This window comes from Nocardia sp. 2TAF39 (assembly GCF_052114905.1).
Classification (GTDB): Bacteria; Actinomycetota; Actinomycetes; order Mycobacteriales; family Mycobacteriaceae; genus Nocardia.
The window spans coordinates 1-56,287 of record NZ_JBFRFQ010000039.1 but is presented as its reverse complement, the minus strand read 5'-3'; the positions used below and the strand labels follow the sequence as shown (position 1 = coordinate 56,287).

56 protein-coding genes (1 of these 56 cut by a window edge) are annotated in these 56,287 nt (G+C 66.6%); 37 read left to right on the top strand and 19 right to left on the bottom strand.

The features are described 5' to 3' along the window. Positions 1 to 636: the 5' portion of a dienelactone hydrolase family protein gene (locus AB4Z47_RS22465; protein WP_441953283.1), read on the bottom strand. Its footprint begins 138 nt before the window's first position; 636 of the gene's 774 nt are visible here — the first part of the coding sequence; the start codon lies at positions 634 to 636; its stop codon lies beyond the left edge, outside the window. A 198-nt stretch (positions 637 to 834) separates the two neighbouring features. Between AB4Z47_RS22465 and AB4Z47_RS22460 the strand changes: the two genes are divergently transcribed. Continuing rightward, positions 835 to 1,137: a hypothetical protein gene (locus tag AB4Z47_RS22460; RefSeq protein ID WP_441953282.1), complete on the top strand. Its 303-nt coding sequence runs from the start codon at positions 835 to 837 to the stop codon at positions 1,135 to 1,137. A 27-nt stretch (positions 1,138 to 1,164) separates the two neighbouring features. On the opposite strand, the gene AB4Z47_RS22455 is transcribed toward AB4Z47_RS22460, so the two are convergent. Together AB4Z47_RS22455 and AB4Z47_RS22450 are read right to left on the bottom strand one after the other, a co-directional pair. Further along, positions 1,165 to 2,721, bottom strand: a complete 1,557-nt coding sequence (locus AB4Z47_RS22455; protein WP_441953281.1) for an acyl-CoA synthetase — start codon at positions 2,719 to 2,721, stop codon at positions 1,165 to 1,167. A 25-nt stretch (positions 2,722 to 2,746) separates the two neighbouring features. After that, positions 2,747 to 3,781, bottom strand: a complete 1,035-nt coding sequence (locus tag AB4Z47_RS22450) for an LLM class F420-dependent oxidoreductase (protein ID WP_441953280.1) — start codon at positions 3,779 to 3,781, stop codon at positions 2,747 to 2,749. Positions 3,782 to 3,980: 199 nt separating this feature from the next. Between AB4Z47_RS22450 and AB4Z47_RS22445 the strand changes: the two genes are divergently transcribed. From AB4Z47_RS22445 to AB4Z47_RS22425, 5 genes are all read left to right on the top strand, one after another. Next, entirely contained in the window at positions 3,981 to 4,910 is a 930-nt protein-coding gene (locus tag AB4Z47_RS22445; RefSeq protein WP_441953302.1) for a Zn-ribbon domain-containing OB-fold protein, read from the top strand. A gap of 12 nt (positions 4,911 to 4,922) precedes the next feature. After that, positions 4,923 to 5,960 (top strand): thiolase domain-containing protein, encoded by a 1,038-nt coding sequence (locus tag AB4Z47_RS22440; RefSeq protein WP_441953279.1) that lies wholly within the window; start codon positions 4,923 to 4,925, stop codon positions 5,958 to 5,960. Between the two features lie 173 nt (positions 5,961 to 6,133). Then, positions 6,134 to 7,231, top strand: coding sequence for a thiolase domain-containing protein (locus AB4Z47_RS22435; protein WP_441953301.1), 1,098 nt, complete (start codon positions 6,134 to 6,136; stop codon positions 7,229 to 7,231). A gap of 5 nt (positions 7,232 to 7,236) precedes the next feature. Further along, positions 7,237 to 8,121 carry a TIGR03619 family F420-dependent LLM class oxidoreductase gene (locus AB4Z47_RS22430; protein WP_441953300.1) on the top strand — a complete coding sequence of 295 codons (885 nt, stop codon included), beginning with the start codon at positions 7,237 to 7,239 and terminating at the stop codon, positions 8,119 to 8,121. A gap of 40 nt (positions 8,122 to 8,161) precedes the next feature. Beyond that, positions 8,162 to 8,578, top strand: coding sequence for a nuclear transport factor 2 family protein (locus AB4Z47_RS22425; protein ID WP_441953278.1), 417 nt, complete (start codon positions 8,162 to 8,164; stop codon positions 8,576 to 8,578). A gap of 65 nt (positions 8,579 to 8,643) precedes the next feature. On the opposite strand, the gene AB4Z47_RS22420 is transcribed toward AB4Z47_RS22425, so the two are convergent. Continuing rightward, positions 8,644 to 9,945, bottom strand: a complete 1,302-nt coding sequence (locus tag AB4Z47_RS22420) for a cytochrome P450 (protein ID WP_441953277.1) — start codon at positions 9,943 to 9,945, stop codon at positions 8,644 to 8,646. A 102-nt stretch (positions 9,946 to 10,047) separates the two neighbouring features. Between AB4Z47_RS22420 and AB4Z47_RS22415 the strand changes: the two genes are divergently transcribed. Both AB4Z47_RS22415 and AB4Z47_RS22410 read left to right on the top strand, forming a co-directional pair. Beyond that, on the top strand, positions 10,048 to 11,211 hold the full coding sequence (locus tag AB4Z47_RS22415; protein WP_441953276.1) for a steroid 3-ketoacyl-CoA thiolase: 1,164 nt from the start codon (positions 10,048 to 10,050) through the stop codon (positions 11,209 to 11,211). 361 nt (positions 11,212 to 11,572) lie between these two features. Next, positions 11,573 to 11,989, top strand: coding sequence for a helix-turn-helix domain-containing protein (locus tag AB4Z47_RS22410; RefSeq protein WP_011207048.1), 417 nt, complete (start codon positions 11,573 to 11,575; stop codon positions 11,987 to 11,989). 651 nt (positions 11,990 to 12,640) lie between these two features. On the opposite strand, the gene AB4Z47_RS22405 is transcribed toward AB4Z47_RS22410, so the two are convergent. After that, a complete protein-coding gene (locus tag AB4Z47_RS22405; RefSeq protein WP_441953275.1) occupies positions 12,641 to 13,009 on the bottom strand; it encodes a hypothetical protein in 369 nt (122 codons plus the stop codon). A 43-nt stretch (positions 13,010 to 13,052) separates the two neighbouring features. On the opposite strand from AB4Z47_RS22405, the gene AB4Z47_RS22400 reads away from it, so the two are divergent. Beyond that, positions 13,053 to 13,466: a hypothetical protein gene (locus AB4Z47_RS22400; protein WP_441953274.1), complete on the top strand. Its 414-nt coding sequence runs from the start codon at positions 13,053 to 13,055 to the stop codon at positions 13,464 to 13,466. 367 nt (positions 13,467 to 13,833) lie between these two features. Here AB4Z47_RS22400 and AB4Z47_RS22395 read toward each other — a convergent pair whose 3' ends face one another. Both AB4Z47_RS22395 and AB4Z47_RS22390 read right to left on the bottom strand, forming a co-directional pair. Further along, positions 13,834 to 14,745, bottom strand: coding sequence for an SDR family oxidoreductase (locus AB4Z47_RS22395; protein ID WP_441953273.1), 912 nt, complete (start codon positions 14,743 to 14,745; stop codon positions 13,834 to 13,836). Positions 14,746 to 14,852: 107 nt separating this feature from the next. Continuing rightward, a complete protein-coding gene (locus AB4Z47_RS22390) occupies positions 14,853 to 15,644 on the bottom strand; it encodes an SDR family oxidoreductase (protein ID WP_441953272.1) in 792 nt (263 codons plus the stop codon). 65 nt (positions 15,645 to 15,709) lie between these two features. On the opposite strand from AB4Z47_RS22390, the gene AB4Z47_RS22385 reads away from it, so the two are divergent. The 11 genes from AB4Z47_RS22385 to AB4Z47_RS22335 all read left to right on the top strand — a co-directional run bounded on the left by AB4Z47_RS22385 (position 15,710) and on the right by AB4Z47_RS22335 (position 27,219). Next, a complete protein-coding gene (locus AB4Z47_RS22385) occupies positions 15,710 to 16,474 on the top strand; it encodes an enoyl-CoA hydratase family protein (protein ID WP_441953271.1) in 765 nt (254 codons plus the stop codon). A 94-nt stretch (positions 16,475 to 16,568) separates the two neighbouring features. Next, positions 16,569 to 17,450 (top strand): CoA transferase subunit A, encoded by an 882-nt coding sequence (locus AB4Z47_RS22380; RefSeq protein ID WP_441953270.1) that lies wholly within the window; start codon positions 16,569 to 16,571, stop codon positions 17,448 to 17,450. A gap of 117 nt (positions 17,451 to 17,567) precedes the next feature. Further along, complete coding sequence (locus AB4Z47_RS22375; RefSeq protein ID WP_441953269.1) at positions 17,568 to 18,344, top strand: CoA-transferase subunit beta; 777 nt, start codon at positions 17,568 to 17,570, stop codon at positions 18,342 to 18,344. Next, positions 18,341 to 19,426, top strand: coding sequence for an NAD(P)H-dependent flavin oxidoreductase (locus AB4Z47_RS22370; protein ID WP_441953268.1), 1,086 nt, complete (start codon positions 18,341 to 18,343; stop codon positions 19,424 to 19,426). The genes AB4Z47_RS22375 and AB4Z47_RS22370 overlap by 4 nt, the downstream gene beginning before the upstream one ends. Positions 19,427 to 19,688: 262 nt before the next feature. After that, positions 19,689 to 21,050 carry a GNAT family N-acetyltransferase gene (locus AB4Z47_RS22365; RefSeq protein WP_441953267.1) on the top strand — a complete coding sequence of 454 codons (1,362 nt, stop codon included), beginning with the start codon at positions 19,689 to 19,691 and terminating at the stop codon, positions 21,048 to 21,050. Between the two features lie 169 nt (positions 21,051 to 21,219). Beyond that, complete coding sequence (locus tag AB4Z47_RS22360) at positions 21,220 to 22,479, top strand: aspartate aminotransferase family protein (RefSeq protein WP_441953266.1); 1,260 nt, start codon at positions 21,220 to 21,222, stop codon at positions 22,477 to 22,479. Further along, entirely contained in the window at positions 22,466 to 23,926 is a 1,461-nt protein-coding gene (gene iaaH, locus AB4Z47_RS22355; RefSeq protein WP_441953265.1) for an indoleacetamide hydrolase, read from the top strand. Before AB4Z47_RS22360 ends, iaaH begins: the two co-directional genes overlap by 14 nt. Next, positions 23,910 to 25,121 carry a pyridoxal phosphate-dependent aminotransferase gene (locus AB4Z47_RS22350; protein ID WP_441953264.1) on the top strand — a complete coding sequence of 404 codons (1,212 nt, stop codon included), beginning with the start codon at positions 23,910 to 23,912 and terminating at the stop codon, positions 25,119 to 25,121. The genes iaaH and AB4Z47_RS22350 overlap by 17 nt, the downstream gene beginning before the upstream one ends. After that, entirely contained in the window at positions 25,111 to 25,872 is a 762-nt protein-coding gene (locus AB4Z47_RS22345; protein ID WP_441953263.1) for a tryptophan 2,3-dioxygenase family protein, read from the top strand. Before AB4Z47_RS22350 ends, AB4Z47_RS22345 begins: the two co-directional genes overlap by 11 nt. Beyond that, positions 25,865 to 26,890 (top strand): amidohydrolase family protein, encoded by a 1,026-nt coding sequence (locus AB4Z47_RS22340; RefSeq protein ID WP_441953262.1) that lies wholly within the window; start codon positions 25,865 to 25,867, stop codon positions 26,888 to 26,890. Before AB4Z47_RS22345 ends, AB4Z47_RS22340 begins: the two co-directional genes overlap by 8 nt. 173 nt (positions 26,891 to 27,063) lie before the next feature. After that, a complete protein-coding gene (locus AB4Z47_RS22335) occupies positions 27,064 to 27,219 on the top strand; it encodes a hypothetical protein (protein WP_441953261.1) in 156 nt (51 codons plus the stop codon). Positions 27,220 to 27,647: 428 nt separating this feature from the next. Here the strand turns inward: AB4Z47_RS22335 and AB4Z47_RS22330 are convergent, their stop codons facing one another. Next, positions 27,648 to 27,941 carry a hypothetical protein gene (locus AB4Z47_RS22330; protein WP_441953260.1) on the bottom strand — a complete coding sequence of 98 codons (294 nt, stop codon included), beginning with the start codon at positions 27,939 to 27,941 and terminating at the stop codon, positions 27,648 to 27,650. 186 nt (positions 27,942 to 28,127) lie between these two features. On the opposite strand from AB4Z47_RS22330, the gene AB4Z47_RS22325 reads away from it, so the two are divergent. Further along, positions 28,128 to 28,400 (top strand): hypothetical protein, encoded by a 273-nt coding sequence (locus AB4Z47_RS22325; protein WP_441953259.1) that lies wholly within the window; start codon positions 28,128 to 28,130, stop codon positions 28,398 to 28,400. 62 nt (positions 28,401 to 28,462) lie between these two features. On the opposite strand, the gene AB4Z47_RS22320 is transcribed toward AB4Z47_RS22325, so the two are convergent. The 5 genes from AB4Z47_RS22320 to AB4Z47_RS22300 form a co-directional block, all read right to left on the bottom strand. Continuing rightward, on the bottom strand, positions 28,463 to 29,656 hold the full coding sequence (locus AB4Z47_RS22320; RefSeq protein ID WP_441953258.1) for an acetyl-CoA C-acetyltransferase: 1,194 nt from the start codon (positions 29,654 to 29,656) through the stop codon (positions 28,463 to 28,465). Positions 29,657 to 29,666: 10 nt separating this feature from the next. Next, positions 29,667 to 30,284 carry a TetR/AcrR family transcriptional regulator gene (locus AB4Z47_RS22315; protein ID WP_441953257.1) on the bottom strand — a complete coding sequence of 206 codons (618 nt, stop codon included), beginning with the start codon at positions 30,282 to 30,284 and terminating at the stop codon, positions 29,667 to 29,669. Between the two features lie 44 nt (positions 30,285 to 30,328). Next, the gene (locus AB4Z47_RS22310) at positions 30,329 to 31,102 is read right to left on the bottom strand and encodes a hypothetical protein (protein ID WP_441953256.1); all 774 of its coding nucleotides are present in this window, start codon (positions 31,100 to 31,102) and stop codon (positions 30,329 to 30,331) included. Positions 31,103 to 31,166: 64 nt separating this feature from the next. Continuing rightward, positions 31,167 to 31,964, bottom strand: a complete 798-nt coding sequence (locus AB4Z47_RS22305) for an SDR family oxidoreductase (protein ID WP_441953255.1) — start codon at positions 31,962 to 31,964, stop codon at positions 31,167 to 31,169. Further along, positions 31,961 to 33,169 (bottom strand): acyl-CoA dehydrogenase family protein, encoded by a 1,209-nt coding sequence (locus AB4Z47_RS22300; RefSeq protein ID WP_441953299.1) that lies wholly within the window; start codon positions 33,167 to 33,169, stop codon positions 31,961 to 31,963. Before AB4Z47_RS22300 ends, AB4Z47_RS22305 begins: the two co-directional genes overlap by 4 nt. Positions 33,170 to 33,255: 86 nt before the next feature. On the opposite strand from AB4Z47_RS22300, the gene AB4Z47_RS22295 reads away from it, so the two are divergent. From AB4Z47_RS22295 to AB4Z47_RS22260, 8 genes are all read left to right on the top strand, one after another. Next, positions 33,256 to 34,809: a FadD3 family acyl-CoA ligase gene (locus AB4Z47_RS22295; RefSeq protein WP_441953254.1), complete on the top strand. Its 1,554-nt coding sequence runs from the start codon at positions 33,256 to 33,258 to the stop codon at positions 34,807 to 34,809. Next, on the top strand, positions 34,809 to 35,693 hold the full coding sequence (locus tag AB4Z47_RS22290; RefSeq protein WP_441953253.1) for an enoyl-CoA hydratase: 885 nt from the start codon (positions 34,809 to 34,811) through the stop codon (positions 35,691 to 35,693). The genes AB4Z47_RS22295 and AB4Z47_RS22290 overlap by 1 nt, the downstream gene beginning before the upstream one ends. Beyond that, positions 35,693 to 36,835 carry an acyl-CoA dehydrogenase family protein gene (locus AB4Z47_RS22285; protein WP_441953252.1) on the top strand — a complete coding sequence of 381 codons (1,143 nt, stop codon included), beginning with the start codon at positions 35,693 to 35,695 and terminating at the stop codon, positions 36,833 to 36,835. Before AB4Z47_RS22290 ends, AB4Z47_RS22285 begins: the two co-directional genes overlap by 1 nt. A gap of 91 nt (positions 36,836 to 36,926) precedes the next feature. After that, positions 36,927 to 37,958, top strand: coding sequence for an acyl-CoA dehydrogenase family protein (locus AB4Z47_RS22280; protein WP_441953251.1), 1,032 nt, complete (start codon positions 36,927 to 36,929; stop codon positions 37,956 to 37,958). Between the two features lie 147 nt (positions 37,959 to 38,105). Beyond that, a complete protein-coding gene (locus AB4Z47_RS22275; protein ID WP_441953250.1) occupies positions 38,106 to 39,158 on the top strand; it encodes an acyl-CoA dehydrogenase family protein in 1,053 nt (350 codons plus the stop codon). 197 nt (positions 39,159 to 39,355) lie between these two features. Continuing rightward, positions 39,356 to 39,814 (top strand): MarR family winged helix-turn-helix transcriptional regulator, encoded by a 459-nt coding sequence (locus AB4Z47_RS22270; protein ID WP_441953249.1) that lies wholly within the window; start codon positions 39,356 to 39,358, stop codon positions 39,812 to 39,814. Continuing rightward, positions 39,811 to 41,061 (top strand): MFS transporter, encoded by a 1,251-nt coding sequence (locus AB4Z47_RS22265; RefSeq protein ID WP_441953248.1) that lies wholly within the window; start codon positions 39,811 to 39,813, stop codon positions 41,059 to 41,061. Before AB4Z47_RS22270 ends, AB4Z47_RS22265 begins: the two co-directional genes overlap by 4 nt. 91 nt (positions 41,062 to 41,152) lie before the next feature. Then, positions 41,153 to 41,905, top strand: coding sequence for a DUF427 domain-containing protein (locus AB4Z47_RS22260; RefSeq protein WP_441953247.1), 753 nt, complete (start codon positions 41,153 to 41,155; stop codon positions 41,903 to 41,905). A gap of 91 nt (positions 41,906 to 41,996) precedes the next feature. Here the strand turns inward: AB4Z47_RS22260 and AB4Z47_RS22255 are convergent, their stop codons facing one another. Continuing rightward, the gene (locus AB4Z47_RS22255) at positions 41,997 to 42,914 is read right to left on the bottom strand and encodes an AraC family transcriptional regulator (protein ID WP_441953246.1); all 918 of its coding nucleotides are present in this window, start codon (positions 42,912 to 42,914) and stop codon (positions 41,997 to 41,999) included. Positions 42,915 to 43,010: 96 nt separating this feature from the next. On the opposite strand from AB4Z47_RS22255, the gene AB4Z47_RS22250 reads away from it, so the two are divergent. Together AB4Z47_RS22250 and AB4Z47_RS22245 are read left to right on the top strand one after the other, a co-directional pair. Next, complete coding sequence (locus AB4Z47_RS22250; RefSeq protein ID WP_441953245.1) at positions 43,011 to 44,087, top strand: saccharopine dehydrogenase NADP-binding domain-containing protein; 1,077 nt, start codon at positions 43,011 to 43,013, stop codon at positions 44,085 to 44,087. Beyond that, complete coding sequence (locus AB4Z47_RS22245) at positions 44,084 to 44,497, top strand: cupin domain-containing protein (protein ID WP_441953244.1); 414 nt, start codon at positions 44,084 to 44,086, stop codon at positions 44,495 to 44,497. Before AB4Z47_RS22250 ends, AB4Z47_RS22245 begins: the two co-directional genes overlap by 4 nt. A gap of 2 nt (positions 44,498 to 44,499) precedes the next feature. Here AB4Z47_RS22245 and AB4Z47_RS22240 read toward each other — a convergent pair whose 3' ends face one another. From AB4Z47_RS22240 to AB4Z47_RS22230, 3 genes are all read right to left on the bottom strand, one after another. Next, complete coding sequence (locus AB4Z47_RS22240; RefSeq protein ID WP_441953243.1) at positions 44,500 to 45,318, bottom strand: MBL fold metallo-hydrolase; 819 nt, start codon at positions 45,316 to 45,318, stop codon at positions 44,500 to 44,502. A 158-nt stretch (positions 45,319 to 45,476) separates the two neighbouring features. Continuing rightward, positions 45,477 to 45,806, bottom strand: a complete 330-nt coding sequence (locus AB4Z47_RS22235; protein WP_441953242.1) for a hypothetical protein — start codon at positions 45,804 to 45,806, stop codon at positions 45,477 to 45,479. Then, the gene (locus AB4Z47_RS22230) at positions 45,806 to 47,080 is read right to left on the bottom strand and encodes a Rieske 2Fe-2S domain-containing protein (protein ID WP_441953241.1); all 1,275 of its coding nucleotides are present in this window, start codon (positions 47,078 to 47,080) and stop codon (positions 45,806 to 45,808) included. Before AB4Z47_RS22230 ends, AB4Z47_RS22235 begins: the two co-directional genes overlap by 1 nt. 197 nt (positions 47,081 to 47,277) lie before the next feature. Here AB4Z47_RS22230 and hsaA point away from each other — a divergent pair, with 197 nt between their 5' ends. The 5 genes from hsaA to AB4Z47_RS22205 all read left to right on the top strand — a co-directional run bounded on the left by hsaA (position 47,278) and on the right by AB4Z47_RS22205 (position 52,328). Then, entirely contained in the window at positions 47,278 to 48,441 is a 1,164-nt protein-coding gene (hsaA, locus tag AB4Z47_RS22225) for a 3-hydroxy-9,10-secoandrosta-1,3,5(10)-triene-9,17-dione monooxygenase oxygenase subunit (protein WP_441953240.1), read from the top strand. Positions 48,442 to 48,449: 8 nt separating this feature from the next. Beyond that, positions 48,450 to 49,331, top strand: coding sequence for a 4,5:9,10-diseco-3-hydroxy-5,9,17-trioxoandrosta-1(10),2-diene-4-oate hydrolase (gene hsaD / locus AB4Z47_RS22220; protein WP_441953239.1), 882 nt, complete (start codon positions 48,450 to 48,452; stop codon positions 49,329 to 49,331). 138 nt (positions 49,332 to 49,469) lie between these two features. Next, positions 49,470 to 50,375, top strand: a complete 906-nt coding sequence (hsaC, locus tag AB4Z47_RS22215) for an iron-dependent extradiol dioxygenase HsaC (protein ID WP_441953238.1) — start codon at positions 49,470 to 49,472, stop codon at positions 50,373 to 50,375. A gap of 19 nt (positions 50,376 to 50,394) precedes the next feature. Next, entirely contained in the window at positions 50,395 to 50,970 is a 576-nt protein-coding gene (gene hsaB, locus AB4Z47_RS22210) for a 3-hydroxy-9,10-secoandrosta-1,3,5(10)-triene-9,17-dione monooxygenase reductase subunit (protein ID WP_441953237.1), read from the top strand. Positions 50,971 to 51,452: 482 nt separating this feature from the next. After that, positions 51,453 to 52,328: a glycosyltransferase family 2 protein gene (locus AB4Z47_RS22205; RefSeq protein ID WP_441953236.1), complete on the top strand. Its 876-nt coding sequence runs from the start codon at positions 51,453 to 51,455 to the stop codon at positions 52,326 to 52,328. A 607-nt stretch (positions 52,329 to 52,935) separates the two neighbouring features. Here AB4Z47_RS22205 and AB4Z47_RS22200 read toward each other — a convergent pair. Together AB4Z47_RS22200 and AB4Z47_RS22195 are read right to left on the bottom strand one after the other, a co-directional pair. After that, complete coding sequence (locus AB4Z47_RS22200) at positions 52,936 to 53,724, bottom strand: oxidoreductase (protein ID WP_441953235.1); 789 nt, start codon at positions 53,722 to 53,724, stop codon at positions 52,936 to 52,938. 395 nt (positions 53,725 to 54,119) lie between these two features. After that, positions 54,120 to 54,809 (bottom strand): TetR/AcrR family transcriptional regulator, encoded by a 690-nt coding sequence (locus AB4Z47_RS22195; RefSeq protein WP_441953234.1) that lies wholly within the window; start codon positions 54,807 to 54,809, stop codon positions 54,120 to 54,122. Positions 54,810 to 54,959: 150 nt separating this feature from the next. Between AB4Z47_RS22195 and AB4Z47_RS22190 the strand changes: the two genes are divergently transcribed. After that, entirely contained in the window at positions 54,960 to 55,904 is a 945-nt protein-coding gene (locus AB4Z47_RS22190; RefSeq protein WP_441953233.1) for an NAD-dependent epimerase/dehydratase family protein, read from the top strand. Positions 55,905 to 56,287 lie beyond the last annotated feature (383 nt).

The following is a 56,287-nucleotide window of genomic DNA, read 5'->3' as shown; positions in this document are numbered from 1 at the left end:
ATAGCGGACGCCCGCGGCCTCGAGTGCCTTCTCGAAGCGATCGAACTGTTCCGGATACTGCTTGACGTCCGCACCGGCGTGGCCGTAATACAGCTCTGCGGTGATGGTTCCGACCGAGAGATGCGGGCTGTCGGCAGCATCGGTGACCAGCGGCCCGCCGTGGAAGCCCGCGGCGGCCGCCACCCAGTCCGGGAATGCGGCGGCCGCGCGCAGCGCAAGCGCGCCGCCCATGCAGTAGCCGGTGACACCCACCGGGCCATCGGCGGTTCGGGAGAATCCCGCCAGCCAGCCCAGGTACGCGCCGGCGTCCCGGGCGACCAGGTCGGGGGTGAGTTCGACGATCATCGGCACGAGCTGCTGGAAGATCTCGGGCCGCTGTGCGGGATCGATGAAGTCCGGCAGTTTCACTACGGGCGCGCGACCGTGCCGGTAGAACACGTTCGGAGCCAGCACCGTGTAGCCGTGCGCCGCAATGTGATCGGCCATCGTCCGCAAGCTGGGCCGCAGGCCGAAACCATCCATGTACAGCAGGACACCTGGATGTGGGGCGCCGTCGTCCGGGTAGACCATATAGGCGTCGGCGGCGCCGTCCGGCGTTGGGATATCCACCGATATGCCTTGGACAGCAGCAGTCATGGGCAGCAATATCTCCTCGTACGTCGGCACCCTCGAGCCCGTCGAAACAAAGTGGAAGCCTCCGCTTCGAGTGCGACGTCAGGTTTACCACATCGCTCCGATTCGAGGCGAGCACCGGCCATCGCAGGAGAGCCTGCTGGCGATTTCCCCACGCCGGGTGTCCACACCAAGGCATACGAACACAGCAGGGGTGAAGCGGTGGGATTCAACTGGTGGCGGGAAGCCGAGCCGGTCGACGAACAAGAGATCGTAGACCGCTACAGGCCGAGTGGAGAGCCGAGCGCCGACGGATCAAGGTCGACGGCGCCCGGCCCGCTGACGCTGGCCGGTGGCCGGTGGCCGCACGAGACACCCGACCAACCACTGAGCGTGCCCGAAGCGCACTGGACCATGCAGCGGCATCGCAGGCGCCAGGTGCAGAGTTGCCCGCGTAAGCCTGCGGCGCGGCAAGCGCTGATCGACGCGGGCCGGATGAAGTCAGACACATCACGGGAGTACTGAGCGGTGAGCGAGTTGGAGGCACGGGAGCTAGGACGCCGGGATATAGCGGTCGCGGAGCTTGCGTTTGTAAAGCTTGCCGTTGGGGTCGCGCGGCAGTTCGGGCAGGTAGTCGATCGACTTGGGCATCTTGTACTTCGCCAATTGTGTTGCGGCGAATGCCAATAGCTCGGCGGTGAGCTCGTCGCTGCCCTTCGCGCCGTCCGCGGGTTGCACGACCGCCTTCACCTCCTGGCCCCAATCAGGGTGCGGGATACCGAAAACCGCCACATCGGCGACCTTCGGATGGGTGACGAGCACGTTCTCGATCTCGGCCGGGTAGATGTTCACCCCGCCGGAGAGGATCAGATCGGAGCGCCGATCGTGCAGGTAGAGGTAGCCGTCCTCGTCGAGGTGTCCGATGTCGCCGACGGTGAACAGGTCTCCGACGCGCGAGTCCTCGGTCTTGGCTTTGTCATGGTGGTACTCGAAACTCGAGGCGCCCATGCGCATGTAGACCAGGCCCGGCTCGCCGACCGGTACCTCGGAGCCGTCCTCTTCGCTGAGCACCTTGATCACCGACCACGGCCACGCCTTGCCGACCGAGCCCGGCTTGCGCAGCCAGTCGGTGCCATTTATCACCGTGCCGCCACCCTCGGTGGCCGCGTAATACTCGGTAACCGTCGGTCCCCACCACTCCAGCATCTGCCGCTTGGTCTCCAGCGGGCACGGCGCGGCGCCGTGCACCATGCTGCGCAGCGAGGACACGTCGTACTTGGCGCGCACCTCCTCCGGCAGTGCGAGCAGCCGGTGGAACTGCGTGGGCACCATGTGGCTGTGCGTCACCCGATACTTGTCGATCAGCCGCAGCATGTCCTCGGCGTCCCAGCGATCCATCAGAACGAGCTTGTGGCCCAGCTGGATCGAGATGGTGGCGAAGTTCAGTACTGCGGTGTGGTACAGCGGCGAGCCGCAGATGTGCACATTCTCGTCGTAGGGAGCGAGCTCGAAGAGGCCGAAGAACGCGGTGCTGTGCGGCGGGACGACGTCCGGGTCGGCCCCGGTGAGCGGGCGCCGAACACCCTTGGGCCGCCCCGTCGTTCCGGATGTGTAGAGCATCGGCGCGCCGGTGCTGCGGTTCGATGGACGTCCGGTATCCGCGGCGCCGAGCCAGGCCACCGACTTGAAGCCCTCGATCTCGCCCACCGAAAAGCGTGCCGACGCGGGTAGTCCCGCCTCGTCGGCCGCGGCCTTGGCGGCGGCGGCGAACCGATCGCTGGCGATGAACGCCTTCGCCTCGCTGTCGGACAGGATGTAGGCCACCTCCGGCCCGGTGAGATGCCAGTTCACCGCGACGATGTACAAACCGGCTTGATAGGCAGCGAAGTAGGCGGCGATCGCCTCGACGCTGTTGTGCACCATGCTCACCAACACGTCGCCGGTTTCCAGGCCGAGCCCCCGCAGACCGGTGGCGTAACGGTTGGCGAGCGTTGCCAATTCGCGATACGTCACGTCCCGGCCCGAGGGATCGACCATCGCGATCCGGTCGGGTTCGGCTTCGGCGATGTTCCACAGACCGAGAATTTTCACTGACTCCTGCGTCGTCACCCCATTGAATCTAGAACGTGTTCTACTATTCGACAAGGGCTGCGAGCCGATGCATTTGCGGGATGTCCGGAACCGATACCAACATCATGGTGACGCCCGCCGCCGCCCACACCCCGAGTTGCTTGCGGACATACTCCTCGTCGCCGATGATCGCGGTGTCCAGAATCAGCTCGTCCGGCACCATGGCCGCGGCCTCGGCCTTCTTGCCCGCCTGGAACAACCGCCCGATCTCGTCGACCTCGCGCTCGTACCCCATGCGCCGATAGACCTGGGCATGGAAGTTCAGTTCGGGCGCGCCCATGCCCCCGATATAGAGCGCCATGATCCAGCGCATCCGCTCCAACTCGCTCGCCGGGTCGTCGGTGATCACCACCTGGCAGCTCGCGGCGATTTCGAAGTCTTCCCTGCTACGCCGTGCGCCCGCCCGGGCGAACCCCTCGTCGAGCCAGTCGTTGTACATCCCGGCCAGCCTGGGCGCGTAGTAGATGGCCAGCCAGCCGTCGGCGATCTCCGCGGTGAGCGCCACATTCTTGGGCCCCTCCGCTCCGAGCCAGATCGGCAAATCCGCACGTAACGGATGCACGATCGGCTTGAGTGGCTTGCCGAGACCGATCGAGCCCGGCCCGGTGTAGGGCAGTGGGTAGTGCGGGCCCTCGCTGGTGACCGGCGCCTCCCGAGCAAGCACCTGCCGGACGATCCCGACGTACTCCCTGGTGCGCTGCAACGGCTTGGCGAACGGCTGGCCGTACCAGCCCTCGACCACCTGCGGCCCGGACACGCCGAGACCGAGAATCGCGCGACCACCGCTGAGGTGGTCGAGCGTGAGCGCGTGCATGGCGGTGGCAGCGGGTGTGCGCGCCGACATCTGCACCACCGAGGTGCCGAGGCGGACCCGCCGCGTCGACGAGCCCCACCAGGTCAGCGGGCCGAAGGCGTCCGACCCCCACGATTCGGCGGCGAATACGGCGTCGAACCCGGCTTCCTCGGCCGCCACCACCAACTCCCCCGCGTTGGCGGGCGGCTGGGCCATCCAGTACCCGAGTTGCAATCCGAACTTCATGTCGAACCCCTTTCCGATCAATTGCTTGCCACCAGAATAAGAACCTGTTCTACTCGATATCGTGACTCAGGGGAATTCTGCATCCACGGCAATCGCCGGTGGGAGTGCCACGGGATTGAACACCGCGGCGCGAGCGACGGGCCCGGAGGCGGCAGAGCGCCGCCAGTCGGATTCAGCGCCCGACGTACTCAGCGCGCCCCTGCGGGTGCGTTTCGATTACACCCGCTCCGTCGGAACCACCATCGGAACCTTTCTGACCGAACTGCGCGACCACAAGATCGTCGGCGCGCGCGGCTCGGACGGCCGCGTGATCGTGCCACCGCCGGAATACGACCCGATTACCGCCGAACCGTTGACCGAGTTCGTCCATGTCGCCGACACCGGCACCGTGGAATCCTGGACCTGGGTGCGCGAGCCGCTGCCTGGACAGCCGTTCGACCGTCCGTTCGCCTGGGCGTTGATCCGGCTCGACGGCGCCGACACCACACTGCTGCACGCGGTGGACGTCGACGAACCCGAAGACATCCACACGGGATTGCGCGTAACCGCCCGATGGGCGGCACAGACCGAGGGCAGCATCCGCGACATCGCCTGCTTCGAGCCGGGCGAGAAGTCCGGCGTCCCGACCGGATTCGGCAGCACGGCCGACCCGGTCACGATGATCACGACGCCGGTCGACCTGCCCTACAAACACACTGCCTCCCCGCAGGAAACCGTCTACCTGCGCGGCTTGGCCGAGGGCAAGCTGATCGGCGGCCGCACCGACGACGCGGGCAAGGTGTACTTCCCGCCGCGTGGCGCGAACCCCACCGACGGCAGGCCGACCAACGACTTCATCGAGCTGCCCGATCGCGGCACGGTCACCACCTTCTGCATCGTGAACGTCCCGTTTCTCGGGCAGCGGATCAAGCCGCCGTACGTCGCGGCGTACGTGCTGCTGGATGGCGCGGACATTCCGGTGCTGCACCTGGTGCTCGGGTGCGAGGCGAACGAAGTGCGCATGGGCATGCGGGTGGAGGCGGTATGGAAGCCGCGCGAGGAGTGGGGCTACGGCCTGGAGAACGTGGACCACTTCCGCCCCACCGGGGAGCCGGACGCCGACTACGAGACCTACAAGCATCACCTCTGAGAGAGGCGCACGTTGACTGACAACGCCACCGATATCGCGGTCGTGGGTTTCGCCCACGCACCGCATGTGCCGGAGACCTTCGGCACCACCAACGGTGTCGAGATGCTGGTGCCCTGCTTCCAGCAGCTCTACGACCGGCTCGGCATCACCAAGTCCGATATCGACTTCTGGTGCTCCGGGTCATCCGATTACCTTGCCGGAAGGGCCTTTTCGTTTATCTCGGCGGTCGACGCCATCGGCGCGGTGCCACCGATCAACGAGTCGCACGTGGAGATGGACGCCGCGTGGGCGCTGTACGAGGCGTGGGTGAAACTGCGCTCCGGACAGGCGAAGACCGCACTGGTGTACGGCTTCGGCAAGTCCTCGGCGGGCACGCTGCGCCAGATCCTCACCATGCAGCTGGACCCGTACCTGGTCGCGCCGCTGTGGCCGGACGCCCTGTCCATCGCCGGGTTGCAGGCCCGCGCGGGACTCGACGCGGGGCGCTGGACCGAGCGTGACATGGCCGCCGTGGCCGCGGGGGAATCCGGTGACGTGGCGAGCCTGCTCGACGCGCCGTATGTCGCCGACCCGCTGCGCGCGCACGACGTCGCGCCGATCACCGACGGTGCGGCCGCCGTCGTGCTCGCGGTGGGCGACCGCGCCCGCGAACTCTGCGAGCGCCCCGCCTGGATCACCGGCATGGCACACCGGGTGGATACCTCGGTGCTCGGCGCGCGCGACCTCACCGTCTCGCCCTCGACTTCGGCTGCGGCCCAGGCGGTTACCGGCGGCGATACCAGTGGCTTCGACATCGCGGAACTGCACGCGCCGTTCAGCCACCAGCAGCTGATCCTCACCGAAGCGATCGGCCTGACGAACGGCACCACGGTGAATCCGTCCGGTGGCGCGCTCGCGGCCAACCCCATGTTCGCCGCGGGCCTGGAGCGCATCGGCTTCGCGGCCGAAGCGATCATCGCGGGCTCGGCGAATCGCGCCCTCGCCCATGCCACCAGCGGCCCCGCGCTGCAGCAGAACCTTGTGACCGTCTTGGAATCGGAGACCCAATGAGCACAGCATCGCACAGCGATTCAATGGGGGGCGGCGGTCGGGCGACGGGTGGGCGCACAGCATCGCGCAGCGATTCGGTGAGGGGCGGCGGTCGGGCGACGGGTGGGGGTTACCCGGCCGCGGTGCTCGGCACCGGACAAACACATCACGTGACGAAACGGACCGACGTGTCGATGGCGGGCATGTGCCGGGAGGCCATCGATCGCGCACTCGCAGACGCCGGCCTCACCATCGCCGACATCGACGCGGTCGTCGTCGGCAAGGCGCCCGACCTGTTCGAGGGCGTCATGATGCCCGAGCTGTACCTCGCGGATGCCTTGGGCGCCACCGGAAAACCGCTGCTGCGGGTGCACACCGCCGGTTCGGTCGGCGGCTCAACCGGCATCGTCGCGACAAATCTGGTGCAGGCCGGTGTGCACAAGCGGGTGCTCGCGATCGCGTGGGAGAAGCAGTCGGAGTCGAACGCCATGTGGGCGTTGTCGATTCCGGTGCCGTTCACCATGCCGGTCGGCGCGGGCGCGGGCGGCTACTTCGCTCCACACGTGCGCTCCTACATTCGGCGATCCAACGCGCCGAGCCACATCGGCGCGATGGTCGCGGTGAAGGATCGACGCAACGGCGCCAAGAACCCGCTCGCCCACCTGAAGCAGCCCGACATCACGCTGGACTCCGTGCTCGCATCGCAGATGCTATGGGACCCTATCCGATTCGACGAGACCTGCCCCTCCTCGGACGGCGCGTGCGCAATCGTGATCGGCGACGAAGACGCGGCCGCCGCCATCGAAGCCACCGGCAAGAAGGTTGCCTGGGTACACGGCACCGCGATGCGCACCGAGCCGACCACCTTCGCCGGACGCGATCAGGTCGACCCTCAGGCCGGCCGGGACGCGGCCGCGGCGCTGTGGGAGGCGGCCGGAATCACCGATCCACTCAGCGAGATCGACGTGGCGGAAATCTACGTGCCGTTCTCCTGGTTCGAGCCGATGTGGCTGGAGAATCTCGGCTTCGTGCCGCAAGGCGATGGTTGGAAGCTCACCGACAAGGGTGAGACCGAGATCGGGGGCACCCTGCCGGTCAACCCGTCCGGCGGCGTGCTCTCCTCCAACCCGATCGGCGCGTCCGGGCTCATCCGATTCGCCGAGGCCGCCAAGCAGGTCATGGGACGGGCCGGGGACTACCAGGTCGAAGGCGCCCGCAAGGCGCTGGGACACGCGTACGGCGGTGGGTCGCAGTACTTCTCGATGTGGGTAGTCGGATCGGAGCGGCGATGACTCCGCTGAAGTTCAGTCTCGGAATCGCGCTGAGTCCGCTGGACCAGCTGCCCGGCTTGGCGAAAACCGCTGAGGAATGCGGATTTTCATCGATCGCGCTGCCGGACTCGTTGTTCTACATGAAGTCGGCGTCGGCGAAGTATCCCTACACCGCCGACGGCAGCAGATTCTGGGGGCCGGACACGCCGTGGGTCGACCCGCTCATCGGTGCGACCGCCATGGCGGCTGTGACCAGCCGCATCCGCTTCTACACGAACGTGCTGAAGCTGGGTTCGCGCAACCCGCTGCTGCTGGCCCGCCAGGTCGGCTCGGTGGCCAACCTATCGGGCAATCGGTTCGGCTTCGGAGTCGGGATCGGCTGGGCGCCAGAGGAATTCGAGTGGTGCGGCGTGCCGTTCGCGCGACGTGGTGCACGAGTGGACGAGATGATCGAGGTCATCAAGCTGGTGCTGGCGGGCGGGATGGTCGAGTACCACGGCGAGTTCTTCGACTTCGACTCGCTGCAGATCAGCCCGGCGCCGACCCAGCCGGTGCCGTTCTACATCGGCGGGCACACCGAGGCGGCGCTGCGGCGCGCCGCACGGGTGGGCGACGGCTGGACCTCGGCGATGATGACCTACGACGAGCTGTGCCGCACCATCGGCAAGCTGGACGCCTTGCGGGCCGAGTTCGGCAGGGCCGATGAGCCATTCGAGATCCAGGCGGTGTGCATCGACCGCTTCGGGCGATCCGGGTACCAAGACCTCGCCGACGCGGGCGTCACTGACGCGATCGTGGTGCCCTGGCTGGCCGACGGCATCGGCTTCGACGGCGACCTTGTCGCCAAACAGGACTCGCTGCGGAAGTTCGCGGAACAGTACGTGGCGAAACCTGTCGTGGCCGCGCGGTGAGGACCACTACGCGGCAGACTTGCTGGTCGAAGGAGTGCGTATGACCACCGCCGAGCATCCGGCAAGGGCCGCCGGCTTGGCCTCCCAGGCCGCCGTGCGAGCGCGGGACAAACAGGCGTGGGTCGCGCTGTTCGCCGAGGACGGCATCGTGGAAGACCCCATCGGCCCTTCGGGTTTCGATCCAGAGGGCAAGGGCCATCGCGGCACGGAGGCGATCGCCGCGTTCTGGGACAAGGCGATCGCCAAGACCGATCTGATCGAATTCTTGTTCGGCGACTCGTTCGCCTGCGGCAAGGAAGTCGCCTTCACCGGCACCATCCGGAGCACGATCGGCGGTCATCGGATCGACGCCGACGGCGTGTTCACCTACCGGGTGGACGATGACGGCAAGATCGCCGCCCTGCGCGCGTTCTGGGAGGTCGACCGAGCCATGAAGACCGCGCGACGGGCGGACTGAGCGCCGACCACGGCATACAACAAGAAGGGCCGCACACCGATAATCGGTGTGCGGCCCTTCTCATCTCAGTGTGCGACCGGGCAGGTCTTGTAGTCGACCGGGAACTCTTTGATCCCGTTGAGCCAGCCCGAACGAAGGCGCCGCGCGTCCCCGAGCTTGCTGATGTCGGGCAGGTGATCGGCTATCGCGTTGAAGATCAGGTCGATCTCCAGCCGGGCCAGGTTCGCCCCGATGCAGAAGTGCGCCCCGGTACCGCCGAAGGACAGGTGTGGGTTGTCCTTGCGCATGATGTCGAACTTCTCCGGGTGCTCGAAGACCTCCTCGTCGAAGTTGGCCGAACGGTACAGCATGACCACACGCTGACCCTTCTTGATCTGCACGCCACCGAGCTCGGTGTCTTCCAGCGCAGTCCGCTGGAAGGAGGTGACCGGGGTGGCCCAGCGAATGATCTCGTCGGCGGCCGTCGCAGGCCGTTCCTTCTTGAACAGCTCCCACTGGTCCGGGTTGTCCAGGAACGCCATCATGCCGTGCGAGATGGCGTTGCGGGTCGTCTCGTTGCCCGCGACCGCGAGCATCATCACGAAGAACCCGAACTCCTCCTCGCTGAGTTTGTCGCCATCGATGTCCGCCTGAACCAGCGTGGTCACGATGTCGTCGGCCGGGCACTGCTTGCGGGAGGCGGCCATCTGGTACGCGTAACCCAGGATCTCGACGGAGGCCGCGACCGGGTCCGCGTCGTTGTCCGGGTCGTCGTAGCCGGTCATGTCGTTCGACCAGGCGAAGACCTTCATCCGGTCTTCCTGCGGGACGCCGATCAGCTCGGCGATCGCCTGCAGCGGCAGTTCGCATGCGACCTGGGTGACGAAGTCCCCGGAGCCCGACTCGGCCGCCGCTTTCACGATCGACTCGGCGCGGGCCGACAACTCCGCCCGCAGACCATTGATCGCACGCGGCGTGAACCCGCGCGAGATGACCTTGCGCAGCTTGGTGTGCTCGGGCGCGTCCATATTCAGCAGGATGATCCGTTGCATCTCGATCTGCTCGCGGGTGATGTCGTCGTTGAACCGCGGAATGGCGGTGTTCTCGTGGCTGGAGAACACGTCGCTGCGCCGCGAAACCTCCTTGACATCGGCATGCTTGCTAACCACCCAGAAGCCGTCGTCGTGGAAGCCGCTGACGTCGGGCGACTTCGGATTCCACCAGATCGGGGCGGTCCTGCGCAGTTCGGCGTACTCCTCGACCGGAACACGCTCGGCGTAGATGGCCGGATCCGTAACGTCGAACCCGTCCGGCAGATCCGGCCGGGCATTCCGAGTGTCTACCACCAGATGGCTCCTTCGAAAAACTGTAACACGTTCTATAATCATTGAAGCACAGGCGCGAGAACGAGGAAAGAAACCGGACAGATCCGCCCCCGACAAGTGCTATGAACGCGTTTCAGTTTTCTGTCCCATAAGGAAAGGTTGGACATGGGCACACCCGTGATCGTCGAGGCCGCTCGGACCCCAATCGGCAAGCGCGGCGGCTGGCTGTCGGGCCTGCACGCGGCCGAACTGCTCGGCCTCGCCCAGCGCGGACTACTCGAGCGCGCCCACCTGGACCCGACACAGGTCGAGCAGGTCATCGGAGGCTGCGTCACCCAGGCGGGCGAGCAGTCCAACAATGTCACCCGGGTCGCGTGGCTGCACGCCGGACTACCCTGGCAGGTCGGCGCCACCACCGTCGACGCGCAGTGCGGCTCCGCCCAGCAGGCCAACCATCTGATCGCCGGGCTCATCGCGGCCGACGCGATCGAGGTCGGCATCGCCTGCGGCGTGGAGGCGATGAGCCGAGTTCCCTTGGGCGCCAATGTGGGCGAGCACGCGGGCCCGCGCAGGCCGGCCTCATGGAACATCGATCTACCCAATCAGTTCGAGTCCGCCGAACGGATTGCCAAGCGGCGCAGCATCACCCGCTCCGATGTGGACGAGTTCGGCGCGCGCTCACAGCGTCTGGCGAGCCGGGCCTGGTCCGAAGGCCGGTTCGACCGGGAGGTGCTCGCCGTCACCGCTCCCGCGGTGGACAAGGAGGGCAACCTCACCGGCGAAAAGCTGGACGTGACAAGGGATCAAGGTTTACGCGAGACCACCATCGATGGCCTAGCCAAGCTGAAGCCGGTCCTGGAGGGCGGCGTGCACACCGCGGGCTCCTCCTCACAGATCTCCGATGGGGCGGCGGCAGTGCTTCTGATGGACGAAAAGGCCGCGCAGCGAGCCGGATTGCGGCCGCGGGCACGAATCGTCACTCAGGCGCTGGTCGGCGCGGAGCCCGAGTTCCACCTCGACGGCCCGGTGCAGGCGTGCACTCGGCTGCTGGAGCGATCCGGCATGAAGATCGGCGATATCGACCTTTTCGAGATCAACGAGGCGTTCGCGTCGGTCGCGCTGTCCTGGGCCTCGGTGCACCAGCCCGCCATGGACCGGGTCAATGTCAACGGCGGCGCGATCGCACTCGGCCACCCTGTCGGCTCCACCGGATCACGCCTCATCACAACGGCTTTGCACGAGCTGGAGCGCACCGATCGCAGTACGGCGATGGTTCTCATGTGTGCCGGTGGCGCACTCGCGACGGGCACGATCATCGAGAGGTTGTAAGAACTTCAACCATTACGAGCCATTTGTTGAACGTTCATCCCCACTGGCTGGAAACGTGTCGTACGCCACACAAACTCACATACCGCGAACTAGATGAGACGTCAGCTATCTTATCGCTACCAGGAGGGCTGCGAGTGAGACCGCAACGACGGGCCAGAACCGGTCCGCACCTTGGCTTCTCGAGAGCCCTTGGCGCGACCCGCAAACGCAACCGTCCCAGTGCGTTCGCCGCGCCAGCACCTAGAAGCTTCAAGGAAATCCCGAATCAGGCGTAGGTTTTCAGTTACTGAGCCGCTAATATCAATGATACGTATCCGAGATAACGAGTGTTAGTACAGCGAAGGGAATTGGGCGGCTCACAATGGCTGATTTCGCGGCGCGGCTGAACAAGCTGTTCGAAACCGTGCATCCCCCGGGGCGTAAGCCGCACACCAACGCGGAGGTTGCGGCTGCGCTGACGGCCTCCGGACATCCGATCTCGAAACCGTACCTGTCGCAGTTGCGGTCGGGACAGCGGACGAACCCGTCCGATGAGACGGTGGCCGCCCTGGCGAAGTTCTTCAAGGTCAAGCCGGACTACTTCTTCAACGACATCTATGCCGCCAAGATCGATCACGATCTGGAACTGCTGTCCCAGCTGCAGGGCTACGGACTGCGGCGGCTGTCGAGTAGAGCGTTCGACTTGTCCGAAGAATCTCAGAACCTACTCACGTCCATGGCGGAGAAGTTGCGGGCTAGCGAGGGCTTGCCCGAAATTCCTCCGGACGGCACCGAATAGGTTCTCCTGCACGGCAGCACAGTGCGACCCGCCGGGTCGCACTGTGCTGTGTTATGCGCCAGTAAGACGGTGCTGCACATATCCGGCCCGCGGTCGTGCCCAAGAAAATAGGGGCACGTCCGCAGGCCACTATGTCATGTGGTATGGATCGCGCGCCTGCATAACGACTTTCGGCGCGGCACGGAGTACGGCCTTCGCGCCCAACGGGATTCACTGCCGCATCGGTCGGTTCGAATATAAGACCGGTTGATCAGTATTGCACCGAGCTGATCGCCTTCCCACCGAATTGACCAATTCCGAGCGTGCCCGGACGATGTCGATTCGTAGGCTATGGCGATGGCCTGTACCCCACCGCGTGGACTAATGCCCTCCGGTAGAGCAATCCATCGTGCGCCGACCACGACATCGCCCAACGGATTACGCGTCCACCGCGCCACCTGGTCCGCGCGCTCCGCCACCCAGACAGGCCGCGACGCCGGCACGACGCCAGCCCGGGGCTGAAGATAGAGCGCGTCCATGATCTGCGCCACCTGGTCGAAAGCCTCTAGCTGCGTGAGGGTTCCGTTCTGGCCGTGCGCGACACACGGCCGCCGCGGCCCGATGGTAGGACCGCAAGCTACTTCGAGTCTCGGTCTCGATCATCACCTCCTCTCACGGCCGCGGGAAGAATCGGGCACGAGCCGCGTCGATCCCGACCTGCGCGGCGGACGCGCTCTGGAAGCTGACGGCGTCGGACTCTGCGCCCGCGAGGCCGAACATGATCAGGCCATCGACCACCGAAAGCAGCTCGGGGGGAGGCAGACAATCGTCGGAACTCGTCGGGCGCACATCGTGTTTCGGCTCGGCGAGCGGCGTAGGCGCGGCAGCGGGCGGTGGCATCGGTGTCGATACGGGCATCTGCACCCGCGAAAGCACCAGCACGAGTCCGAGAATCTGCGAAATCTGCGGTGTCACCGTATCCGGCGCCGACGAAATGATCGCCAGAGGAAGCGCGCGCGGAGGCTGCACGGAGGTCGACAAGAACGAAATCGAAAGCAGCAGTTTCGAACTCGCGGAACTCGACATGACCGAACCGGTCGCGGTCGAACGCGTTGCAGCGAAACCCGTTGCGGCCGAACCTGTTGCGACCAAGTCTGTTTCGGCCGAACCCACGCCCGCCGAACCTACTGCCACCGAACCGACACCTGCCGAACCGGAACCTGCCGAACCGACCGCGGCCGAACCGCCACCTGCCGAACCGACCGCGGCCGAACCGGCGCCGACCGCGGCGGACCCGGCCCCCAGCGGCGCCGACCCGGTCCCCAACGGCGCCGACCCGGTCTCCAACGGCGGCCGAACCGACGGCCGCGGAGCCGGCGCCGAGCGCGGCGCCGAAACCGAAACCAGCCGAACCAGAACCCAGCGCTACCCCCGCACCGGCAGCGCCCGCAACCGAACCGGCGGCCGATCCCCCTGTCGCGGAACTCGTGCCGCCTGAACCGGAACCGATCACCGGATCAGTCGGCACTGCACTGATCTCGGACTGCCGACCCGGCACCATCAGCGGATGCCCGGCATCCCCGGTGTCGTAGGGCAGCGAAGCAGGGTCCGCGATATACAGCGGGTAGGAACCCCCACCTTGCGCCGCGGTGCCGATCAGGCCGCCGAGCAGCGCAAAGCCGGTGCGAGCCCCAGCTATTGCTACCAGACGGAGCGTGCGACCTACGGCCATGCGCCGAGCCTTCCCCTCATCATTGACGCGCATATCTGTGCCCGGTCGCGACTCTCACACGGGACCTGTTCAACGGATGGGTGCCCATGATAAACCCCCAACCCTGCACCGCGTACCAGAAAGTGAAACCCGGTCAGTCCCCGTAGACCGGTTCCGGCGGAGTCGCCTCGGCGATCAGGTCGGCCACCACGGGTCCGAGTTCGGCCGGATTCCACCGGGCTCCGCGGTCCACGGCGACCCCGTGCCGCCAGCCGTCGGCCAATGCCACCTTGCCGCCCTCGACCTCGAACATCCGCCCGGTCACAGCCGCGGAACGCGTGCTGCCCAGCCACACGACCAGCGGGGAGACGTTCTCCGGCGCCATGGCGTCGAAGCCGTCCTCGGGCTTGGCCATCGTCTCCGCGAACACAGTCTCGGTCATCCTGGTGCGGGCGGCCGGGGCTATCGCGTTCACGGTGACGCCATAGCGGGCGAACTCGGCGGCGGCGGTGAGCGTCAGACCTGCGATCCCCGCCTTGGCCGCGCCGTAATTGCCCTGGCCAACGCTGCCCTGCAGTCCGGCGCCGGAGCTGGTGTTGATGATGCGGCCGTCGACCGGGCGACCGGCCTTGGACTCCGCACGCCAGTACTCGATCGCGTGCCGCATAGCGACGAAGTGGCCCTTGAGGTGCACGCGGATCACCGCGTCCCACTCGTCCTCGCCCAGGTTGACCAGCATCCGGTCGCGGACGAAGCCCGCGTTGTTGACCAGCACATCCAGCCCGCCGAAGGTGTCGACGGCCTGGTGGACGAGGCTGCGCGCACCTTCCCAGTCCGCCACGTCGTCGCCGTTGGCCACGGCTTCGCCGCCGAACGCCTCGATCTCGGCGACGACCTGTTCGGCGGGCGTCTCCGCGGTGGCAGCGCCGTCCAGCGTCGACCCGAGGTCGTTGACCACGACTCGGGCGCCCGCAGCGGCGAAGGCGAGGGCGTGCGCGCGGCCGATGCCCCGGCCCGCGCCGGTGACGATGACGGTGCGTCCGGCGCAGATCTGCTCGTTGTCCATACTGTGTCCTTTCCCGGCATGAGCGGGACCCTCCGTGGTCACGCTTCGCTGCCTCCTCCGGGCCTGACCGCTCATGCCCGTGTCCTTTTCGTGTTTGTCCGGGGTGTTCAGGACTGCTGGCGACCGACGGCCGCTGTGGAGGCAGCGAGAAAGGCGGGCCGCTCGCCGCCGCCATGCACCAGCAGGGTCGCGCCGCTGACGTAGGCGGCCAGTGGGGAGGCCAGGAAGGCAGCACAGCGGCCGATGTCGGCGGGACGAGCCATGCGGCCCAGTGGGATGGTGCGGCCCACCGCGTCGACGCCGTCCTGGTCGCCGTAGTGCAAGTGACTCAGTTCGGTGTCGACCGGGCCGACGACCAGCGAGTTGACCCGGACCTTCGGCGCCCACTCGACGGCGAGCGAGGCGGTCAGGCTGTCCATGCCCGCTTTGGCCGCGCCGTAGGTGGCGGTGCCGGGCGACGGGCGGTGCCCGCTGACGCTGGAGACGTTCAGGATCGAGCCGCCCTCGGGCTGCTGTTGCATCACCGCGTTGGCGGCCTGCGCCACCAGCAGCGGGGCGAGCAAGTTCAGTTCGACGATCTTGGCGTGAAAGTTCGCGCTCGCGTCGGCGGCGAGCGCGAAGGGGGCACCCCCCGCATTGTTGACAAGGTGGTCGAGACGGCCGTGGCGCTCGGTGATCGCATCGATCAGCGCTCGTACCGCGTCGGCGTCCCGAACATCGCACGGCAGGTATTCGATCGGCCGCCCGTCGAGTTCGACGGGAACGTCGGCGGGCCGCCGCGCACAGGCCACGACGGTGGCGCCCGCGGCGAGGAACGCCTTGCTCACCCCCGCGCCTACGCCGCGCACGCCGCCGGTCACCAGAACGACGCGGCCGGACAGATCGATTTCGAGTGCCACCGTGCTAACCTACCAAGCAACTGCTTGCTTTGCCAATGCGCTGGGTATACATGATGGGACTTGCGATGGGGATCAACCGTCACTCCGAATCAACCGGCATCACCGTCATCACGGTCGACTACCCGCCGGTCAACGCCATCCCGACCGACGGCTGGTTCGCTATCGCCGACAAAGTGCGAGCGGCGGGCCGTGACCAGGACACCAGGGTCGTCGTGTTGCGCGCCGAGAACCGCGGCTTCAACGCGGGCGTGGATATCAAGGAAATCCGGAGCAAGCCCGGCCACCAAGCGCTCATCGACGCGAACCACGGCTGCTTCGAGGCATTCGGCGCGATCTACGACTGCCAGGTGCCGGTGATCGCTGTGGTGCACGGCTTCTGCCTGGGCGGTGGCATCGGGCTGGTGGGCAACGCGGACATCGTGATCGCCTCCGATGACGCCACGTTCGGCCTGCCCGAAGTGGACCGCGGCGCGCTCGGCGCGGCGACCCACCTGGCGCGGCTGGTGCCGCAGCATCTGATGCGCGCGCTGTTCTACACCGCGAGCACCATCACCGCCCAGCAGTTACAGCACCACGGCTCGGTCTACCAGGTGGTGCCGCGCGCCGAACTGGACGCGGCCGCAATGGAAGTGGCGAAGAACATCGCGGCCAAGGACGGCCGGGTGATCCGGGCGGCCAAGCGGGCACTCAACGGCATCGACGTGCAGGACGTGCACCGCAGCTACCGGTACGAGCAGGGATTCACCTTCGAACTCAACCTCGCCGGTGTCGCCGACGAGATCCGCGCCCGTTTCGACGATGATCTGGCAGCGCGCAAGGCCGGACAGTAGGACCGCGGCGCGAACGACGGGCCCGGAGGCGGCAGTTTGCGTAACCCCGAAGGGCCCCCGAAAGTGCCGCCAATCAGATAGGGAGCGAAAGGCCATGCGAGACAAGCGGATGTCGCTCGACGAAGTCGTCGGCGAGCTGCGCAGCGGGATGACAATCGGCATCGGTGGCTGGGGGTCGCGGCGCAAGCCGATGGCACTGGTGCGGGCCATCCTGCGTTCGAACATCACGGACCTGACGGTAGTCGGCTACGGCGGGCCGGATCTCGGGCTGCTGTGCTCGGCGGGCAAGGTGCGCAAGGCGTACTACGGCTTCGTTTCACTGGATTCGCCGCCGTTCTACGACCCGTGGTTCAGCAAGGCGCGCACCTCGGGTTCGCTGGTCGCGCGCGAGATGGACGAGGGCATGCTCAAGTGCGGGTTGGAGGCGGCGGCGGCGCGACTGCCGTTCCTGCCGATCCGCGCCGGTCTCGGTTCGGATGTCCCGAACTTCTGGGAGGGCGAGCTGAAGACGGTCGAATCACCCTACCCCGGGGACGACGGCACGCCGGAAACTCTGATCGCTATGCCCGCGCTGAATCTCGATGCGGCGCTGGTGCATCTGAACCTGGGCGACCCGCACGGCAATGCCGCATACACCGGCGTAGACCCCTATTTCGACGACCTGTTCTGCCTGGCGGCGCAGCGGCGCTATGTCTCGGTGGAACGCGTGGTGGAGACCGAGGAGCTGGTGAAAACCGTTCCACTGCAATCGCTGTTGCTGAATCGCATGATGGTCGACGGCGTCGTGGAGGCGCCCGGCGGCGCCCACTTCACCCTCGCAGGGGACAACTACCGACGCGACGAAAAGTTCCAGAAGCACTACGTCGAGTCCGCCGAATCGCCAGAGGCATGGCAGGCATTCGTCGACAAATACCTAGCGGTCTCCGAGGGGCGGTACCAGGCCTCCGTGCGCGAGTTCGCGGAAGGTGGCGCGTAATGAGAGAAGCGGACGGAGTGTCCCGCATGACACAGGAGGCTCGATGAGACACAATCGCGAAGCGCTCATCGTGCCGACGGGGTGCGGGAACCCCCGCAAAACACCGGAGGCGTCGCGATGACCAGTGCCGAAACCATCACCAGGGCCGAGGTGTGCGCAGTCGCCTGCGCGGAGATCTTCAGCGGCGCGGGGGAAATCATGGCCAGCCCGATGTCGCCGATGTCGATCATCGGTGCACGGCTGGCCAAGCTCACTACCGAACCCGACCTGCTGCTCTCCGACGGCGAGGCGCTCTTGCTTGCCGAGACTCCCCCGATCGGCGGCGAGGCGACCATCGAGGGCTGGATTCCGTTCCGGAAGGTGTTCGATGTCGTGGCGTCCGGTCGACGTCATGTGGTGATGGGAGCCAACCAGATCGACCGATTCGGCAATCAGAACCTCTCGGCGTTCGGCCCGTTGCAGCAGCCCACTCGGCAGATGTTCGGCGTACGAGGCGCACCGGGCAACACGCTCAACCACGCCACCAGCTACTGGGTTTCGCGGCACACCAGGCGGGTCTTCACCACCCGAGTCGACGTCGTCTCCGGCGTGGGGTACGACAAAGTGGACCCGGCCAACTCCGCGTTCCGATTCCTGCACCTCCATCGCGTAGTGACCAACCTGGGCGTCTTCGATTTCGAAGGTCCCGGCCACACCATGCGTGCCCGCAGCCTGCACCCCGGTGTCACCGCCGACGAGGTTGCCGAGAACACCTCATTCGAGATCGCTGGGCTCGCCGACGCGGGCGAAACCCGTCCGCCCACCACCGAAGAGCTGCGGCTGATCCGAGAGGTGCTCGATCCCGAGAAGATTCGGGAAAACGAGGTCCCGAGCGCCGGCGAGGTGGCGTCATGACCGCGCACCTGCGCACCGCGCTGACCGACCTGGTCGGCATCGAGCACCCGATCGTGCAGACCGGCATGGGCTGGGTTGCGGGCCCGAGCCTGGTCTCGGCCACCGCGGAGGCGGGCGGGCTCGGTGTCCTTGCCTCGGCCACGATGACCTTCGCGGAGCTGGAGGCGGCGATCGCGAAGACCAAGGCACACACATCGAAACCGTTCGGCGTGAACATCCGCGCCGACGCCACCGACGCCGCAGAGCGGATCGATCTGCTGATCCGCCAGAAGGTGGCTGTCGCCTCGTTCGCGCTCGCTCCCAGACAGGACTTGATCGCCAAGCTGAAAGACGCCGGGGTGATGGTGATCCCGTCGATCGGCGCGGCAAAGCACGCGGTGAAAGTCGAGGCTTGGGGCGCGGACGCGGTGATCGTGCAGGGCGGTGAGGGCGGCGGGCATACCGGCCCGATAGCCACCACGCTGCTGCTTCCCTCGGTGCTGGACGCGGTGGACATTCCCGTGGTCGCGGCGGGCGGGTTCTTCGACGGGCGGGGTCTCGCCGCTGCGCTGGCCTACGGCGCGGCGGGTGTCGCAATGGGCACCCGGTTCCTGCTCACCCAGGAAAGCACGGTGCCCGACGCCGTGAAGCAGGAGTACCTTCGCAGGAAGTTACAGGACACGGTGGTGTCGCTGAAGGTCGACGGCATGCCGCACCGCGTGCTGAACACCGAACTTGTCCAGCGCCTGGAACATTCGGGCCGCTGGCGTGGTCTGACCGCAGCGGTATCCAATGCCGCGAAGTTCAAGAGCATGACCGGGATGAAGTGGTCCGCCCTGGTCCGCGACGGTCTGGCGATGCGAAAGACCAAGGACCTCAGCTGGTCCCAGGTCGTCATGGCAGCCAATACACCGATGTTGTTGCGTGCGGGGCTGGTCGAAGGGAATACCCAGGCCGGTGTCCTCGCGGCCGGGCAGGTCACCGGGATCATCGAAGATCTGCCCACCTGCGAGGAATTGATCGACCGGATCGTCACGGACGCGGTCGCGCGGATCGAGTCGATCGGCGCGCTCACCGGCCGCGCGGATGCTGCTTCCGAGTGAAGTGGAGGGCTGCCTTCGGCCTGGTGGGGCCGAAGGCAGCTCGCTCCGATAGCGAACTCTGCGCGATTGCCACCGAACGCAGCTGTGTGGTCGTAGCAGCGGCGTCAGAAACTTCCGAACAGCAACAGTAACGCGAACTCGCACACCACTATTCGATGGAAGCGACCGAGCTGCCCGACAGTGGACGAACAACGATCCCAACGCTCCCCAGCGCTGGTCAGCCGGATTCGCGCGGATCCGTGATACTGCACCGTGTGAGTGCATGTCGTGGCCAACGGGCAGAGAGACCAGTACGATGACAGTGCTACCGGTTCGCTTGCCAGATGGTTTGATACTGCGATCCGCGATTCCGGGCGACCGTGACGCGTTCGTGTCTCTCCAGTCCGATGCCCATAAGGATTCCGACGGCAAACCTAATGCGGCCGTCGGCGCTTGGAGCGCTGAGCTTTTCGATCGCGCACATCCCACCATGGAACTGGCGGACATCACGGTGGTGGAGGATCCGGCGACCGGTGCGCTCGTATCCGGTCTGACCCTGGTGCCGCAGACCTGGTCCTACGGCGGGATTCCGTTCGGCGTCGGCCGACTGGAACTGGTGGCGACTCATGCCGACTATCGCAGGCGGGGGCTCATCGGTCGCCAGTTCGAGGCGCTGCACGAGCGCGGTGCGAGCCGCGGCCAGCTGATGCAGGTGATCACCGACCTGATGTTCTTCCATCAGGAGCATGACTATCACGCGGTGCTCACCCAACGCGCGGGTCGGGGCGGCTGGACGCGCGACCTGCCGTCGGCGCCCTCGGCGGGCGAGCCTGCGGGGTTGCGTTGTGCTACTGCGGCCGACGCGCCTTTCCTCGAGAGTGTCGACCGCCATGCCGGGTCTCGGGCATTGCTCACTTGCACACGCGACCGAGCTCTGTGGGAATACGAACTGACCGGCCGAAGCCGCGACAACATGATGCGCGACGAAATCTTCGTCATCGAGCAGGGCGATCGACCGGTGGGCTATGCACTGTCGGGTTATGGGGGCATTCCCAGTTTTCCCATTCCCAGCTGGCTGCCCGGGCAGCCGTGTCCGGAATCGGTGACTTCTATCTCCGGGCTCGAATTGGTGCCGGACGCGTCCTGGTCGGAAATCCTGCCGAGCATATTGCGGCAGACGACGGGCGCGGACGGATACATGCTGTGGCTGGGCACCGAGCACCCCGCCTATCAGCTGCTGAGCGATCTACTGGTACGACGGCCGCCGGACATCGGCTGGTTCCTTCGGATTCCGGATCTCGTCGCGTTTCTTCGCCACGTCGCACCTGTGCTGGAGAAGAGGCTGGCCGATTCGGCCTTCCGCGGGCATACCGGCACGCTGCGGCTGCATTTCTACACCTTCGGCTTGCGACTGCGCTTCCATGGCGGAGAACTGGCCGATATCGACCGGTGGCCGGAGCACGCCAGGCGTTCCTCGGATGCCTCCATGCCGGTCGCGATGTTCTTGTCGCTGCTCTTCGGTCACGCCGACCTGGCAGAACTCGCCCCGGCGTATGCCGACCATCGACTGCAGACCCAGCTCGCAGCGGCGCTGCTCGCCACCCTCTTTCCCAAGCTTCCCTCGCGAATCTGGCCAGTGATCTGATCATGAAGGAATTCTCGTGACTCTGCTCGAAACCATAGCCGCACAAAGAATAAGAGATGAATATCGCGCTCGCACGCCGAAATCTCTGCGGTTACACGAGGACGCCAAGAAATGGCTACCCGGAGGCGATACCCGGACAATCAGCCATTTCACGCCATACCCCACCTTCATGAACCATGGCGCCGGTTGCGTGATGACCGATGTCGACGACAACGATTATCTCGACTTCTACAACAACATGAGCGCTACCGTGCACGGTCATTGCCATCCCGCACTGCTCGCGGCGGCGGCAGAACAAATCGGCAAGAGCTCCGCCCTCGGCACGCCCGTGGAGGTGCAGGCTCGACACGCGGCCGTGGTGTGCGAGCGCGTTCCATCGATCGACAAAGTGCGGTATTGCAATTCGGGCACCGAGGCGACCATGCTCACCATACGGGCCGCGCGTGCGTTCACCGGTCGTGACGTCATCGTCAAGATCGACGGCGGCTACCACGGCCTGCACGACGACGCGCAGATCAACATGTTCACGGGCCTGACCGACCCGACGTATCCACAGGAAGGCCTGCCGGAGTCCTTCCCGCGTGCCCAGCCTGCGCGCGGGGTACCCAAGACGCGGATGCGCGAGGTGATGTTGCTGCCGTACAACGATCTGGCGGCCGCGCGGGAATTGTTGGCTTTGCACGCCGAGCGGATCGCCGCGATCATTGTGGAACCGATGATGGGTGCGGCAGGCGGTATTCCAGGCGACGTCACCTATCTGCGTGGCCTGCGTGAACTCACCACCGCTCATGACGTGTTGCTCATCTTCGACGAGTGCGCCACCTTCCGGATGGGGCCCCTGCAACTTCGCTACGACATCACGCCGGATCTCACCTCGCTCAGCAAGATCATCGGCGGCGGCTTCCCGCTGGGCGCCTTCGGCGGTCGCGAGGACATCATGGCCCAGTTCGACCCCACCCGACCCGGTCACGTCTATCACGCGGGCGCGTTCGGCGGGAACAATATGAGTCTGGCCGTCGGGCTGGCCGCGCTCGACACCTACGGCCCCGCCGAAGTGGAGCAGCTCAACGCGAAAGGCGAGCGGCTGATCCAGGACCTCCCCGAAACGGCACGCCGGGCGGGCGTACAACTGCAGATGACCGGCATCGGATCGCTGATGCACCTGCACTGGGGCCACGGGCCGATCAACAATCCGCAGGATGCTCTGGCCCGCCGCGCCGGCTTGGCGGAACTGCCCGAGTTGTTTCACCTCGCGCTGCTCAACCGGGGTATCTACACGGCGCGCCGCGGCTTGTTCGCGCTGTCCACCCCGATGACCGACCACCATATCGAGACGTTCATCGACGTCGTGCACGACGTGCTGCTGGAGCTCGCCCCCTACATCAGCACGCACGTTCCACACCTGCTCGTCGAGAATGCGGGACACTGATATGGACCCGGTCGAGTGGGGCGTCGCCGAAGCGGCGGCTCATATCAAACGAGGTTCGGTGTCCGCGATGGAATATGCTCGGGCGCTGCTGGATCGGATAGACGAACATCGCGCACTCGGCGCCTTCATCACCGTACGCGCGGAGGCGGTGCTCGCCGCCGCCGAACAAGCCGACGCAGCGCGATCGAGCGGTGCGGTACTCGGACCTTTGCACGGCGTGCCGCTCGCCATCAAAGACAACATCGACACCGCCGACCTACCCACCACCGGTGGCACGCCCGCCCTGCGCGAGCACCAGCCGTCCGCCGACGCCGACGTGGTGCGCCGACTGCGGGGTGCCGGAGCGCTGGTGTTGGGCAAAACCAACCTGCACGAGCTGGCTTACGGCATGACCAGCAATAACGGTTCTTACGGCCCGGTTGCCAATCCGTACCGGCCGGACCGGATAGCGGGGGGCAGTAGCGGAGGCACCGCCGCGGCGGTTGCCGCCCGGTTGGCGCCCGCTGGATTGGGTACCGACACCGGCGGTTCGGTGCGGATGCCCGCGAGCCTGTGCGGCGTGGTCGGCTTCCGCCCCACCGTGGGCCGCTACTCGCAGCGGGGCCTCATCCTGGTGTCCGGCACCCGCGACACGGTCGGGCCGTTGGCCAAGACCGTCGAGGATGTGCGGCTGCTGGATTCGGTCCTGAGCGGGGTTCCCGAGCCGGAGGACATCACGTTCCCGCCGGTGCGGCTCGGCGTCGTGCGCCGTCCCTTCGTCGAGGGACTTGCCCCCGACCTGGCGGAATGTTTCGAACGACGCACGGCTCAGCTCGCTGCCGCCGGGGTCGAGATCGTGGAGCTGGAACTTCCCTCGCACACCGGTGACCTCATCGCCAAAGCTGGTTTCCCGATTGCCTTCTACGAGACACCAATCGAACTGCAGACCTACCTGACGACGCGCAATATCGCCATGTCGTTGCCCCAGTTCGTCGCGTGCTGCGGAAGCCCCGATGTCGAACAACTCCTCACCGGACTTTTGGGCACGGACGCGATCTCGCCCGACGATTACACGGCCGCGATGACGCGCTATCGGCCCGAGTTGGACGCGCTGGTGCGCACCAGCCTGGCCACGCACCGGCTCGACGCGTTGCTGTGGCCGACCACGCCGGTCACCGCAGCGCCGATCGGGGCCGACGAGGTGGAGTTGGGCGGCGAGCTGGTTTCGGCGTTCCTCGCGTACAGCCGCACCACCAACCTCGGCAGCATTCTCGGTTGGCCCGGCGTCAGTGTGCCTGCCGGACTGGACAACGCCGGGCTGCCGATAGGGATCGCACTGGACGGACCGCCCGGCAGCGACAGCCGTCTGCTGCGGATCGCCCGCACCTGTGAGCAGCTGTTCGGACCGCTGCCGATTCCGCGAGCGACCTCGGTTTCCGGCGGGGGTCGCGATGATTCCCTATCGTGAGGTGATCGCGGGTCCTGAGTTACGCACCAGGTTCCCCGACACCGAACTTGTGTCCGAATACCTGGCGGCAGGCAGCCCGGCCGGTGAACTCATCTATCTAGGTTTCGGCGAAACGTGGACCAGGACCGCGCCCGGCTTGGCCGCGGGATTGGCCGCGCTGCCGACGCACACACACGGATACGTCATCTCGCAGTACGGTCTGCCCCGCCTGCAACGCATCCTGCGTTCGTATATCACTCGCACGCACGGGCTCGGGCCGGAATTCTCCCGGGATTACGAAGTCGCGGTGACCGCGGGTGGTACGAGAAACGCAATGTTCGACTTCGGACGGATGCTGCGCGCCGACGGCGTCGCCACGGTGCTCGCGCCCATGCCGGGCTGGGACTACGCCGGAGTCTTCGGGCCGCTCGGCTATCGGATGCGCTATTACCCGTTGGACGCGGGCCAACCCGTCACCACCGACCTCGTCATAGACGACAAAACGCTGCTGGTGATCAACGCCCAGCACAATCCCACCGGCGCCAACTGGCGGCCCGAACTCGTCCGCCAGTTGCTCGAAACGGCGCGAACGGCCGGCGCAGCGATCTTGCTGGACGATGCGTACTTCGGGGTCCACGATCCCGAACGGACACCGACATCCGCCCTGCGCCTGCTATTGCGGGAGACGCCCGGATCGCGCTGGCTGGCCGTCCGGTCGCTGGGAAAGCAATTTCATTGCAGCGGTTGGGGAATAGGCGCGGCGACAGCGCATCCCCACACGCTCGACGCGTTGGTCAACCAATGGCAGTTTCAGCGAAGTTTCGCCAGCGCCATTCCTCTTCAGGAGGCGATGGCCAGCTGGCTCTCCGATCCGGCGTCCGAGCGTTACCTCGCCGAACAGGGGCGGGAATACACCGAAAAACGGTCTGCCGTCCATGATTCGCTGTGCACCGAACTCGGCTATCCGACGGGCCTGGCGCAAGTCGGCGAGTTCGCGCCGTTCGCGCACGTGCCGTTGCCTCGGGCACAGCGGCACGGTTCGGTGGCGCAGTTCCGTCGCGAATGCCTGCGGCAGGCGGGCGTGCTGGTGGGGGTCGACCGGTGGGACGCCGAAAACAGTGACCGATCACCGTGCTACCGGCTGTATTTGGGTCCGCCGCTTCCGGTGATCACCGAGGCGCTCACCCGGATGAGTAAGGCAGGCTATGGATACTGACCTGGCCCAGCTGACCTACGCCGACTACCTGCGCCTGGACCGGGTGCTCGGCGCGCAACAGCCGCGCACCGATCCCGAACAGCACGACGAGATGATGTTCATCATCTGCCATCAGGTCACCGAACTATGGCTCAAACTGTTGTTGCACGAGCTGTCCGCCGTCCGGGACGCATTCCGTGCGGACACCCCGGCGCTGCCCACCTTGTCCCGCGCCGACCAGGTGCTGTCGCGGCTGAACGATCAGTGGGCGGTTTTGGACACGTTGTTGCCCACCGCATTTCACCTGCTACGTCCCTACCTGGGCCGGGCATCCGGCCTGTATTCGAAGCAATATCGGGACCTGGAGTACCTGCTCGGAAAACGGCACTCCGGCTGGCGAAATTTCGCGGCCCGCTATGCCACCGAGCCGAGCCTGTTCGACGAACTGATTCGTTATATACACCGGCGCGGCCACGCCGTGCCCGAGCACTATCTGGAACGGGACTGGAGTCGACGCCGGGAATCCACACCTGAACTGTTCCAGGTGTTCCATCGAATTCAGGCCGACGAGCAGGGTGTCGAGTATCAGATCGCTACACATCTCGTTGCCATCGATGGACACCTGCGGGAATGGCGGCGGCGTCATCTCCAAATCGTGCAGAAGCATCTCGGCAGCACCCCGGGCACCGCGGGCACCTCGGGCGCACGCTATCTCGAAGCCACCGTCGACGACGTGTTCTTCCCCGAACTGATTCGGCCACAGGATGTTTGACCAGATTTTCGTCGCCGATGCGGCGTGGCTCGGCGCGGACACCCTCGCCGGGCCCACCGCGGTGGGCGTGTGCAGCGGCGAGATCAGCTGGGTCGGCCCGCCGACCGCGGCCCCTCCCGCCGTGCGACGAACACATTTCGACGGGATACTGCTGCCCGGTCTCACCGACCACCATGTGCACACAGCCCTGATCGACCCCACCGAACTCCTGGCGGCCGGAGTGACCACCCTGGTCGATCTGGGCGGCGTACCCAGCATCCTCTGGCCCCTGGTCGAGCGTTCGCACCACGATCCTGAACTGCCGAGAATCCGCGCAGCGGGACCCTTCCTCACCTCACCCGGCGGTTATCCCACCCAACAGGATTGGGCACCACCCGGGATCGCGCTCGAAGTCGACGATCCGCATTCGGCCACCGAGGCCGTCGAATCGCTACTTCCCCACCGGCCGGCAACGATCAAAGTCGCCCTCAATTCCGAGGCGGGCCCGGTCATCGATGACGCAACCTTGCACACAATCGTTCGCGCGGCGACCGCCCACCGCATTCCGGTGACCGCTCATACCCAGGGGGTGGGCCAAACCCTTCGGGCGTATCGGGCCGGGGTACGGGTGCTCGCGCACACGCCGTGGACGGAAACCCTCACGGACGAACTGATCAACGATCTCGCTCGCAGCACAACGATTATTTCCACCCTCGACATCCACGGCTGGGGAACTCCTACCCGTGACCGAGCGACCGCCTTGCACAATCTCCGTCGTTTCCATGCCGCAGGCGGCATGGTCCGTTACGGCACCGACCTGGGCAATGGTCCGCTGCCGCGGTCGGTCGATGCCCGAGAAGTCGCCGCCCTCAACGAAGCCGGGCTGAACCCCGCCGACATCCTGCGGGCGATCACCAACTCACCTCTGCGCCCCGGCGCCATCGCTGACCTCACCGCCGTCCCAGCGGATCCGACCACGAACCCCGACGCGCTCAGTCAAGCAATCACGATCCACAAGGCCTGTCGCGCTCATCGATGAGAGATCAACGGCGGAAAAGCTTGCGGGGCAGGCGGATTCGATAGATTTAGCGAACTGGTACCAACGGCTGCCCCCGCATCCATACCCCGTTTGCCCGCCGGGCATCTCGGGGTGATGATCGTCGAAAATCACGTATGCCCACGCCGTCCAGACAAAACAGGACCGATCACGATATGGATACTACGACGCTTGCGCTGCTACCCAAGTTCGTGCTGGGCAGCACGGGTCTCGACCAAGCAGCACGAGGACGACTGGCCCTCGAGGCGGGCCTGGAACATTGGATGACCAAGTGTGATATCGACCGCGTCGCGGGCGGCTGGGACAACTAGCACGACAGTCCTATTTCGTTATCTTGTAATCGGTTGCGTCGGCACGCGGCTTGCGGGTGGCGGCGCCAGTGGGTCGGGTCATCCCGGAACACAGTCTCGCCACTCATCGTCGGACTCTGCTCGATAACGACCGGCTGTGTGTTTCCTGGGAATCGGCCAGCCGATCTGCGGGTTTCGGCTCGCCGCGCTCTAGTCTCGAACAAGCTCGCTCAGAACAGTTTTCACGGACGAGCAGATCATTTTCGCGGCTCGTTCCGACGAATTGTTCGAGAAAGGTCTCTCCATGACAGAGAGAGTCATTACCGCTGGACGCGCCATGGCCAGGGTGGCTTTCGCCGGCATGATCGCAGTCGGCCCTGCCGTTCTGCTGGCGCATCCCGCCCTGGCCTCGCCTGCGGTTCCAGCGCAATCAGGCACCCACAGCGGCATCACCCTCCAGCAGCTGCAGTCACCGCCGCCGGAGTGCCCACCCCCGCCGAACGGTCCTCCGCCGCAGGGCGCTCCACCTCCGGATGGATCTTCCCCACCTCCGCCACACGGCGGACCGCCACCGGACGGGGCTCCCCCGCACGGAGCACCGCCGCCGGATGGCCCGCCACCACACGGGGCACCGCCACAAGGTTTTCCGAAGCCGCCGCCAGGATGCCCGCCTCCGCACCACTGACGCCTTCGGGTGGATATTCCTCTGATCCGCGCCCTCTGTCGTCACCGGACGCCCTCATACGGGTATCCAGTGACGGCAGAGGGCGTTCGGCCCGTTATGGGGACAACTCGGATACGGATCACGGTGGAGTGTCGGCCATATCACGACGGGTGATGCTGCCCGGCGTGCCGCAGGGCTCGAGTAATCGGCGGTGCTAGCTTTCCCCTGCTCCACAAACGAAACCGATCGACAGGGAGGTTTGGTAGTGGGAAACAGATCTGTTCGAGCCGTCGTATCGATTGCCGCGGTCGCTGCCGGTGCGCTGACTTCAGGACTTGCCGCGCTGCCCGCAACGAGCGAAATGACCAGCGGCACTGTGGCATATCTTGCGCAGGACAACAACTCCGGTCAAGTGTCCGACGAGGGTGGTAAGAGCGGCGGAAGTGGTGATGCGGACGGCGAAGGGAAAGGCAAGGGGAAAGGAAAAGGGAAGGGCAAGGGGAAGGGAAAAGGCAAAGGAAAAGGCGGCGACGAGTAGCCCACAGCCCAATGTACAGCCGAGCGGCACCTTTGCCCGACGTGCCGCTCGGCGGTACGGAGTCAGTGCGACAGCCGCTCGATGATGGTGACGTTGGCGGTGCCGCCGCCCTCGCAGATGGTCAGCAGTCCGTAGCGCCCGTTGATCCGCTCCAGTTCGTTGAGCAGCGTCGCGAAAAGCTTGGCGCCGGTGGCGCCGAGGGGGTGGCCGAGGGCGATCGCGCCGCCGTTCACGTTCACACGCTCCGGGTCGGCGCCGGTCTCCTGCAACCAGGCCAGCACAACCGGCGCGAACGCCTCGTTGATCTCCACCACATCGATGTCGTCGATAGTGAGGCCGGTCTTCTCCAACGCCCATTTGGTGGCCGGAATCGGCGCGGAGAGCATGAAGATCGGGTCAGCGCCGCGCGCGCTCACATGGTGGATGCGCGCCCGCGGCGTCAAACCGTATTCCCGCACCGCCCACTCCGAGGCGAGCAGCGTCGCGCTGGCGCCGTCGGAAATCTGGCTCGCCACAGCGGCGGTCAGCGGGCTGCCCTCGGCGAGCGCGGGCAGCGTGGCCATCTTCTCCAGGCTCGTCTCGCGTGGGCCCTGGTCGATCCAGAAGTCGCCGACCGGCACGATCTCGTTGTCGAAGCGGCCGTTCTTGATGGCGTCGCGTGCCCGCTCGTGGCTGCGCAACGCCCACCGTTCCATGTCCGCCCTGCTGATGCCCCACTTCTCGGCGATGAGCTGAGCGCCGCGGAACTGCGACACCTCGCCGGTGCCGTAGCGGTGGTCCCAGCCCTGCGCGCCGACGAACGGCGACTCGAAGCCGTACTCCTTGCCCGCGAGCATGGCCGCGGAGATCGGGATGGCGCTCATGTTCTGCACGCCGCCCGCGATGATCACCTCGGCGGTTCCGCTCATGATGGCCTGTGCGCCGAAATTGATGGCCTGCTGGCTGGATCCACACTGCCGGTCGACGGTGACACCGGGAACCTCTTCGGGGTAGCCCGCGGTCAGCCACATGGTGCGGCCGATGTTTCCCGCCTGCGGCCCCACATTGTCGACGCAACCTACGACCACGTCGTCCACGCTGCCAGGGTCGATCGGCGTGCGGTCCAACAGACCGCGCAGCGCGGCCGCGCCGAGGTCGGCGGGGTGCACACCCGCCAGTGCGCCGCCACGCTTGCCGACCGGGGTGCGGACCGCATCGATCACGTAGGCGTCGTGCAGGGGGGAGTAAGGGCGACGGGACGCGGAAGGTGCTGACATGTAAGGACTCCTACGTGGTGCGCTCGGGGACGGTGAGCCCGTCGAGCACGATGGTCAGGTACTGCTTGGCGAGGTTGTCGACGGTGATGGCGCCACCTGGCCGGTACCACCGCACCGCGACCCACACCGTGTCGCGCAGGAACCGGTAGGCCAGTTCGACGTCGAGTTCCGGCCGGAAACTGCCGTCCTCGACGCCGTTGGTCAACACCCGGTGCCAGAGTTCGCGGAATTCGCGGTTGTAGTCGGCGATGTAGGTGAACCGCTCCGCGGTGCGCAGGCGCTTGGCCTCGGCCTGGTAGATAGCCACCGCGGCGTGCCAGCGGTTGAACGACTCGTAGGACGCGAGCACCAAGGCTTCCAAGGTGTCACGCGAACTCAACCCGGCGGCCACGATCTCGCGGTAGCGGCCGAACAGGTCATCGAGGAAGCCGCGCAGTATCTCGTCCACCATCGACTCCTTCGAATCGAAATGGTGATAGAGGCTGCCCGACAGGATTCCGGCCGCATCGGCGATGTCGCGCACCGTGGTGGCGCGCAGTCCTCGCTCGGCAAACAGTTCGGCAGCCAGTGCGAGCAGTTCGTTGCGCCGTGCTGATTTCGATGCGTCTGGTGCGGTCACGTGGCACATAATACAACCAAGCATTTGCTTGGTCGAGCGGTGCGGTGCGTGCCTCAGCGCGCCGAGTAGCGCAGTGGCGAGGAGACCGACAGGTCGGCGAGCAGCCGATCACAGATCACCACCGGTGACACACCGGCCCTGGCCATCCGCGTGACGAGTGCGAGACGACGCTCGCAGCTGTCCCATTCGACGGTGAGCTCGCCGCGGCCCGGTCCGGCGTCCACCGTGGCCATCACCCGCGGCGGGCCGTAGCGCATCGGCTCCTCGATCAGTTTGAGCAGCATGCCGCGCTGCCAGGCACGATAGGTATCCATGTCCGCGGCGAGCACCAGCTTGTCGGTGGCGGCGCACAGACCCCGGGCGACCTCGTCCGCGAAGGCCACCCGGTCGAACCGGAACTTCCGACACTTCGCGACGACGGCGAGCAGATCTGCGCGGACCTCGCACAGCAGCGCGTACTGGCGTTGTCTGCGCCGATCCTCTTCGATTTCGGAAGTGTCGAATTCGGAGCTCAGCCCGATGCGTCTGGCGCGCTCCCGATCGCGGGCCAGATCGGCGCGCAGTGCGCCGCGCGGGTCACGGGCGACCTCGCCTTCGTCGACGGCATGTTCCTCGAGAATCTGCGCGGCACGTATTGCGGTCGCGGATTCGGAGGTGTGCTCGATGAGCTCGGCTCCGAGCGTGAGCGCGGAAAGTATCAAGCTGTCCAGCCGCCGTCTGGCCAGCACGACTTCGCGCACCAATTCGAGTTCCAATTGTTCGCGGGCAGGTGGGCGATCCAGGCCCATAGCCATCGCCCCCTTGGCGAGTGCGAGATGTAATCCCACCCAGCATGGCACACCCGGTCAGCCGACGCCCCATCGTTTTCACACCTCGATCAGCCGCCCACTCTCAGGCGCGTTGGCTGCTGACCGAGACCACCTCGCCGGTCAGGTAGGAGGTGTAGTCGCTGGCCAGCATCGCGATCGTCGCGGCGACCTCCCACGGCTCGGCCGCGCGACCGAATGCCTCGCGCTCGGACAACCGGTCCAGCAGTTCGGTCGAGCTGACCTTGTCCAGAAAGGCATGCCTGGCGATGCTCGGCGCAACGGCGTTGATCCGGACGCCGAGTTCGGCGGCCTCGACCGCGCTGCACCTGGTAAGCGCCATCACACCGGCCTTGGCCGCGGCGTAGTGCGCCTGGCCGTGCTGCGCGCGCCAGCCGAGCACGCTGGCATTGTTCACGATCACGCCGCCGTGGCCGGCGTCGCGGAAGTAGCCCAGCGCTGCGCGGGTGCAGCGGAAGGTGCCGTTCAAGGTGATGTCCAGGACGCGGTCCCACTGCTCGTCGGTCATGTCGACCACCGGCGTCTCACCGCCGAGCCCGGCGTTGTTGACCATGATGTCGATCCGGCCGATGGCCTCGGCAGCGCCGCGCACCAGCGCGTCGACCTGCGCGGTGCTCTGCACGTCACACGCGATCGAGGCGACCCGCCGGTTCGGGAACTCGGCGGCCAGCTCGGTCGCGGTCTCCGCGAGACGCCGCGCGTGCCAATCGGAGACGACCACGTCAGCGCCTTCGGCGAGCAGCCTGCGCGCGGTGGCCGAGCCGATGCCGGTCCCCGCGGCGGCGGTGATCACAGCGGTGCGTCCGGTCAGGAGGCCGTGCCCTGGAACGGGCGCGGGGGCGACCGACAGCGGCCCCGTCACGGGCGCGCCTCGCGCGGCAGGCCGAGCACGCGCTCGGCGATGATGTTGCGCTGCACTTCGTTCGAACCTCCGTAGATGGTGTCGGCGCGGGTGAACAGATACAGCCGCTGCCATTCGTCGAGATCGTCCTCGCCCGCCACCAGCCCTCGCGCGCCGAGCACGGCCATGGCCAGCTCGCCGAGGCCGCGATGCCAGTTGGCCCACAACAGTTTCGCCACCGACGCCTGGCCGCCCCCATCGTCCACGCCCGCGCCCTCCATGGTGCGCATCGCGTGCGCACGCAGAACCCGCAGCCCGACCCAGGCCCGATCGATCCGGTCGGCGATCAGCGGATCGTCGGCCGCGCCGGTGCGACGGGCCAGCGCCTCGACATCGGCCAGCTCACGCGCGAACCGAATCTGCTGACCGAGCGTGGAGATGCCCCGCTCGAAGGTCAGTGTGCCCATGGCGATGCGCCAGCCGTCGCCGGGCTCGCCGACCACCAGGTCGGCCGCGGTGCGCGCGTTGTCGAAGAAGACCTCGTTGAACTCCGAGGTGCCGGTCAGTTGGATGATCGGACGCACGTCGATGCCCGGCTGTTTCATCGGGACGAGCAGGTAGGACAGGCCCTTGTGCCTGGTGGAGCCGCGCTCGGTGCGGGCGACGACGAAGCACCAGTCCGCGACGTGCGCCAGCGAGGTCCAGATCTTCTGACCGTTGATCGACCACTCGCCGCCGTCCAGGTGTGCAGCGGTGCTGATCGCGGCCAGGTCCGAACCCGCTCCCGGTTCCGAATAGCCCTGGCACCACAGTTCGGTGACCGCGCGGATGCCCGGCAGGAACCGGTCCTTCTGCGCTCGGGTGCCGAACGCGAGCAAGGTGGGCCCGAGCAGTTCCTCACCGACGTGCGAGACCCGCGCGGGCGCGTGGGCCTTGGCGTACTCCTCATGGAAGATCACCTGCTGGCGCACGCTCGCCGCGCGGCCACCGTACTCCTTGGGCCAACCCAGGCAGGTCCACCCTGCCGCGGCCAGGTGCCGGTCCCAGGCGAGACGCTCGTCGAAGGCCTCGTGCTCTCGGCCGGGACCGCCGAGGCCGCGCAACTCACGGAATTCTCCGTCGAGGTTCTCCGCCAGCCACTCGCGCACCTCGGTGGCGAATTGTGCGTCTTGCGCAGCGGAAAACCGCCCGTCCGGCGCGGCGGTGTCGGATTCTGAGGTCTGGATCGCACCCACGCCGGTAGGATAACCTACCAAGCACTTGCTTTGTAGAGTGCGGACATGAGTAGCTCGCACGGACGGTGAGGACAACCGTGACAACCCCTGCACAAACGACACCGATGGCACTGCACCACGCCGCCCGCACGTTCGGCGCCACACCGGCCATCGCCGACGGTGCGGTCCGGCTGGACTGGACGCAGCTGCTCGAGGCCGTCCAGGAGGTGGCGCGAGCACTGATCGCGCGCGGTGTGCGCGTCGGGGACCGGGTGGCCATGTGGGCGCCCAACACCCACCACTGGGTGATCGCCACGCTCGGCGCACACTACGCCGGCGCGGCACTGGTGCCGTTGAACACCCGCTATGTCGCCGACGAGGCCGCCGACATGCTCGGCCGGGTGGAGGCAAAGGCCCTTTTCGTCGCAGGGAACTTCCTCGGCCGCGACCGGCTCGCCGAACTGCGCTCTGCCACACGGGATCTCGCCATCGACACGGTGGTGGTCATTCCGGTCGAGGCGGGCGGCGAGAACACCGACATCGCCGCTCTGGACTGGTCGGAGCTGGCGACCGTCGCCGAACCGGTCACGGTGGCCGAGGCGGAGGAACGCGCCGCGGCGATCGGCCCCGACGACATCTCCGACATCCTCTTCACCTCCGGCACCACCGGTCGCAGCAAGGGCACCCTGGTCGCGCATCGGCAGGCGCTGTCGGTGGTGCGGGCCTGGGCGGAATGCGCGACGCTGCGCGGTGACGACCGGTATCTGGTGGTGAGCCCCTTCTTCCACAACTTCGGCTATAAGGCGGGCATCCTCGCTTGCCTGGTCACCGGGGCAACGATCATCCCGCAGGCGACCTTCGACGTACCGGAGACCATGCGCTTGGTCACCGAAGAGAAGGTCACCGTACTGCCGGGGCCGCCGACTATCTATCAGACGATCGTCGACTTCCCCGAGCGCGACAAGTACGATCTGAGCACGCTGCGGGTGGCCGTCACCGGCGCGGCGACGGTGCCCGTCGTGCTGGTCGAGCGGATGCGTTCGGAACTCGAATTCGACGTCGTCATCACCGCATACGGTCTGTCCGAGGCCGCGGGATTCGGCACCATGTGCCGCGCCGACGACGACGCCGAGACCATCGCGAACACCTGCGGCAGACCGATCGCGGACTTCGAATTGCGACTCGGCGAGGCAGGTGAGGTCTTGCTGCGCGGGCCCAACGTGATGCTCGGCTACCTGAACGACCCGGTGAGCACGGCGGAGACCGTCGACACCGAGGGGTGGCTGCACACCGGAGATATCGGCACGCTCGACGACCGCGGGTATCTGACGATCACCGACCGGCTCAAGGACATGTACATCTCCGGCGGCTTCAACGTGTACCCGGCCGAGATCGAGCAGGCGCTGGCCCGACTGGGCGGGGTAGCCGAGTCCGCCGTCGTCGGGGTACCCGACACCAGGATGGGCGAGGTGGGCAAGGCGTACGTGGTACGCAAGCCCGGCTCGCGACTCACCGAGGAGCAGGTGCTCGCCCACGCCACCGCCCTGCTGGCCAACTTCAAGGTGCCGCGGTTCGTCGAGTTCCGAGATCAGCTGCCCTACAGCGCCGCCGGGAAAGTGCTCAAGCGTCAATTACGTGAGGAGAAGTCGTAATGTCGGAACCGGCAATCCCCGACGAGGGCGAAGTCGTCACCTACGAGACGCGGGGCCGCGTCGCGATTGTCACGCTGAACCGGCCGGACTACCGCAACGCGCAGAACTCGGTGATGACCTACGCACTCGACGCCGCCTTCGAGCGCGCCGTGGCGGACCCCGAGGTGGGGGTGATCGTATTGGCAGGCAACGGGAAACACTTCAGCGCCGGGCACGACATCGGCACCCCTGGCCGCGACCACCACGTGCGATACCAGAACAAGGCCGCGCTGTGGTGGGACCACGTCGACCGGGTCGGCGGCGACCAGCGTTTCGCCCGCGAACTCGAGGTCTATCTCGGCATGTGCAGGCGGTGGCGGGATATTCCGAAGCCGACCATCGCGATGGTGCAGGGCGCCTGCATCGCCGGTGGGCTCATGCTGGCATGGGTGTGCGACCTGATCATCGCCTCCGACGACGCGTTCTTCTCCGACCCTGTGGTCCGAATGGGCATTCCGGGCGTCGAATATTTCGCGCACCCCTGGGTGATGGGCCCGCGCGCAGCCAAAGAGTTCCTGTTCACCGGCGATCGATTCGGCGCAACGCAGGCCAAGGAATGGGGAATGGTCAACCGGGTGGTGCCGCGCGCGGAGCTCGAGGCCGAGACCATGGCGCTCGCCGAAAAGATCGCCACCATGCCGCAATTCGGCCTCGCACTGACCAAGAAGGCAGTCAACCAAGCCGAGGACCTGATGGGTATGCGTTCGGGGATGGACTCGGTTTTCGGGCTGCACCACTTCGCACACGCGCACAACGCGGAAGTCGGCGCCGACGCACTGGGCGGCATGAACGCCAAGTCGATGAAGGCCACGGCGAGCACCGCAGAACAGAACGGAACAACGTAGTGGATCTTGATCTCGACCAGGCGACCCGAGAATTTCAGCGGGAGGTCCGCGAATTCCTCGCCGCGAACAAGCCGACCCGACCGCTGCCCTCGATGGACACCAAGGCCGGCTTCGAGGCGCATCGCGGGTGGGAGCGCACCCTCGCCGACGCGCGCCTCTCCGTGGTCGCCTGGCCGGAGGAGTTCGGCGGACGCAACGCCTCGCTGCTGGAATGGGTGCTGTTCGAGCAGGAGTACTACACCGCGGGCGCACCGGGGCGGGTCAGCCAGAACGGCATCTTCCTGCTCGCGCCGACACTTTTCGAGCACGGCACGCCCGAGCAGCTGAAGCGGATCATGCCGCGGATGGCGCGCGGCGACGACATCTGGGCGCAGGCATGGTCCGAGCCGGAGGCGGGCAGCGACCTGGCGGGCATCCGCTCCACCGCCCGCCGCACCACCGGTGGCTGGCTGCTCAGCGGCCAGAAGACCTGGAGTTCGCGCGCCGCTTACGCGGACTGGGCGTTCGGGTTGTTCCGCAGCGATCCGGAGGCCGAGCGGCACAAGGGCCTCACGTACGTGATGTTCCCGCTGACCGCCGACGGTGTGCAGGTGCGCCCGATCCCACAGCTGGACGGCGAGCCCGGCTTCGCCGAGATCTTCCTCGACGATGTGTTCGTGCCCGACCGCGACGTGATCGGCGCGCCGGGCGAGGGCTGGCGGGTCGCGATGAGCACCTCCAGCAACGAGCGCGGCCTCTCGCTGCGCAGCCCGGGCCGTTTCAGCGCCACCGCGCAACGGCTGATCGATCTGTGGCTGGACAGCGGCGACGCTACCAACACCACACAGCGCGACGCCGTGGTGGACGCCTGGATCGGCAGCGAGGCCTACCGGCTGCACACCTTCGGCACCGTCACCCGGCTGGACGAGGGCGGCAAGCTGGGCGCGGAATCCTCGATCACCAAGGTGTTCTGGTCCGAACTCGACATCGCCATGCACGAGACCGCGCTGGCGGTGCTCGGCGGGGCGGCCGAGCGGTCCGGGCCGTGGACCGACGGATATCTGTTCGCGCTGTCCGGTCCGATATATGCGGGCACCAACGAGATTCAGCGCAACATCATCGCCGAGCGGCTGCTCGGACTACCGAGAGGAAGCAGCCGATGAGTGTGCAATACCTGTCCGGCGACTACCCGTCTCGAGCCATCTATTGGTCTGCTTCTACGACGCGGGAGTCGCGTATGGAAGGGAGCGCTCGATGAGATTTGCGCTCAGTCCCGAACAACTCGACTTCGGCGCGAGTCTGCGCAAGCTGCTCGACGCGGGACGCACGCCGAATGTCGCGCGCGCCTGGGCAGCTGGTGACCCACGCCCCGGCCGGGCACTGATCAGACAGCTGGCCGAGGCGGGTGTCCTCGGCCTCGCCGTCGCCGAGCAACACGGCGGCGTCGGCGCCGAACCGATCGATCTCGTCGTGGCGTTCCAGGAGATCGGGAGGGCCGCCGCGCCTGGCCCACTCGTGGAAAGCGCCGCAGCGATACCCGCACTGCTGCAAGCACTTCCGGACCAGAGCCTGGCGGCACGGTGGCTGCCCGGCTTCGCCGGGGGCGCGGCGCTGGGCACCGTGGCCTTCGCGACACCCGGCCAGTGCAGCGTCGCGCTGGACGCCGACACCGCCGAGGTCGTGCTGTACGCCGACGGCACGCAGCTGAGCACCGGCCATCGCGCCGGCCTGGTGCGGTCGGTCGATGCCGCGCGCCGGCTGTTCGCCGTCGACGCCGACGGCGTGGTCGCCGCGGGGCCGCAGGTGCGCGACGCCGCCACTGCCGGGTTCGACACCGGCGCGCTGGCCTGCGCGGCCCAGCTGCTCGGCGCGGGACGGTCGCTGCTGCACGCTGCCACCGAATACGCCAAGCAGCGCAAGCAGTTCGGCAAGCCGATCGGCGAATTCCAGGCTGTGAAACAGAAGCTCGCCGACGTGCTGATCGGGCTGAACCTTGCCGAGCCACTACTCTTCCGCGCCGCGCTGACCATGAGCGAACCGACCCGCGCCCGTGACGTGTCGGCCGCCGTGATCGCTTGCGGCGACGCGGCCTACCTGGCGGCGCGGGCCGCGCTGCAGGTGCACGGCGCGATCGGCTATACCGCCGAGTACGACCTGTCGCTGTGGCTGACCAAAGTGACGGCGCTTCGTTCCGCCTGGGGCACACCGGATCTGCATCGTTCCCGGATAGCTCGCGCGCTGCGCGACGACACCGTCGAAGACCGCGCACTGCGAGGCACCGCGTGAGCGCAGCGAGAACATCACCAACACAGCGCACGTCGCGCATGACGGTGCCGGGCGCCGGCGAGGTGCGGTCATGAGTGAGCGCAGCGAGCGAACCATCAACACAGCGCGCGTGCGCATGACAGTGCCGGGCGCCAGCGAGGTGCGGTCATGAGTACTTCCGAACATCAGGAGTTCATCGCGTCGGTCCGGGCGCTGCTCACCAAGCATGCCGAGTCCGCCGCGGTGCGCGCGGCGATGGATACCGAGCTGGGCTACGACCCAGCGCTGTGGCGGCTGCTGTCCGAGCAGATCGGGGTGGGCGCGCTGGCCATTCCCGAGGAGTATGGCGGTTTCGGCGCCAGCCTGGTCGAATCCCTTTTGGTGGTGGGCGAAGTGGGCCGAACACTCGCGGGTGTGCCGATGCTCGGTTCGGCCGTGCTCGGCGCGCAGGCCGTGTTGCTGTCGGAGGATGCCAAGGCGTGTGCGCGGCTGCTGCCGGGGGTCGCCGAGGGCACCAGGACGATCGCGGTCTGCTGGGCCGACGAGAGCGGCTGGGACGAGTTCGGCGTCCGCGAAGCGGACGGAACCATCACCGGCATCGCGCACTACGTGCTCGACGGGATGTCCGCCGACACTCTCGTCGTCGTGACCCCGACCGGTTTCTTCGAGGTCGAGCCCACCGCCGCGGGCATCACCCTGCGGTCCGCACCGACCATGGATCCCACCCGCAGGCTCGCCGAGATCGCTTTCGCCGCAGCGCCCGCCCACCGCCTCGGCTCCGGCGATCCGATGGCGGCCATCGCGCGACTGCGCGAAATCGCTTGGGCCGCTGTGGCTGCCGAGCAGGTCGGTGCCGCGGAACGCTGCCTCGAGATGACGGTGGAGTACACCAAGTCTCGGGTGCAGTTCGGCCGCGCGATCGGCAGCTTCCAGGCGCTCAAGCACCGCATGGCGGATATGTACGTGCTGCTGGAGTCGGCCAGGTCCGCGTCCGTCGCGGCCACCGCGGCCGTGGCGACGAACAGCCCGTCGGCCGCCGAGGACGTCTGGGCCGCCCGCGTGCACTGCTCGGAGGCGCTCACCGCCATCGCGGCCGAGACCGTCCAGCTGCACGGCGGCATCGCGATCACGTGGGAGCACGACGCGCATCTGTTCTTCAAGCGCGCGCACGGGGATGCACAGTTGTTCGGCACGCCGCGGCGGCCGATGCAGTCGGTGTGAGACCGGGCAACGGTCTCACTATGACTGCCCCCGGTCGCGGCGTGGTTCGACCGAAGGATGGGGCAGGCTCGCGACTCGGCGTCGGCGACCGCGAGCCGCGGGAACCTTCCACCGCGCACTCGACCGACCACCATGGCCGACGTCACGAGAAATAGATAGTTAGCCTATGTAATAATAATCGCGTGCAGCATGCTCAGGTGACCACAGCGGATGACATCGTCGTCGATCTCCTCGTCACCGCGGGCAGGCTCACTCGGCTGGCCGGGGTGATCAGCGGCGACGATCTGCCGCGGGCCATGTTGCGGGCACTCGCGGTGCTCGACGAACACGGTGCCGTACGGGTCAGTGAGTTCGCCAGGATCGACCGATGTTCACAGCCGGCAGCAACGGTGCTGATCGGCAAGCTGGTCGCGGAAGGATTCGCGACCCGACGCAAGGATCCGGACGACTCCAGAGCCGTAGTCGTCGAGCTCACCCCGGCCGGCCGCACCCGGCTCGCCCAGTCCCGCCAAGCCTTCGCCGACGCGATCGGCGGACGTCTTTCCGGCTTCGACACCGCGCGCCTCATGCGGCTGGACGCCGAACTACACGAACTGTTGGAGGCCTTGAAAACGGCTACGCGACAGCACAATCCGATATCGAGGGAACACCGATGAGCACTTCTGCTCCCGCCCGCGCGGCAGGCGCGGACACCACAGCGAACACCAAGCAGCCCAAAGCCGTGTGGGCGGTCGCGTTCGCAAGCGTGATCGCATTCATGGGCATCGGCCTGGTCGATCCCATTCTCAAACCCATCGGCGAACAATTGCACGCCTCGCCGTCACAGGTGTCGCTGCTGTTCACCAGCTACATGCTCGTGACCGGCGTGGCGATGCTGATCACCGGCGTGGTGTCCAGCCGGTTCGGCGCCAAGAAGACGCTGCTGGCCGGTTTGGCGATCATCATCGTGTTCGCGGCGCTGGCCGGTATGTCGGACACGGTCACGCAGATCGTCGGTTTCCGCGCGGGCTGGGGTCTGGGCAACGCGCTGTTCATCGCCACGGCGCTGGCCACCATCGTCGGTGCGGCCAGCGGCGGCGTTGCCCGCGCGATCATCCTGTACGAGGCGGCCCTCGGCATCGGCATCGCGACCGGTCCGCTGGTCGGCGGTGTGCTCGGCGGAATCAGCTGGCGCGGACCGTTCTTCGGCGTCTCGGTGCTGATGGCCATCGCGCTGGTCTGCATCGTCACATTGCTGCCGGAGAGCACCGAGCCCACGCGCCACACCTCGATCGCTGCGCCGTTCCAGGCGCTGCGCCACCGCGGGCTGCTGATCGTCAGCCTGACCGCGCTGCTGTACAACTTCGGCTTCTTCACCCTGCTCGCGTACACACCGTTCCCGCTGGACATGGGCACCTACGCGATCGGCTTCATCTTCTGCGGCTGGGGAGTGCTGCTGGCACTCGCGTCGGTGTTCCTCGCTCCGCGACTGCAGCGCAGATTCGGTTCGCTGCCGATGATGGGGCTCGCGTTGGGCCTGTTCGCGGCGGATCTGGCGGTCATGGCGGTGTTCGCCGAGCACAAGCCGGTGCTGATCGTCGGCACAGTGCTGGCGGGCCTGTTCCTGGGTGTGAACAACACGCTGATCACCGAGGCCGTGATGATCTCGGCGCCGGTGGAGCGCTCGACCGCGTCGGCGGCCTACAGCTTCGTCCGCTTCGCAGGCGGCGCCGCGGCGCCGTACCTGGCAGGCAAGCTCGGCGAGCACAGCATCGCGCTGCCGTTCTGGGTCGGCGCGGCGTGCACCGCGGCCGCCGTGGTTGTGCTGTTGGCCGGCCGCGCGGCCCTCGCGCACATCGATGACCACGACCCGGCGCCGCACAGCATCGAGGAAGCGCAGGCCATCACGGTCGGCGACGACTGACCCGGCGCATACCGGAGGCAGCCACGAGCGTGGCTGCCTCCGTCGTTTTCGGGCCGTGCGCCGGCCGCCGCGAGGAGTACGGTCGGGAGATATGACCGAAGCGAAGCGGGGACGTGTCAGGGTCGAGACCAGCCAGAAGCGGGTGCGGGTCTATCTGGGCGGGCAGCTGGTGGCCGACTCCGCCAGGCCGGTGCTGGTGTGGGAGAGCCCGCATTATCCGACCTACTATCTGCCCGTCGCGGACGTGCGCGCGAAGCTCGAGCCGAACGGAACCATCCAGCACTCCCCCAGCCGCGGCGATGCCACCGGCTACGACGTCGTGGTGGACGGCACGACCGGTGCCGGAGCGGCGGCGCGGTATCACGATTCACCGCTCGCCGAACTGCGCGAACTGGTTCGACTGGAGTGGAACGCGATGGACGAATGGTTCGAGGAGGACGAGCCGGTCTACGTCCACCCGCGAGATCCGTACTCTCGTGTGGACATCCTGTCCAGTTCGCGACACGTGCGAGTGGAGATCGACGGCATCACCATCGCCGACTCGCACTCGCCGCGCATCCTCTTCGAAACCGGCTTGCCCGCACGGTTTTACCTGCCGATGACCGACGCCCGGATGGACCTGATGAAGCCATCCGACACGCATACCAGCTGCCCCTACAAGGGCACCGCCGACTACTGGACCGTCCGCATCGCCGACAAGGAATATCCCGACTACGCCTGGGGCTACCGCACCCCGCTGCCGGAAAGCCAGAAAGTCGCCGGCCTCGTCTGTTTCTACAACGAGAAGGTAGACATCTACGTCGACGGCGAACTCCAGGAACGGCCCCACTCACCGTTCAGCTGATCCCTCGGTCGTACGGACGTCAGCGGTAGCCCGCGAGACCATCGGCCAGTGCCGCGTCGTCGCCGTCGCGGTGGCGGCGCGGGCCGGTTGATCAGACCGCGACCAGCGGCGGGTTGTCCTCTGCGCGGCGGTATCGGCCTGGGGCCAGACCGTATTCGCGTTTGAATGCCTTCGCGAAGGCGAATTCCGAGGTGTAGCCGACCTGACGGGCCACGCTGCCGAGGCCGCTGTCGGTTTCGCGGAGCAGGCGGGCGGCGGTGAGCATGCGCCAGCGGGTCACATACGCGAGTGGCGGCTCGCCGACGGTCGCGGTGAACCTGCGGGCGAGGGTGGCGCGAGAGACGCCCGCTACATCGCTGAGATCTGGAACGGTCCACGCCTTCGCGGGCTGCTCGTGCACTGCGCGCAGCACCGCTGCGACCGCGGTATCGGCGAAAGCGCCTGCCCAGCCCGTAGTTTGCGCGTCGGCTTGCTCGTCGAACCAGGCACGCAGGACGAACAGCAGCAGCGTTTCCAGCAGCGCGGGCACGGCGGCGTCGCTGCCGGGTCTCGGCTCGGCGATCTCGGCGGCCAGCAGATCGACGGCGCCGCGCAGCGCCGGGTGACGACCGGGACGCGCTGGGAGATGGATGAATTCGGGCAGATCGTCGAGGATCGGGTGGCTGCGCTGCCTGCCCAGTTCGTACGCACCGCACAGCAGCGCGGTCCGCACGCCCGGCCCGACAATCTCCCTCGGCTCCCCGGGCAAAGCCGTCTCGGTGACCGGACTGTCCAGGCTGTCGACCAGATCGTGATCGGCGCCGCGCGGCATGAACAGCACGTCCCCGACCCCGAGCGCCATCGGCTCGCCGCTCGGCGGCGCCACCCAGCACGACCCCTGCATCACGACGTGAAAGCCCGCGCCGGGCACCACGGGATATTTGCGGCCCCATGGGGCGTGCCGGATGAACAGGCCGGAGGTCGGACTGCCGGTGCGGATGGCCGCGACGGTCTCGCTCAGGATGTCCACAGATCCACCGTAGCACTCCCAGAGTGAGCGCTTCAGGCATACAAATGAGCTATGCAGCCATTTGTTTACTCATCTGCCAGTCATAGATTTTGATTCATGACATCGACCAACACCACCGGACCCACCAAGACCATCGCCGTCTACGGCGCCACCGGCCACACCGGCGGTTACCTGCTCACCGAACTGCGCCGCCGCGACATCATTCCAGTTTTGGTGGGTCGCAACGCCGATCGAATCCGGGCCGCCGCGACAGCCGCGGCCCTGCCCGACGCCGAGGTACGGGTCGCGGACCTGACCGATCACGCGGCCCTCGTCGCGGCGTTCACCGACGCCGATGTGGTGATCAGCAGCCTGCCGGCCTACGTAACCCACGGTCCCGCAGTGCTCGCGGCGGCTATCGACGCGGGCGCGCACTACACCGACATGTCCGGCGAGCAACTGTTCCTGCAGCGGGTTTTCGAGGAGTTCGGCCCGCGCGCCGAGGCGGCGGGCGTCAGCGTGGTCTCCGGCATCACCGACAGCAATCTGCCTGGTGATCTGCTCGGCTACCTCACCACCCGCCAAGCCGCCGGACCGGCCGAGGTGGTGGTGAGCCACCTGAGCAAGAGCGGCGGCAACGGGTCCAAGGGCAGCGCAAAGACGGTCTTCGCCAGCCTGGACTGGTTCCGCGGCGGTGGTTGGCACTACGCCGACGGCACATTTCGCACCGGCGCAACCGCACGCCACGGAAAGATGACGTTTCCCGGCGACACCCAGCCGACGGCGGTCGCGAAGTTCCCGCAGCCGCCGGTCCTGACCATCCCCCGGCACTCGGACGTCTCCTACGTCGAGGGCGTCCTTGCCACATCGATCCTCGACACGCTGAGCGGGTTCACCGCCGACATCATCGACTCGCTGCCCGACACACCCAGCGCGGACCTGCGCTACGACCTGGTCGTCGATGCCTTCGGCGCGGACGGCCGCGCAGTCCGCGGTGTGGTGAGCGGTGTCGACTCCTACCGTGATTCGGCGCTGATGGCGGTCGAGACCGCCGTCCGTCTGGCCGAAGGCGCCACCCGGCCGGGTGCGCTCGCCGCCGCCGAGGCCTTCGACGCGGCCGACTTCCTCGACGCGCTGGCGCCGTTCGGAATCACCTGGCACATCGAGGCGGATCGAGCGGGCATAGTCGAATGATGACCGACAACCGACCGCCACTCGCCGTCGCACTCGATCTCTCGCCCCACCCCGAGGGCGGCTGGTACCGCGAGACCTGGCGCAGCGCAGTCGAATTCGCACCGGCGGGCTACGACGGTCCGCGCGCGAGCGCGACCGGTATCTATTTCCTGCTGTTGCCGGGCGAGCGGTCGGCCCCGCATACGGTGCGCTCCGACGAGCTGTGGCTCTGGCATCGCGGCGGCCCGCTGGCGCTGAGCATCGGCGGCGAGGAGGTAATTCTCGGCCCCGACGTGGAGCACGGACACGTGCTGCAAGCGGTGGTGCCCGGCGGTGTCAGCCAGGCGGCCCGGCCCGCGGGCGAGGACTATGCGCTGGTCAGCTGCGTCGTCTCGCCGGGATTCGACTTCGCCGACTTCCGGATGGCCTGAACTCAGCGCACCGCAACCGAAGCCAGCTCGGCGAGCTCGTGCGGGTCGTGCGCACAGAACATCCGCACCCGGTCACCGTACTCGGCGCGCAGCGTGCGCAACCGCTCCAGGTTCTCCACCCTGGCTCGTCCCAGGGTGCTCGCGAGCACCTCGAAGACGCCGAGCCCGACCGGCGGACGCGCCTTCGTCGAGGCCAGCTGTTTGTGATGGAAATAGGCGTCGCCGCAGTGCAACAGCCAGCCGTCGCTCTGCCGGACCGCGACGCCGCTGTGCCCTCGGGTGTGCCCGATCAGCGGAATCAACAGGATGTCCTCGAGCACCGGCACCGCGGTGAAACCGAACCACGAATCGGCGCCGGTTTCGTGTGCGAGCCAGCGGGGTCCGTGCTCCCACTGGCACTGCCGGTATCGCAGCTTCTCGCCGAGGGTCGGACGCTGGGTCGCGGCGTCCAGTTCATCGGCGAAGACGTGCACGGTGGCGTCCGGGAAATCGGACAGCCCGCCCGCGTGATCGAGATCGAGATGGGTCAGCACGATGTGCCGGACATCCTCGCGCCGATAGCCGAGCGCACGGATCTGGTGCAACGCGGTCTGTTCCGGACGCAGCCGGGGCCGCAGCAGTCGTCCGGTGCCGGCGCCGAGCCTGCTCGCGTCGAGCACATCGGCCATACCGAACCCGGTGTCCACCAGTACAAGCCCGTCGGCGGTCTCCACGAGCAGGCAGTGGCCGACCAGCGCGCCGGTCAGCAGCCCACCGCTGCCGAGCAGCGCGCGCCCGCCGACCGGACACATCGTCGCGCAGTCCAGATGCCGCACCAGCATCGCGGAAACTCCCTCCTGCGGCGCCGGATCCGATCCGGCACGCCGGTCTTTCTGTTTCCGTCAAGGTAGCGGGATCACGGCACGGCCGCGACAGCGCGGTGCCCGGCACGGCGATCGGCAGGCGAACCGATCGCGTGGACGGCGCGCGCGTAGCCGGGTTACTCGGGGATTTCGAGCACGCCCTCGTCCACGGCCCATTTGATGGTGCGCTCCAGCTGCGGGCAGGAGTCGGGACGACCTGGCCCGAAGCCTTTCGCGCTCAGCTCGGCGAAGACCGGGCAGTGGCTGGCCGGGTTGTCGGTCCACTGCACCGAGGTCTGGTGCGAACTGCTCTTGCGCACCAGCACCTCACTCCGGCAGGCCTGACACCGCAGCGGAGTCAGGCCGTCCTCCAGGTAGCGCTGCTTGTCGACCACGGTCTGGGCGCGCACTTCGGCCCGCCGAGTGGGCTGGTCGGCGAAATCGGGTGCCTTCGCCCAGGTGACCATCAGACGTTGGCCTCGGCTTCCTCGACCTCGCGCTTGCGCCGCAGGTTCTCCGCGACCTCGGCTTCCCACGCCTCGTTCGCCTTGCTGGTATCCACCTCGAACTCGAAGCGCTGCGTCATTTTCTCGGTGACGTCGGCCAGGTCGACATAGAACTGGTCATACCAGCGACGCAGCTGATAGACCGGACCGTCCTCTTCGCACAGAAGCGGGTTCTCGACCTTGGACTTGTGCTTCCAGATCTCGACGTCCTGCAGGAAGCCGACGCTGATGCCCTCGGTCATCTTCGCCGCCAGCCGGTCAGCCATCTCGCCCTCGACGCCCTGCGGCTTCTCCAGGGTGATACCCCACTGCAGCACGAAGGAGTCCTGGGTAACCGGGTAGTGGCAGTTGATCAGTACGCTCTTGACTTCATAGCCGCTGTAGATGTTGATCAGCGGATTGATCATGTACGACGGCCCGAAGTACGACGCCTCCGACTTCAGCAGGGTGTCACCGCCGTACTTGGAGGCCATGCCGATGTCCGGCCTGCCTTTGGTCTCCAGGAACTGGGTGGCGATGTGGCCTTCGAAGACGTTCTTGAAGTACGTCGGGAAGGCGAAGTGGATGTAGAAGAAGTGGGCCATGTCGACCACGTTGTCGATGATCTCGCGGCAGTTGGCGCCCTCGATCAGCATCGAGTTCCAGGTCCAGTCGGTCCATCCGCTGTCGAGTTCCTCGGTGGGGTTGCCGTCCGCGTCGGTGTAGGGGCCCTTGATGTGCGGGATGGCGACCTCGGGCGGTGGCTGGCTACCCTCGTGGTCGTGCCAGACGAACAGCTGGCCGTTGCGCTCCAGAGTGGTCCACTTCCTGGTGCGTGCCAACGGCGGCACCCGCCGCGCGTAGGGAATCGCGGTGCACTTGCCGTTGGTGCCCGACCAGCGCCAGTCGTGGAACGGGCAGGCAATGTCGTCGCCCTTGACCTCGCCCATGGTCAGGTCGCCGCCCATATGCCTGCAGTAGGCGTCGAGTACCCGCAGTTCACTGTGGCTGTCGGCCCAGACGACAAGCTTGGTCCCGAACACATCGACCGCGTGCGGCTTGCCGTCACGGAACGTCTTGGCCAGGCCCAGGCAATGCCATCCCCGGGCATACCGGGTCGGCGTGGTGCCGACGTCCAGATCCCGGACCCTCGCACCGCTCCGCGGTGTTGGACGGGCCGCCTCGCGGGTCCCCGCGGGGTTACGCACGCTGCCGCCTCCGGGCCCGTCACTCGGCGGCGGTGGGGTAACTGCCATCGCGATTCCTCCTCCTTCTGTACTAGAACACGTTACAAAATTGCCGCCCTTGACGCCAGCGATTCACCCCACTTCCTGCATGGGTCCATTCACGACATGGGGTGAACACGGGTTCTCGACATAAATAGGAACCTGTTCTAGTCTCAGAGGCAAACGAGAGTTGGTTATCAATCGACCAGGCAGGAGCGGGTCCCGAGATGACGCAAGAAGTGACCGAACGGGTCGAAGCGCTGTTGCCGACGCTGCGCGAGCGCGCGCAGGAGGCCGAGGACCTGCGGCGCATCCCCGACGAAACCATGAAGGCGTTGCAGGAGACCGGCTTCTTCCGGTTGCTCCAGCCCAAGCAATGGGGCGGCCACGCGGCCGATCCGGTGGTCTTCTACGACACCGTACGCAAAATCGCCAGCGCGTGCGGCTCCACCGGCTGGGTAGCAGGCATTGTCGGCGTGCACAATTGGCATCTGGCGCTGTACGCGCAGCAAGCGCAGGACGACGTCTGGGGCGAGGACACCGAGGTGCGGATCTCCTCGTCTTACGCGCCGATGGGTGCGGGCACGGTCGTCGACGGCGGCTACCTCGTCAACGGCGCGTGGGCCTGGTCGTCCGGTTGCGACCACGCGACCTGGGCGGTGCTCGGCGGTCCGGTGATCAAAAACGGCAAGCCGGTGGACTTCGGCAGCTTCCTCATCCCCCGCGACGACTACCGCATCGATGACGTATGGAACGTAGTCGGACTGCGCGGCACCGGCTCCAACACCGTGGTGGTCGAGGACATCTTCGTGCCCACACATCGGTTCCTGAGTTTCCGTGCTATGAGTGAGCTGAAATCGCCTGGTCTGGAACAGAATTCAGATCCCGTATACAAGATGCCCTGGGGCACTATCCATCCCACCACCATCTCCACCCCGATCGTCGGCATGGCCTACGGCGCGTACGAGGCGCACGTCGAGCACCAGGGCAAGCGCGTGCGCGCGGCCTACGCGGGCGAGAAGGCCAAGGACGACCCGTTCGCCAAGGTGCGCATCGCGGAGGCGTCCAGCGACATCGACGCGGCATGGCGGCAGCTGTCGGGCAACGTGGCCGACGAGTACGCGCTATTGGTGGCGGGCAAGGAGATTCCGTTCGATCTGCGCGTGCGGGCCCGGCGCGACCAGGTGCGGGCCACCGGCCGCTCGATCGCCGCCATCGACAAGCTGTTCGAGAGCTCCGGTGCCACCGCGCTGGCGAACGACACTCCCCTGCAACGCTTCTGGCGTGACGCGCACGCCGGCCGGGTGCACGCGGCCAACGATCCCGAGCGTGCGTACCTGATGTACGGCACGCACGAGTTCGGGCTGCCCGTCACCGACGGCATGGTGTAGGGGGAATCGTGACCTCAACCGTGGAACTCACCGCCGAATCGACCTCGCGCTACGCGCAAGTGCGCCCCGACCTGCGGCTGCACTACCACGAGGCAGGCATCGGCAACGGCCCGACAATCGTCCTGCTGCACGGCGGCGGCCCTGGCGCGTCCTCGTGGTCGAACTTCGCACGCAACATCCCCGTGCTCGCGCAGAATTTTCATGTGCTCGCCGTGGATCAGCCCGGATACGGCCGCTCGGACAAGCCGACCGAGCATCCGCAGTACTTCGTGCACAGCGCCTCGGCGCTGAAGGATCTGCTCGACCACCTGGAGATCACCTCGCGAGTACACCTGCTGGGCAATTCGCTCGGTGGTGGCGCCGCGGTGCGATTCGCGCTGGACTACCCGGATCGGGCCGGAAAGCTGATCCTGATGGGCCCCGGCGGGCTGAGCACCAATCTGTTCGCGCCGGATCCGACCGAGGGCGTGAAGCTTCTTTCCACGTTCAACTACGAGCCGACCAGGGAGAACCTGGCGGCATTCCTGCGCATCATGGTCTTCGACCAGTCGCTGATCACCGACGATCTGATCGACGAGCGGTTCGCCTCGGCGAGCACGCCGGAAGCGCTGGCGGCGACCCGCGCGATGGGTAAGTCGTTCGCCGGAGCGGACTTCGAGAAGGGCATGCTCTGGCGCGACGCCTATAAGCTGCGTCAGCCGGTGCTGTTGATCTGGGGTCGCGAGGACCGGGTCAACCCGCTCGACGGCGCGCTCGTGGCGACGAAGGTGATCCCCCGCGCGCAGCTGCACGTCTTCGGCGGCTGCGGGCACTGGGCTCAGCTGGAGAAGTTTCACGAGTTCAACCGACTGGCCATCGATTTCCTCGCGGGCGTCAAGGAGGCTCGATGAGACACAATCGCGAAGCGCTCATCGTGCCGACGGGGTGCGGGAACTCCCGCAAGACACAGGAGGCTCGATGAGACACAATCGCGAAGCGCTCATCGTGCCGACGGGGTGCGGGAACTCCCGCAGGACACAGGAGAAGTGATGGGAATCCGCTCACTGGGATATCTACGCATCGAGGCGACCGATATGGCCGCCTGGCGGGAATACGGGCTCAAGGTGCTCGGCATGGTCGAGGGCAAGGGCTCCGACCCGGAGGCACTGTATCTGCGCATGGACGAGTTCCCGGCCCGGCTGGTGATCGTCCCCGGCACGAAGGACCAGCTGCAGCTCTCGGGCTGGGAGACCGCCAATGCCGAAGAGCTGCAGGACATCCGCAACCGGTTGGACGCGGCCGGCGTGCCCTACAAAGAGGGCGCCGCGGCGGAACTGGCCGACCGCCGAGTCTACGAACTGATCCGCTTCGACGACCCCTCCGGCAACACCCTCGAGGCGTTCCACGGTGCCGCACTGGAGCATCGCCGGGTGGTCAGCCCCTACGGGCACAGGTTCGTCACCGAGGAGCAGGGGCTCGGGCACGTGGTGCTCAGCACCAAGGACGACAAGGCAGCGCTGGAGTTCTATCGCGACGTGCTCGGCTTCCGGCTGCGCGACTCGATGCGGCTGCCACCGCAGATGGTCGGGCGCCCGGCCGACGGCGAGCCCGCCTGGCTGCGCTTCTTCGGCTGCAACCCGCGTCACCACTCGCTGGCCTTCCTGCCCATGCCGACGCCGAGCGGCATCGTGCACCTGATGCTCGAGGTGCGCAACGCCGACGACGTCGGGCTGTGCCTGGACCGCGCGCTGCGCAAGAAGGTCAAGATGTCGGCGACGCTCGGGCGGCACGTCAACGACAAGATGCTCTCGTTCTACATGAAGACACCGGGCGGATTCGACGTCGAATTCGGCTGTGAGGGTATGGAAGTGGATGACAGCGACTGGATCGCCAGGGAATCCACCGCGGTGAGTCTGTGGGGCCACGACTTCACCGTCGGGCAGCGGCAGCAGTGACCGAGAGGGCAGGCGAACGATGACCGCGGACGGGCGAGTCGAGATCGATCCACGGCAGTTCCGAAATGTGCTCGGGCAGTTCTGCACCGGCATCACGGTGATCACCACCCTCGACGGCGACCAGGCCCCGATCGGCTTCGCTTGCCAGTCCTTCGCCGCCCTCTCGCTCGAGCCGCCACTCGTGCTCTTCTGTCCCACCAAGGCGTCCCGGTCCTGGGCGGCGATCGAGAAGTCCGGGCGTTTCGGCGTGAACGTGCTCGCCGAAGAACAGCGCGAGGTGTGTGCCCGCTTCGGCTCCCGCGAAGCCGACAAGTTCGCCGACGCCACCTGGCACACCTCCGACCTGGACCTTCCGCTATTGGACGACGCGCTGGCCACTATCCAGTGCACCGTGGACAGTGTTGTAGATGGCGGCGACCATTACATCGTGATCGGCCGCGTCCAGGCGATGTCCGAGACGACAACCTCCGGCCGACCCCTGCTGTTCTACCGCGGCCAATACACCGCCATCGAACCCGAGAAGACCACCCCGGCCCCCTGGCGCGCCGACCTCGAACACTTCCTCACCACGACAACGTTGGACACCTGGCTGTAACCACCCGCGTAGCCACCGGGGCACACTCAGCTGCAGCACGCACAACGCCGCGTGTCAGTGGATACCGTAGCGACATGTCGTTACTCGACCGGCGGATCCGGCAGCCGCGTCGTAGACAGCTCCGGCATCCCGGACCTTCGTCGCGAGGGAACGCATCCGGTCCGGCGCGATGCGGCCCGCCTCGGAAAGCGAGCTAGCACCGCTCAGCGGTCACCTAGCCGGGCAAACGGGTGTGATCGGACATACTTTGGTTGCACCGGCGTGTTCCGACAAACGCCGTCACGCACACGTCGTGGCACCTGGCGGCGTTTGCAACGCATCAACAGGCCAGGGCGGGTGGGCACCGCGCAATCCGCCGAGAGCGCCCGAACGGGGGCTCCGCCACCCTCACGCACAGTCGGCGACTCCTCGACACGCCTACGGCTCAATTCGCCCGACTTATCGACGGTGCGGCGTAGGCCGAAGGGTGTAAGTTCGCCGACATGCCCAGCTCGGATGACAAGACTGTCGGCCTGGTCCTGGTCACCTACCAGAGCGCTGAGGATCTACCCGGATTCCTGGAGACCCTTCCGGCGGCGGTGGAGTCATACGAGGTCGATGTGATCGGCGTCGACAACGTCTCTACCGACCGCAGCGCCGGCATTGTCGAAGAATTCGGCGGCCGGGTTATTCGCAACCCCCGAAATGTCGGCCTGGCCGCAGCGATCAATCAGGGCGCCGCGGCGACCAGTGCAGAGTGGATTCTCATCGCCAACCCCGACACCAAACTCACACCTGGTTCGATCGCGGCGCTGATCGAGACAGCGAATGTCGACAAACGGATCGGTATGATCGGTCCACGTATCGCGCGGTTGAACGGCACGCTGTACCCGAGCGGGCGGCGGTTCCCGTCGCTGGCGGTCGGCATCGCTCACGCGCTGCTGGGCGTGATGTGGCCGGGCAATCCGGCGACTCGCCGCTATTTCGGTGAGCCCGTCACCGAGGTGAGCGATGTGGACTGGATTTCTGGCTGCTGCATGTTGTTTCGGCGCGAGGCGTTCGACGCGGTGGGCGGGTTCGACGACCGTTACTTCCTCTACTTCGAGGAAACCAAGATGGCCCTCGACATGCACCGGGGCGGATGGCGGGTCGTACTCGACCCGAACGTGGAGATCCGCCACCGAGAGGGCGGCAGTATGCGGTCCGCGCCGTTCCGAAAAGTCCGCTCTCACCACCGCAGCGCCCTCCGGTTCTACTGCGACTACCACAAGAGATCACCGTGGATCATGTTCGCACCGCTTGTAGCGGCTGGACTGCTCGTTCGTGGCCTGGCGGCGGTGACGCGGACCGCGCTGCTCCAGCGGGTTGAGAACCGCTAGACGAACGGCTGCTCGTCCAGGCCGACACCAGCGTGTATGTCGTCGAGGAGCTTGTGGACGACGGTATTGCCGGTGCGGGAGCTGGGCATGCACTGGGTGCAGTCGTCGTCTATTCGCCGCGTGTTCGAGGTGGCGACCACGTCGAGGATGCGGGAGCGTTTGATGTTGCCGAGGTTGTAGCCTGTGGCTGCGAAGCGGGGTTCGGCTTTCGGGGCGCACGGTGTCGCGGTATGCGGTCTGGTCGAGTTCGGCGGCTACCTGGTCCAACGCGAGGCCTGCGTGCCGAACTGTCCGGTGTCTGCTCAGACATGGACGCGTTGTACCAGCAGCTACCGACAGAAACCCGTTGGCTTCATCCATGATTGGTCATGTCGCCTATCGGTTAATGCTGCGGCGTAATCTTGCTTGACACCCACGGCTTCTCGCGTATGGCGTGAACTGAGCAGAAGCATCTTCCCCGGCCCTAACGACCACTGCTCGCAGGAAGCTCGTTGGGTCAGCGCGGTAACCGGCATCATAGCGCGTTCGCCAAGAGGGATCGGGTGTGAAGCCCGAACAGCTCGTGGCTGCTCCAGCCACGAGCTGCCGTTTCGTCGCGGCCGTGGGTCTACGCGTTCTTCAGGGTGCCGCCGTCGATGACATAGTCGGCGCCGACGATGTTGGCGGCCTTGTCTGACACCAGAAACGTTATCAACGCGGCAACTTCTTCGGGCTCGGAGATCCGGAGTGAGGCGATGGAGAACAGCTCGGGAATGGCGGCGAGGAACTCGTCGTGCTTTGCATCGTTGGCCGCCGCGAGCATCGCACCGAAGCTGTCGACGCCACGCCACAGTGGGGTGCCGACCACGCCGGGGGAAACGGTGTTCACACGCACACCCTGCGGGCCGAATTCCTCGCTGAGCCGCTTGCCGAAGCTGGTCAGCGCGGCCTTCGCTTCGCTGTAACCAACCGGACCCATCGCTGGTACTTGTGCGAAGATCGAGGACACGTTGACGATCGCGCCTCGTCGCTCGAGAATGCTGGGCAACGCTGCCCGCGTGGCCCAGATGGCGCTGAAGAAGTTGAGGTCGAAGAGGTTTCGCCACTGCCGGTCGTCGATGTCGAGGAAGCCGCCCAAGCCGAGTTCCTGGGCGTCGCCGCCACCGACGTTGTTGATGAGGATGTCGATTCCACCGAGTTCCGAAAGCGCCGCGTCCACTACTGCGGTCGCACCATCGGGCGTCGACAGATCAGCGGAAACGGCTGCCACACTGGCCTTTTCCAGTTCCGGAGAGATAGTCCGAGCCGCGCCCAGCACCCGTGCCCCTTCCGCCGACAGGGCTGCCGCGACGGCTAGACCGATTCCGCGGCTCGCTCCAGTGACAACGGCGGTTTTGCCGGCAAGTCCGAGGTCCATGAGGTTTTCCTTTCTCGACCTTCAGATCAATAAATAGGGTGCGAAAAGGGCCGCTGCGCGAGCACGAAGTAGTCTTTCAACTCTGCCGGTGCGGAATCCGTTGCGAGCCAGTCGATCACGACGTCGATCCTCCCACAACTGACATCTACGCGTCCCTGTTCGACCGTGGCCGGTCCAGAATCCGGCCCAGGTCGCACGTGAACCGCCCGAACAGGCTCGGCCGCACTCTCCCGCACATGGTCGACGGCTCTACGCCACGCCTGCGGCGAGTTGCGGGCTCGAGCATCCGCATAAGATGCGCGTGCCGTGCGTTGGCGTCGTTCCACAGCCGGTTAGTCGATCGACAGCCCAGCTGGACAGAGTGGGCACAACGATCAGGGTTGTGAGTCCGCTTCCTATAGCCCGACGAGGTCGGCCATCAGGTTCATGTGGTGCTCGAAGTAGTTGGCGCGGGCCTCGATGGTGCCATCGAGCCGACCGAAGATTTCAAACGTGACCAGGCCGAACAGTTGGGTCCAGCCGACGAAGACGCGGTCGAGAACTTCCTCGGGCAGGTCGGATGCCTGCTGTTCGATCAGTGCCCGCAGGTCCGCGCGCACCGGTTCGGGCAGGGGTGATGACAGTGGCGCGGGATCGAGGCGGCCCGCGGCGACGGCGTCGGTGGCTGTGGCGGCCAGCAGCAGCACCACCTTCGATGCCAGGGCGACAGTGTCTTTCGGCGCATCGTATCCGGGCACCGGGCTGCCGTAGAGCAGCCCGTATTCGGCCGGGTGTGCAGTGGCCCAGTCACGCACGGCCGAGCAAACCGCCAACCACCGCCGGCGATACTCGTGCGCAGGAGCCTGCGTGGCCGCTGCCGCGGCGGCCACGCCGAGGGACTGGTAGGCCTCGACGATCAGGGCGGTCAGCAGATCGTCGCGGCTCGGGAAGTACCGGTAGAGCGCGGAGGCGACGATGCCCATGTCCCGGGCTACACCGCGCAGCGACAGGTTCGCGCCGTCGACGGCCAGCCGTTTCCGAGCGGCCGCCTTGATCTCCTCGGTCATTTCGGCGCGGACCCGAGCGCGCAGTGACGGTGCGGACATACCCGCAGTGTAGAGAAAACTAACCACCTGAAGAACAACGAACCTTTTCGAGAACGCTGTTCTTGACATAGATCACCGTTCGCGCTTATCGTAATCCGAGTCGTCGAGAACAGTGTTCTCGAATCGGAACGCCAGACGGGATCACAGAACATGTCCATTCACATCGTCCTCGGAGCAGGTCCGGTGGGTTCGGCCACCGCAATGCTGCTTGCCGATCGGGGCGACGAGGTTCGCCTCATCACTCGCCGCGGCACCGGACCACAACACCCACGGATCGAGCGGATCGCCGCCGACGCTACCGATTCGTCCAATCTCAGTTCGCACAGCGCGGGCGCTACCGCGATCTATCAGTGCGCCCAACCCAAATACCACCGGTGGACCACCGACTTCCCGCCGCTGATCCAATCCGCGATTTCCACCGCGGAGAAGACCGGAGCAGTGCTTGTCACCGTCGGCAACCTCTACGGCTACGGCGCGGTCGACACACCGATCACCGAGCAACATCCGCTCCGTCCCAATTCCACGAAAGGTCGCACGCGAGCCGAACTCTGGAATGCGGCGTTGACCGCGCACCGAGCGGGCCGTATTCGCACTGCCGAGGTGCGCGGATCTGATTACCTGGGTGCCGGAGCGAATTCGGCGTTCACGGTCATGGTGCTTCCGGCCGTCCGCGCGGGAAAGCAGGGGCTGTTCCCCGGCGATCCGGATGCGCCGCACAGTTGGACCGCCATCGATGACATGGCGCGGACCCTCGTGGCTGTCGCCGACGACGAAACCGCTTGGGGCCGAGCATGGCACGCACCCACCGCGCCACCGTTGTCGGTACGCGCCCTCGCCGAACTGACCGCAGACCTCGCGGGCGCACCGCTCGCACGAGTGCGCCGCATGCCCGCGGCTGTGCTGTGGGCCGCGGGCCTGTTCAATTCGAATGCCCGCGAGATGCGCGAAGTGCGGTATCAGTTCGACCGGCCGTTCGTGCTCGATTCTGCCGCTGCCACCACAAGATTCGGCATCGAGCCCACCGCCACCGCGGTTGCCATGCAAGCTACCCTCGACAACCTGTGCACAGCGCGGGGCGCGGCGAGGCGATCATGACAACACCCGGTCCGACCCGGGCCGCTGCCGGCGCGCCCTGGAACTTTCCGAACGCCGACCGGGCAAGTGGCCGCGTGAAGGCGGAGTCACCAACCACTGAACCCTGTTGGTACATATGCTCGGTGACGCAGACACCACCCGGGCCGAACGGCGGCATCTACTTCTGCCCGCGCTGCCAGCCGCCGTCGATCTGAGTGTCCGCGAGAAACATCGCCTTCTCCTCGAAGCGTTGCGCACTAGTGTGTCGGTCCCGAAATTTTCGCCATATATTTCGCTAGGGAGTCGAGGATTTCCTCGGCTGTTTTGCGCCAGACGAAGGGTTTGGGGTTCTCGTTCCAGTTGGTGATCCAGGCGCGGACGTCTTTCTCCAGCGCGGCAACGCT

Coding starts and splice junctions, on each gene's coding strand:
- AB4Z47_RS22315 (WP_441953257.1), bottom strand. CDS start 30,284: ATGTGCCACGTGACCGCACCAGACGCATCGAAATCAGCACGGCGCAAC.
- iaaH (WP_441953265.1), top strand. CDS start 22,466: ATGCGGGACACTGATATGGACCCGGTCGAGTGGGGCGTCGCCGAAGCG.
- AB4Z47_RS22365 (WP_441953267.1), top strand. CDS start 19,689: ATGTCGTGGCCAACGGGCAGAGAGACCAGTACGATGACAGTGCTACCG.
- AB4Z47_RS22330 (WP_441953260.1), bottom strand. CDS start 27,941: ATGAGGGCGTCCGGTGACGACAGAGGGCGCGGATCAGAGGAATATCCA.
- AB4Z47_RS22250 (WP_441953245.1), top strand. CDS start 43,011: ATGACATCGACCAACACCACCGGACCCACCAAGACCATCGCCGTCTAC.
- AB4Z47_RS22260 (WP_441953247.1), top strand. CDS start 41,153: ATGACCGAAGCGAAGCGGGGACGTGTCAGGGTCGAGACCAGCCAGAAG.
- AB4Z47_RS22360 (WP_441953266.1), top strand. CDS start 21,220: ATGAACCATGGCGCCGGTTGCGTGATGACCGATGTCGACGACAACGAT.
- AB4Z47_RS22395 (WP_441953273.1), bottom strand. CDS start 14,745: ATGGACAACGAGCAGATCTGCGCCGGACGCACCGTCATCGTCACCGGC.
- AB4Z47_RS22275 (WP_441953250.1), top strand. CDS start 38,106: ATGAGTACTTCCGAACATCAGGAGTTCATCGCGTCGGTCCGGGCGCTG.
- AB4Z47_RS22245 (WP_441953244.1), top strand. CDS start 44,084: ATGATGACCGACAACCGACCGCCACTCGCCGTCGCACTCGATCTCTCG.
- AB4Z47_RS22240 (WP_441953243.1), bottom strand. CDS start 45,318: ATGCTGGTGCGGCATCTGGACTGCGCGACGATGTGTCCGGTCGGCGGG.
- AB4Z47_RS22415 (WP_441953276.1), top strand. CDS start 10,048: ATGGGCACACCCGTGATCGTCGAGGCCGCTCGGACCCCAATCGGCAAG.
- AB4Z47_RS22380 (WP_441953270.1), top strand. CDS start 16,569: ATGCGAGACAAGCGGATGTCGCTCGACGAAGTCGTCGGCGAGCTGCGC.
- AB4Z47_RS22205 (WP_441953236.1), top strand. CDS start 51,453: ATGCCCAGCTCGGATGACAAGACTGTCGGCCTGGTCCTGGTCACCTAC.
- AB4Z47_RS22420 (WP_441953277.1), bottom strand. CDS start 9,945: ATGATTATAGAACGTGTTACAGTTTTTCGAAGGAGCCATCTGGTGGTA.
- hsaB (WP_441953237.1), top strand. CDS start 50,395: ATGACCGCGGACGGGCGAGTCGAGATCGATCCACGGCAGTTCCGAAAT.
- AB4Z47_RS22370 (WP_441953268.1), top strand. CDS start 18,341: ATGACCGCGCACCTGCGCACCGCGCTGACCGACCTGGTCGGCATCGAG.
- AB4Z47_RS22375 (WP_441953269.1), top strand. CDS start 17,568: ATGACCAGTGCCGAAACCATCACCAGGGCCGAGGTGTGCGCAGTCGCC.
- AB4Z47_RS22200 (WP_441953235.1), bottom strand. CDS start 53,724: ATGGACCTCGGACTTGCCGGCAAAACCGCCGTTGTCACTGGAGCGAGC.
- AB4Z47_RS22320 (WP_441953258.1), bottom strand. CDS start 29,656: ATGTCAGCACCTTCCGCGTCCCGTCGCCCTTACTCCCCCCTGCACGAC.
- AB4Z47_RS22350 (WP_441953264.1), top strand. CDS start 23,910: ATGATTCCCTATCGTGAGGTGATCGCGGGTCCTGAGTTACGCACCAGG.
- AB4Z47_RS22280 (WP_441953251.1), top strand. CDS start 36,927: ATGAGATTTGCGCTCAGTCCCGAACAACTCGACTTCGGCGCGAGTCTG.
- AB4Z47_RS22190 (WP_441953233.1), top strand. CDS start 54,960: ATGTCCATTCACATCGTCCTCGGAGCAGGTCCGGTGGGTTCGGCCACC.
- AB4Z47_RS22410 (WP_011207048.1), top strand. CDS start 11,573: ATGGCTGATTTCGCGGCGCGGCTGAACAAGCTGTTCGAAACCGTGCAT.
- AB4Z47_RS22385 (WP_441953271.1), top strand. CDS start 15,710: ATGGGGATCAACCGTCACTCCGAATCAACCGGCATCACCGTCATCACG.
- AB4Z47_RS22195 (WP_441953234.1), bottom strand. CDS start 54,809: ATGTCCGCACCGTCACTGCGCGCTCGGGTCCGCGCCGAAATGACCGAG.
- AB4Z47_RS22450 (WP_441953280.1), bottom strand. CDS start 3,781: ATGAAGTTCGGATTGCAACTCGGGTACTGGATGGCCCAGCCGCCCGCC.
- AB4Z47_RS22335 (WP_441953261.1), top strand. CDS start 27,064: ATGGATACTACGACGCTTGCGCTGCTACCCAAGTTCGTGCTGGGCAGC.
- hsaA (WP_441953240.1), top strand. CDS start 47,278: ATGACGCAAGAAGTGACCGAACGGGTCGAAGCGCTGTTGCCGACGCTG.
- hsaC (WP_441953238.1), top strand. CDS start 49,470: ATGGGAATCCGCTCACTGGGATATCTACGCATCGAGGCGACCGATATG.
- AB4Z47_RS22400 (WP_441953274.1), top strand. CDS start 13,053: ATGACCGAACCGGTCGCGGTCGAACGCGTTGCAGCGAAACCCGTTGCG.
- AB4Z47_RS22435 (WP_441953301.1), top strand. CDS start 6,134: ATGGCGGGCATGTGCCGGGAGGCCATCGATCGCGCACTCGCAGACGCC.
- AB4Z47_RS22340 (WP_441953262.1), top strand. CDS start 25,865: ATGTTTGACCAGATTTTCGTCGCCGATGCGGCGTGGCTCGGCGCGGAC.
- AB4Z47_RS22235 (WP_441953242.1), bottom strand. CDS start 45,806: ATGGTCACCTGGGCGAAGGCACCCGATTTCGCCGACCAGCCCACTCGG.
- AB4Z47_RS22265 (WP_441953248.1), top strand. CDS start 39,811: ATGAGCACTTCTGCTCCCGCCCGCGCGGCAGGCGCGGACACCACAGCG.
- AB4Z47_RS22290 (WP_441953253.1), top strand. CDS start 34,809: ATGTCGGAACCGGCAATCCCCGACGAGGGCGAAGTCGTCACCTACGAG.
- AB4Z47_RS22345 (WP_441953263.1), top strand. CDS start 25,111: ATGGATACTGACCTGGCCCAGCTGACCTACGCCGACTACCTGCGCCTG.
- AB4Z47_RS22425 (WP_441953278.1), top strand. CDS start 8,162: ATGACCACCGCCGAGCATCCGGCAAGGGCCGCCGGCTTGGCCTCCCAG.
- AB4Z47_RS22230 (WP_441953241.1), bottom strand. CDS start 47,080: ATGGCAGTTACCCCACCGCCGCCGAGTGACGGGCCCGGAGGCGGCAGC.